The following is a 55,775-nucleotide window of genomic DNA, read 5'->3' as shown; positions in this document are numbered from 1 at the left end:
CTGTACAGGCTCTGCTTGAAGCCGCAGGTCTTGGAGGGCGTAGTGTGGACACCGAAGTGGTGAGTTTCTTCCTCGCTCCACGCATCAACGCCGCGGGAAGGGTGGAGCACCCGAAAGTGGCGCTTGAGCTTTTGCTCTGCGATGACTATGAGAGAGCCCTGGAGTACGCCCAGTGTCTGAACCGCTTGAACATGAGGCGCCAGAGGGACGAGGACCGAATTCTTGAGGAGATTTTCCAGGACGAAACGAAACTCGAGTGTCTGGAGGACGAGGTTATCGTTCTCTCTGGGGAGAACTGGAACATCGGCGTTTTAGGAATTGTGGCCTCCCGCCTGAGCGATCGTTTCATGCGACCGGTTTTCGTTTGCGGGGTGCATGGGGATGTGGCGGTTGGTTCAGGACGGGGTGTGGAGGGCTTGAGTCTTCTTGAGATTCTGGAGTCCTGTGCGCCGCTTTTTCTGCGCTATGGGGGCCATGAGATGGCTGCAGGGTTAAAAATTCCCAAGGAAAACATCCCCCGCTTTCGCAAAGAGGCCAACAGGCGCTTTGGGGAGAGGGTCCGGTCCCTCAGGCTCTCCCGGGGCCTTGTGGTTGATGCAGTGGTAGGGCTTGCCGATATCGACGGGAGGTTTCTCGAACTCTGGGAGAAGCTCAAGCCCTTCGGCGAGAAGAACCCCAGCCCGCTTTTCGCCACGCTCAATGTGATGCTTGCTGAGCGCTGGGCGTGGGGGAAGGGCGGCAACCACTTTCGTTTCCTCGTTCGGCAGGGAAAAGAGTGGCAAGAGGCCGTGGTCTTTGGGGGAAAAGAACGGGCGGGAGAGCTCTTCGAGAGTTCACTCGTGGATCTTGCTTTTGAGGTTGACGTGAACGCCCTGCGTTCTCCGTATCTTAAGGTGCAGGACTGGCGAATCAAAAAGTGAGGAGGTTGACTGGTGCTGTGGATCTTGCTCAGTACATCCGGAACATCCCTGATTTTCCCACTCGCGGGATTCAATTCAAGGATATCACAACTCTCCTGAAGAACAGAGAGGCCTTCCGCGAGGCTATCGACCGCCTGGCAGAGGCCCTGCGGACCGCGAACCCGGATCTTGTGGTCGGAATTGAGGCTCGGGGTTTCATCATCGGGGCACCGGTGGCCTACATTCTGGGATGCGGTTTTGTGCCGGTACGAAAAAAAGGAAAGCTCCCTGCGGCAACGCTCTCCAAAACCTATGAGCTTGAGTACGGTTCGGCAACGCTCGAAATCCACCGGGACGCTATCGAGGCAGGGCAGCGGGTGGTTGTGGTTGACGACCTTCTGGCTACAGGGGGAACCACAAAAGCGGTGTGTGAGATGGTGGAAGAACTTGGGGGAAATATCGTGGGAATTGGTTTTGTTATAGAGCTTGAGTCCCTGCGTGGGAGGGAACGACTGAAGCAGTACCCCGTGGTTTCCCTGGTACGGCTGTAGAGGTGAGGACGATGGCGCAGGTGGGGTAGAGGAGAAAGAGAGCCTGGCAACGCTCTTTGAGCGGATTGTCTCGTACCATCCTGAGTTCGACCGTGACCTTGTAGAACGGGCATACCACTTTGCCTCTAAAGCCCACGAGGGTCAGGTACGACTTTCAGGCGAGCCCTTTTTCGTCCATCCCCTCGCGGTGGCGCACATTGTGGCGGATCTTCGGATGGATGAGGTGACCATCGCGGCGGCCCTGCTCCACGATGTCCTCGAGGATAGCAATGTTACGGAGGAAGCCCTACAGAGGGAGTTTGGCGATGAAGTCACGCGCCTTGTCCAGGGAGTCACCAAGCTCAACGTGGGGTTTTCGTACACCTCGAAAGAAGAGACCCAGGTGGAGAATTACCGGCGCCTCTTTGTGGCCATGGCCGAGGACGTGCGGGTCATCATTATTAAGCTTGCTGACCGCCTCCACAATATGCGAACCCTCAAGTACCAGAACCGGCAGAAAAAGGAGGAAATTGCCCGGGAGACCCTCGAAATCTTTGCTCCTATAGCGCATCGTCTCGGCATGTACGCCATGCAGGTAGAGCTCGAGAATCTCTCCCTCTTTTTCCTTGACCCGGAGGCGTATTGCGCCATTCAGCGTGGGGTGGAGCGGCTGAAAGCGGAGCGAGAGGCGCAGATTGAAGAGGCGAAAAGGCAGATTGCCGAGCGTCTCAGGCGCGCGGGCATTGAGGGAGAAATCCAGAGCCGCTTCAAGCACATCTACAGTATCTACAACAAGCTCCGTCGCCAGAATCTGAACCTCGAGGACCTTCCGGACCTCATCGCCCTGCGGGTGATCGTGCGGACCGTGGAGGAGTGTTATGCTGTACTGGGCATTGTTCATTCTCTCTGGAATCCCATCGAGGGCCGCTTCAAAGACTATATTGCTGTCCCGAAGTCCAATATGTACCAGTCCCTCCACACCACCGTTATCGGCCCCAAAGGTCTCCCCATGGAGGTGCAGATTCGTACCTGGGACATGCACCAGGTTGCGGAATACGGCATCGCGGCGCACTGGAAGTACAAGGAGGGGAAAACCCAGGGGGCAGACGACGGCTTTGACGAGCGGATGGCCTGGCTCCGGCAGATTCTCGAGTGGCAGCAGGATTTAAAGAGCACCCGGGAGTTCATGGAGAGCCTGAAAATCAGCCTCTTCGACGATGAGGTTTACGTTTTTACTCCAAAGGGTGACCTCAAGAAACTCCCCCGGGGGTCCACGCCCATCGATTTTGCCTACCTCATCCATACCGAAGTGGGCAACACCTGCGTGGGGGCACGGGTCAACAAGAAGATGGTCCCCCTGGATTACGAGCTGAAGAGCGGGGACATCGTGGAAATCATCACCTCCCGTTCTTCTTCGGGGCCCAGTGCCGACTGGCTGAAGATTGCGAAAACGCCTGCGGCTCGAAGCAAGATCCGGGCGTTCCTCCGCAAGAAGAACCAGGAGATGAACCGGGAGAAAGGTCGGGAGCTCTTCGTCCGCGAGATGGAAAAGTACTCCCTGACGCCCGAGGAGAACTCCAAGGTTACCGAGAACCTCAATGCTTTTTTAGAGCGGGAACGCCTCAAAGACGTCGAGGACCTGTACGTGGCCATCGGGGAAGGACGTTACAGCGCCCGGTACGTGGTGAACAAGATCATCCCCTACGCCATTCGCCGCCGTTTCCAGGAGAAGAAGAAGACCGGGATTGCTCGTCCTTTCCGGGAGGAGGAGAGCGTCATCGTCCAGGGAGAGTCGAATCTCGTGGTGCGCCTGGCGCGGTGCTGTGCCCCCGTTCCTGGGGATGACATCGTGGCCTTTGTCACCCAGGGAAAGGGCATCACGGTGCACCGGCGCGACTGTTCGAATCTTGCTGCTTTGGTCCAGGACGCGAATCGTTTCCTCAGCGCTGAGTGGGTGGAGGGCATCGAGGGCCGGTTCCACACCGGGATTGTCGTTGAGGCTCTTGACCGGCCGAAACTTCTGGCGGATGTCTCGGGGGCCATCTCGAACTGCCAGGTGGAAATCAAAGCCGTTCGGGCACACACTGTGGCGGATGAGGCTCGCATTCACCTTGTGGTGGAGGTGAAAAACCGCGAGGAACTCGAAGAGGTTTTCAAGGAAATCCGCAAGGTTGCCAATGTGCAGAGTGTGAAGAGAGGAGGAGTGTTTTCCCCCCGATGAGGGCCGTTGTCCAGCGAGTGCGGAGCGCTTCAGTCAGGGTTGACGGAAAGATCGTGGGTGCCATTGAGCGGGGGCTTCTCGTATTCCTTGGAGTCGGGAAGGACGACACAGAGCAAGACCTGGAGTTCATGGTGTGGAAGGTTCCTCGCCTTCGGGTCTTTGAGGATCCTCAGGGGAAGATGAACCTCAACGTCCAGGATATTCAGGGGGCGGTGCTCTGTGTTCCTCAGTTCACCCTCTACGGGGATTGTCGCCGGGGTCTTCGACCAAGTTTCGATGAGGCAGCTCCTCCGGAGATGGCACGACAGTACTACGAGGAATTCCTGCGTCGTTTGCGGGGGACGGGTGTTCGGGTTGAGAGCGGGGTTTTCGGGGCATTCATGGAGGTCGAACTCCGAAACGACGGTCCGGTCACGATACTCCTTGAGAGTAAAGAAAAAAGGAGGAGAACATGAGCCTTTTTGTCGAACGGTTCGTCCTTGGGAATCTCGTGACGAACTGCTACGTCATCCACAACGGACAGGAAGCGCTGATCCTTGATCCTGCGCTGGGTTCTGAAGAGCTTCGGCAGTGGATTGAGGACCGGAACCTTACGGTCCGCTACATCGTGAACACCCACGGCCATATTGACCATATTGGTGGCAACGCCTTTTTCAAAAGGGTCTTCCCCGGGGCACTTCTTGCCATCCACGATGCAGACTTTCTGTACCTTGTGCGTCCTGACCTTAACCTCTCTCAGGAATTCTCTCAGGCTTTCGTTTCTCCCCTTCCGGATCTCACCTTCCAGGGGGAAGATACGTGGATCACCCTGGGAGGTGAGGACGTTGAGGTGCTGCAAACCCCCGGGCACACCCCGGGGAGTGTGTGTCTTTTTTTTCCTGGAAAACGGTGGCTCTTCAGCGGGGATACGCTCTTTTTTGGATCGGTGGGGCGAACCGACCTTCCCGGGGGGTCGTTCCGGGACCTGGTGGAGAGTCTGGGGAAGGTTTTTGAGCGTTTCTCCGACGACGTCCAGGTATTTCCCGGACACGGACCCTTGACGGACATCGGAACAGAACGCAGAACCAACGCCTACTACCTCATGTATGTGGCTCAAAGGTGAGGTACAACCTCACTTCTGAGCTTTTTCAATCAGGGCAAGGTATTCGGCAACGAGTGCTTCGGCTCGTTCCCGGTCTTTTGCTTCGGCAAAGACCCGGATGAGGGGCTCGGTCCCGGAGGGTCGCACGAGCACCCAGCTGCCGTCGTCGAAAACCACTTTAAAACCGTCGATAGTTATGCGGTTTTTTTCCTTTTTCGTGGCCTCGTCCACTGCAGCGAGCACTGCGTCGCGCTTTTCAGGATCAATGGTGACCTTCTTCTTCACCTGGTAGTACGGAGGGAGTTCCTGGAGGAGTTCGCTTAAGGGTTTCCCGGAGTTTGCCAGGATATGGAGGATGAAGGCGGCGGCCATCGCGCCATCCCGTCCCCAGACAAAATCCGGGAAAATCATTCCCCCGTTCTCCTCACAGCCAAAAATTCCTCCCTTTTCCTGGAGAGCCTTTGCCACCACAAGATCTCCCACCGCAGTGGTGATGACCTCGCGATTTGTGGCTTTCGCAATCTCCTGGAGGATGTGAGTGGTGGCTACGGTGGTCACGATGGGACCGGGGATAGGTCTTTGAGCCAGTTCTTTTGCCACAAGACTCACGCTGAGGTCCCCCGGCACAAATTCCCCTTTCTCCGTGATGACGATGAGGCGATCCCCATCGCCGTCCTGGGCAAAACCAAGGTCGAAGTCACCGTGGCGGATGAGGGTGACGAGGTCTCTGAGGTTCTCCGGCGTGGGCTCAGGGTTTCTCCCGGGAAAGTTCCCGTCAGGGTGAGCGTTGAGTGTGACGACACGACACCCCATCTCTGAAAGGAGGTAAGGGGTAATAAGGGAAGGGGCACCGTTGGCACAGTCCAGAGCCACCCGGAAGTTCCTCCTGCGGATTGCTGCAACGTCCACCCGGGACATGATGGCGGCGATGTAGTCCCAGCGGATATCACGCTTCACAGTTTCCTGGCGGATTTCAAACCACGATGCCCGGCGGAAGGTCTCGCCGAAGAATATCCGCTCCACTTCCACTTCTTTTTCCCGATCGAGTCCCTTTCCGCTTTTTTCCATGAACTTGATGCCGTTCCACTCCGGGGGGTTGTGGCTCGCGGTGACCATGGCTCCCCACATCTGCCACTGCCGGCAGGCCCATTGAAGAGCAGGGGTGGCCGTCACCCCGAGTTCCACCACCTGGCACCCCGCAGAGCAAAGCCCGGCAACAACGGCGTTGTAGAGCATTTCGCTTGTCTTTCGGGCATCCCGGCCCACGACGACGCTTTCTCCGCCGATGAGCGTGGCAAAACTCAGGGCAAGTTTCGTCGCCATCTCAGGGGTCAGGACTTCGTTGGCCACTCGCCGTATGCCGAAGGTTCCAAAAAGTCTGGGCATGGTTTCCACCTCGCTCGCTGAAGAGCATGGTACAATAAATGGCAAATCCCACTTCATTATACCAGGTGAGTCTATGAAGGAAAAAATTGAGGCACTGGCGAGAATCAGCGAGCTCATCACCTCGGACATGTACTTTGAGGATATTCTGCGCCTCATCGTTACCATCACTGCCCAGGTCATGGGTTCCAGTATCTGTTCCCTGATGCTCCTTGACGAGAAGAAGAAGCTCCTTGAGGTGAAGGCCACGCAGTCGGTGAGTGAGGCATACAACAGGAAACCCCCTCTCCGTCTTGGAGAGGGGATTGCTGGGCTTGCAGCGCTTGAGGGGCGGCCTATCATCGTCCACGACGTCAAAAAAGACCCCCGTTACGTCAATAAAGACATCGCCGAAAAAGAGGGTCTGGCTTCTCTTGTGAGCTTGCCCCTTATCGTTCGGGGAAAGGTCATCGGAGTGTTGAACCTCTACACCTCAGAACCCCGGGATTTCACAGAGGACGAGATTAAACTCCTCACGGCCATAGCGAACCAGGCGGCTATCGTCATTGAGAACCACCGCCTCATCATGGAGAGTGAGCTTGTCAAAGAAGAGCTTGAAGCCCGGAAGAGAATCGAGCGGGCCAAGGGTATCCTCATGCAGGAGTACGGCCTCACAGAGGAGGAAGCCTACCGCCGCATTCAGCGCTACAGCATGAACAAGGGGAAGAGCATGAAGGAAGTGGCTGAAGCCATTATCCTCGCCTGGGAGATGAAGAAAAAATGAAAACCCCCAAAAACACTCCTGTTCCAAGGAGCACAATGGTTGCCCCGGCAGGAGCGTCGAGGAGGTACGCCAGGAAAAGCCCTGCAAGAGATATGGCTACTCCATCAATGAGGGCAAACAGCATGGCCTGAGGAATGGTCCGTGCCCTCTGGAGGGCGGTGGCCGCAGGGAGAACAAGGAGTGCCGAGGCGAGCACAATCCCCACAACCCTTGTGGCCACAACGACTACTGAGGCCACCAGTGCCACAAGGAGATACGAGAATGCCTCCACGGGAATGCCACTTGCTTTCCCCCCTTCCGGGTCCAGGGTGATTATCACGAATTCCTTGTAGAAGAAGAAAAGGAGAAAGAGCAGCACCCCGCCGAGGACCAGGGTGAAGAGGAGGTCTTCCCGGGTGATGGCGAGGATATTCCCGAAGAGATACCCAAAGAGGTCGACGTTGCGGATTTTTGCTACCCCGATGAGAAAGGCTCCCAGGGCCATGGTGCTGGCAAAGGCGATACCCACGAGCGTATCCTCCTTGAGACGGCGGTGTTTCGCCAGGGCAGCGATGCCAAGGCTCACGAGGAGACAGAAGACGAAACTCGACATCACGGGATGAATACCAAGAACATACCCTAAAGCCACGCCTCCGAAGGCAGCGTGGGAAATCCCGGCCCCCATGAAGGAGAGCCGCTTGAGGACCACAAAAACGCCGATAAGGGCACAGAGTGCCCCAACGATGCATCCTGCAAGCACGGCCCGTTGCATGAAGGTAAGGCTGAAAACGCTCATGGAGCCACCGAACCCCCTTCGTTCTTCTCTCTCCGCACCACAATGTGGGGAATGTCTCCATGGTGGAAGAATGCCGCCTCTTTCCCGTACAGTGCCTCAAGCATTTCCCCGGAAATGACTTCTTCGGGTCTTCGGTGGCAGAAAATGGTGCGGTTCAGGCAGGCAATACTGTCCGCATACTGGGCAACGACTCCCACGTCGTGGGAGATGACAAGAATCGTTACCCCTTCCCTTTTCAACCGCAGGAGAAGCTCGTAGAAGCTCTCGTGATTTTTGGGGTCGACGGCTGTTGTGGGTTCATCGCAGAGGAGGAGCTTTGGGTGCACGCTCAGCGCCCGGGCAATGAGCGCCCGCTGTCTCTCCCCCCCAGAGAGTGTTCCAAAAAGCCGGTCCTTGAGGTGGAGGAGGTGTACGGCTTCCAGGGCTTTCTCGACAGCCTCCCAGTCCGACCTTCCGGGCCTTTTCCCCACCCCAATAAGTCCATACCTTCCTGTGAGAACGAATTCTCTGAGCGTGATGGGGAAATGGGGATCAAAGTGCGAGAGCTGCGGTACATACCCGATCCGATGGCGAAGTGGTCCGAGATCTCTGGGGGGCCTTCCAAAGACTCGCACCTTTCCTCTTCTTACGGGCAGAAGTCCCAGGAGGATTTTGAGGAGAGTGGTTTTTCCGGCGCCATTGGGTCCGATGAGGGCCACAAACTCTTCCTCCCAGATGGTAAGAGAAACGTCTTCAAGAACTGGAACGTCTTCATAGGCAAAGTACAGGTGTTCAACCTCAATGACCGGCCGGGTCATGGCCTTATCCCTTCAGAGCCTCTGCAAGGGTTTCGAGGTTCTGCCGCATAAGCCTGTGGTAGGGAAGGTCTGGGAATTTCCCCAGGGGGTCGAACCACACCAGGGTGCTTCCCGTTTCTTCGGCAAGAACCCGGGCGGCTTTCACGCTGAACTGGGGTTCTACAACGATCACCCTGACCCCCTTTTCCTTCATGAGCGTCACAAGCTCTGCCAGTTCTTTTGGAGAGGGTTCGTATCCTGGAGCTTTCTCAAGGACCGCAACTTCCTCAAGGCCGTAGTCCCGGGCAAGGTAACTCAGCGAAGCATGAGTGGCCACAAAAGCCCGCGAGGAAAAGGTAGCAACTTCCTTCTCGAACCAGGCATCGAGTTCCTCAAGGATTTCCGTGTATCTCCGTGCGTTCTCAAGGTAGAAGCTTTTGCCCTCAGGGTCAAGGGAAGCCAGGGCCCGGGCGATATCCCGGACGATGATTCTGGCGTTTTTCAGGGAGAGCCAGATATGGGGGTTGGCCTCACCGGGATGCTCCTCGAGGAGCTCAAGATGAGAAGAAAGGTAGAACACCGGTGCCTCCTCTTTCCCGGCAGCCCGGATGACCTTCTCGAGGAAAGCATCAAACCCAAGGCCTACAAGGAAGAAGGCATCGGCCTGGGCAGCTTTCGTGACGTCGGAAGGAGTGGGCTCATAGACATGAGGGTTGGCACCGTTTGGGATAAGCTGTACGACGGTGACGCGATCCTGACCCACCTGGGTCACAAGGTCACAGAGCGGAGGAATGGATACCCCAACGGTGAGTGCCAGAGCAGAACCTCCAAGCAACACCAAAAGCGTCGCAATGCCGAGTACCCTCACAGCTGCGTTCCTCCCCTCTCATTTCCAGAAGAGGCCACAGTGGCAGCGACCGTTACGCTCCACGCTCCCCTGCCGGGTTTCAAGGCAGGGGCAGACGTTCTCGGGGATGTTGTCGATTTTGCAGGGACAGTAGAAGTCTCCGTAGCGCTCGTATTTTTTCAGCAATGCTTCGATAAGGGGTTCCTTCATCTCGTTGAAATGGTATCCCCGAAGTTGCGCGAAGTTCTCCACCCGGGCACGAATTTCCTCTTCGGGACTCATGTCCTTGGGTCGCCTGAGGACCCAGAAGCCGTTCTCCTCCGTAAGCGTGAGCACCGCACCGCACACGGGACAGACCACCCGTTTTCCCGGAACCCTTTCCTCCTTGAGGAGAAAGGTCACCTGGCATACGGGACAGAGCATACGCTCGGACGTCATTTTTCCAAAGCCTCCCTGATACGGAGTTCGTCGTATCCCACGATGACCTCTTCGCCGATCACGATCACCGGAAAAGCCCGCCGTCCGGAAATGCGCTGAACTTCGGCGACAGTCTTCTCCTTTTCTTCTTCGGGAAGAAGGTCCACATCGACGAAATTATACGGGATGTTCTGATTCTCGAAAAAGCGCTTGGCCATTTTGCAGAATGGGCAGGTACTCAGGGCATAGAGCATGACGGGTTTCATGATCTCACTCCTTCTTCTTGGCTTTCTTTTTGGTTATATTTCTAAACCCTGGGAAGTAGAATTTATTCATTGTGTCACCTGGAAAATCCGCAGAGCCAGGCAGGGCAACTCCCGACGGGTGAGATCTGTTGGAAGAAACATCGGGAACTTGTAAAACCAGGAGGGCATCTTCTATAATGTCTCTGGAGACGAAAACGGAGAGGTGGCTGAGTGGACGAAGGCGCCCGCCTGGAGAGCGGGTAGGCAGGGGTTGAGCCTGCCTCGTGGGTTCGAATCCCACCCTCTCCGCCAGATTTGCCTCTAATCGTGCTAGGCGGGGAGTTAGCGGTGCCCTGTACCTGCAATCCGCTACAGCAGGGCTGAATTCCGGCATGAGGTCCTTCCTTTCAGCCCCGGTTGGGGAAACGGGGTGTTGAGGGCTGGGTCCTGCGCGACGAATCCTCGCCAACCCCGCCAGGCCCGGAAGGGAGCAACGGTACGCGAGGCTCTTCGGGTGCCGCAGGGGTGCCTGGCCGGAGCCACCGGCCCTGACACGGCCTGGGAGGGAGCGATCGAGTGACGGTGCACGATTAGAGGCAATTTTGTGGTTGTCCTCAAAGAGGTGGAACATTGTCGTACCTTGCGCTGTACCGGAAGTGGAGACCATGCCGTTTTGAAGACATTGCCGGACAGGACACCGTCATCCAGGTCCTCCTGAATGCCCTGAAATCTCAGCGTATCCCTCATGCCTTCCTTTTTTCCGGTCCCCGGGGTGTGGGGAAAACTACCACCGCTCGAGTGCTCGCTATGGCGCTGAACTGCCACGAGGGGGTGACACCAGCTCCCTGTGGGGTCTGTAACTCGTGTCTTGCTATCCGTCAGGGTCGGGCTCTGGACGTTGTGGAGATTGACGCTGCCTCGCATCGTGGGATTGATGAAATTCGGGAGCTTAGGGAAAACGTCAAGTATGTTCCGCTTGAGTCCCGTTTCAAGGTCTACATCATTGACGAAGTGCACATGCTCACCCCGGAAGCCTTCAACGCCCTTCTGAAGACTCTTGAGGAGCCACCGGGACACGTTGTGTTCATCCTTGCCACCACGGACCCAAAGCGACTTCCAGAAACCATCCTCTCAAGGTGCGTGCGTCTTTTCTTCAACCCCATTCCCCATGAGGTCATTGTGGAGCAGCTTCGAAGAATCGCCGCTTCGGAGGAGGTCTCAATCGAGGAGGATGTGCTCCACCTCATCGCCCGAAAAGCGGAGGGGTCTCTCCGGGATGCGGAAAGCCTCCTGGAGCAGCTTCTCGCCTTTGGCGAGAAGGTGATTCCCCTCTCCCTTGCGGTCAAGGTGCTCCGGGATGTGGAGACAAGGGATCTCGACGCCTTCTTCACCCTTTTGTGCAAGAAAGACCTGGGGAAAGCTCTCGTGACCCTGGAGGAGTGGCTTTCCCGTGGTCTTGGCCCGGAAGATATTGTGGCGAGTCTTGTACAGTACTTCCGGGACCTTTTCGTGGTGGCCTCCTCAACGTACCACCCTCTTTTTGGGATTTCCCAATCCCGCTGGGATGACCTGAAGGCGCTGGCCGAGCCTTTTGACCCCCAGGTGTTCGGAACCGTCCTCAACCGGTTGCGTGTTCTTGAGGGGGATCTGCGCCGTCTCCCCCATGCTCGCGTTTTGCTTGAGGTTGCTCTTCTCGATATAATAGAATGTCTGGGGCAAAAAGGAGAGGAAGAAAAACCAGAGGCGTCTGGGGCTGCTCCTTCCCGGAGGGATGTCTGGCAAGAAGTGCTTCAGGAGGTCAAGCGCTCGAAAATTTCGCTCTACGCCTTCCTGCAGCTTGCCGAGGTTCACTTCGAGGAGCCCTCGCGTCTTGTGATTGCCTTCGGGCCGGATTGTCAGTTCCATAAAGAAAGCGTAGAGCGCCGGGAGAATCTGGAAATCCTTGAGAAGGCGCTTTTGCGTGTACGCGGGGAGAAATGCCGGATTGAGTGTGTGCTCCAGGGAGGGAAAACAACGGAGACTTGGGGGACTGTGGTTTCTGAGGCTCCCAGGAGAGCGGAGCCAGTGCGGGAACGATTGCGGGAGGGGAATTCCCCCCTTCCGGAAATCCTGAACCTCTTCTCGGGAACCGTAGTGCACTACGTCCCGAGTGAGCAGCCGAAGGGCAGGTGGGAAGATGCAGAACTGGAAAAATCTGATGAAGGAAGCCCAGAAGATGCAGGCTAAAATTGCCAAGATGCAGGAAGACCTCCGGCAGAAAACGGTGGAAGCCACAAGCGGTGGGGGAATGGTCAGGGTCACCTGCAACGGTCAACAGGAAATCTTGGGCATCGCCATTGACCCTGAACTTCTTGAGGAGAAAGACGTCGAAATGCTCCAGGACCTGATTCTTGTTGCCGTGAATGAGGCGCTGAAACGGTCTCGGGAGCTTGCCCAGGAAGAACTGGCCAAAATCACTGGTGGCCTCAGCATTCCGGGTTTATAGAAGGTGGAAGGGGTGCAGGACGCCTATCCTGAATCACTGGACCGGGTCATTCGTGCGCTTTCCCGATTGCCCGGAATCGGACCGAAAACTGCTCAGCGCCTCGCTTTCTACCTCGTGAAGTCCCCTTCGGGGGAGCTTGAGGAGCTCCTTCGAGCTCTTGAGGATATGCAGAGGAAAATCCGCTTCTGCAAGCGATGTGGTTTCTTCAGCGAGGAAGACCTTTGCCGGATCTGCCAGGATGCTTCCCGGGATGCCCACACCCTCTGTGTTGTGGAGCGGCCCCAGGACGTTTTTGCCCTGGAGCGGGCAGGATTCCGGGGGAAATACCACGTTCTGCAGGGGGTCCTCTCGCCCCTTTCCGGTATTGGCCCTGAGGACATCCGTATTCCTCAGCTCTTTGAGCGAATCCAAAGGGAGCACATCGAGGAGGTGATTCTGGCACTGAACCCATCAGTCGACGGGGAGGCCACGGCGCTCTTTCTGGCTCAAAAACTCGGTGCTTTTCCAGTGAAGGTAACCCTGATTGCCCGGGGATTGCCCTCGGGTGGAGACCTTGAGTTTGCCGATGAGGTGACGCTGGCACAGGCGCTTGAAGGGAGACGAGAAATCCGTGTAGCTCCAGGAAAGGAGGCCTTGTAACCTTGGAAAAACCCCTGGAAATTCGATGGCATGGCCGGGGAGGGCAGGGAGTTGTTACTGCCTCTCGTATCCTTGCCGATGCCCTGTTGCGAGAGGGAAAGTACTTCCAGGCTTTCCCCGAGTACGGTCCTGAACGGATGGGTGCTCCGGTGAAGGCGTACAACCGGGTGAGCAGTACCCCGATTCGCATTCACTCGGGAGTGACGAGTCCTGAAATGGTCGTGGTGGTGGATCCAACGCTTCTTGGGGCGGTGGACGTCCTTGAGGGCCTTGCCGAAAACGGAACGGTGGTGGCCAATTTCCCTGGGACTCCGGGAGACTTGCGGAATCTCCTCCATTTTGCTTCCGGAACGGTTGTGGTGGTGGACGCTTCCCGGATTTCTCGGGAAATCCTCGGGCGGGTGGTGGTGAACACTCCCATTCTTGGGGCACTCTGCCGGGTTTTGCCAGAAGTGAAACTCGAGAACGTCCTTGAGGCCGTGAAAGCGCAGTTTGGAGAGAAACTCCGGGCAGAGATAGTGGAGAAAAACCTCGCCTGTTTACGAAGAGCGTATGAGGAGGCGCAGATAGGATGAGCAGGCTCAAGAGCTGGAAGGAACTCCCCCCGGGTGGTGTGATCCTTGAAGCGGGGAACGCTCGAACCTACAAAACCGGTGACTGGAGGACCGAGAAGCCCCAGGTGGACAAGGCAAAATGCATCAACTGTTTCTTCTGCTGGGCATACTGCCCCGATGCTTCGGTGATTGTTGATGCCGACCGGGGGACGATGGAAGGCTTTGATTACGACCACTGCAAAGGCTGTGGCATCTGTGCGAGTGTTTGCCCCAAGCAGGCGATCACCATGATTCCGGAACGATAGAAAGCGAGGGAGGTTCAGTGAGCAAGGTCCTTGGCTTGAATGGGAATGCCGCGGCGGCTCACGCCATGCGCCAGATTAACCCCCATGTCGTTGCCGCCTATCCCATCACCCCACAAACGGACTGTGTGGAACGCTTTGCCGAGTTCGTCAGCGAAGGTCTTGTGGACACCGAGTTCGTGACGGTAGAGAGCGAGCACAGTGCGCTGAGTGCTTGCATCGGTGCAGCGGCAGCCGGTGGCCGGGTGATGACGGCGACGTCCTCTCAGGGGCTGGCCCTTATGTGGGAGATGCTCTACATCGCCGCAAGCATGCGCCTGCCCATCGTCATGATGGTGGTGAACCGGGCACTTTCAGGGAACATCAACATCCACTGCGATCACTCCGATACCATGGGGGCCCGGGATGCTGGGTGGATCCAGCTATTTTCGGAAAACGCCCAGGAAGTGTACGACAACATGATTCAGGCAGTGAGGATTGCAGAGGACATGAGGGTCCGGCTCCCGGTGATGGTCACCCAGGACGGGTTCATCATCAGCCACGCTGTGGAGCGGGTGGAGTTACTTGACGATGAAGAAGTGAAAAACTTCGTAGGACCGTACAGGCCTCTGTACCCCCTCCTTGACGTTCGCAATCCGGTCACCTATGGTCCTCTGGACCTTTTCGATTACTACTTCGAGCACAAACGCTCCGAAATCGAGGCCATTGATAACTGTCTTCCGGTCATCGAAGAGGTCGGAAAGGAGTTTGGGAAGCTCTCTGGAAGGCCCTATGGGCTTCTTGAGGAGTACAGACTCGAGGATGCGGAGTACGCGGTGGTGGCTTTAGGTTCAACCTGCGGCACCGCTAAAGAGGCAGTGGACCGCCTGCGGGACCGGGGGAAGAAGGTCGGGCTTTTGAAAATCCGCTGTTTCCGGCCATTCCCCAAGGACGAAGTCATTCGTGCCCTGGCACCGCGAAAAGGCGTTGCAGTTCTAGATCGTTCGGTCGTCTTTGGCGGTTTTGGTGGACCGGTGTTCACCGAAATCCGTTCTGCTCTTTACGACCTTCCGTCTCGACCACTGGTCATCGACTTCTACTACGGCCTTGGAGGTCGGGACATTTACGTTGAGGACATCGAGAGAGCCTTTGCCCGCATTGAGGAAGTCGTTCGGGCGGGACGGGTGGAGAAACACATCGACTATCTCGGTTTGAGGGAGTAGGGGGGTGACGACCATGCCAACCCTGAAGGAACTGGCGAAGCGACCGGAACGGCTTACCCCAGGGCACCGGCTCTGTGCAGGATGTGGAGCACCTATTGCAGTGCGGCTCATCCTTGCGGCGGCGGATAAACCGGTGGTGGCGGCGAACGCCACGGGGTGCCTGGAAGTTTCAACGACCATTTTCCCTTACACTGCCTGGAACATTCCCTGGATTCACAGTGCCTTTGAGAACGCTGCGGCCACCATTGCCGGTGTTGAGAGCATGTACCGGGCCAGGCGCAGGAGAGGAGAGATTGAGGAGGAAATCTACTTCGTCGCCTTTGGAGGGGACGGAGGGACCTATGATATCGGGCTTCAGGCGCTTTCTGGAGCTTTAGAGCGGGGACACCGTTTCCTCTACGTCTGCTACAACAACGAAGCCTACATGAACACGGGTATTCAGCGCTCCAGTGCCACACCCCTTGGGGCCTGGACGACCACAAGCCCTGTAGGGAGGGTGCTTCCGGGGAAGACCCAGTGGCGGAAGAACCTCACCGAAATCGTTGCCGCTCACGGCATCCCCTATGTTGCCCAGTCTGTGGCTTCGAACTGGCGGGATCTTGTCACCAAGGCAGAGAAAGCGTTCCACACCGACGGACCGTCGTTCATCAACGTCCTTGCTTCATGCAACCGGGGCTGGCGCCATGAGCCTTCGGAGACTCTGAAGATTATGCAGCTTGCGGTGGACTGCTGCATCTGGCCGCTCTACGAAGTGGAGAATGGGGTGTACCGGCTCACGTATAAGCCCAAGGAGAAGAAGCCGGTGGAAGAGTGGTTGAGAACCCAGGGGAGGTTCCGTCATCTCCTGGCACCGGGAAACCGTCACCTCGTTGAGGCTTTCCAGCGCTACGTCGATGAAGAGTGGGAACGTCTCCTGAAAAAGTGTGGGGAGGCGTGAGACAAAAAGGGGTGGGGTGTCCCCACCCCTTTTGCGTTTTCCGAAGAATCGCTGAATCCCTCCGGTGTCCCACATGATATGAACCCGTACAAGGACTTGACAGAGGATACCGTATATGATACACTGACATCGATGACATCACGGGGTGCGGGATGCCCAATGTCGTCACGAGCAAAGGGAAGAAGAGCTTTCAGGTTTATCCTTCCAGCTTTGCTATGCATGCTTTTTGTCCACGTCATTCCTATTTTCTGGGGTGCCTACATTGCCTTCATCGACCTTGATATCTATACTATTACCCGGTGGATGCAGGCTCCCTTTGTGGGGTTGCGCAATTTCTTCACGGTGTTCTCCCCTGCAACCGACGTGGGTGTCCGGTACCTGCGCTCTATCTGGAATGTCGTGTACTTTGGCCTTGTCACCATCCCCGCAGGGTACTTCATTGGCCTTCTTGTGGCGTTGCTCCTCAATCGGAAATTCTTTGGCCGGACGCTGGTGCGGGGGCTCATTCTTCTGCCGTATATTACCCCGGACTCTGTCGCCTATAATGTCTGGCGGTTCATTTTCCAGGCTCGCATCGGTATTGTCAACAAGTACCTTCTCGCTCTGGGTCTTATCGAAGAGCCGATTATCTGGCTTGTGGGGGACCGGGCCATTTACGCCGTGATGATTGCAAGTGTCTGGAAGGGATGGCCTTTCGCCTGTCTTGTCCTCCTTGCGGGATTGCAGAGCATTCCTCAGGAACTCTACGAGGCAGCGAGAATCGATGGTGCATCGTCTTTTGGGCTTTTCCGTTTTGTGACCTTTCCCATGCTTCGTCCGGTGAGTGCCACACTGCTTCTGCTTTCGGCCATCTGGAACTTCCACGCCTTCAACCAGTTCTACATCCTCCTTGGAGCCGATCCGGGGAAGGCTCATGTACCCTCGACCTTCATCCTCCAGGAAGCCTTCACCAACTTCCATTTTGGTCAGGGTGCGGCGATGTCCGTGTTCCTTACGGTGGTGGTGCTTTTGATGACCGTGGCCATTCTCCAGGTCCGGAAAAGGGGCGAGGAGTGGTGAAACTCACTTTTCGGGTTCTTCTGGGGAGAATCCTCTTTGGCCTGGCGGTTTTCCTCGTACTTGCCGGCGTTCTCATTCCTTACCTCTGGATGGTTTCAGGGTCCTTCAAGACCACCCTCGAGATTCAATCAGCTGATGTTCTGAAACCAGAGCTCTCACCCCGCTGGTTTCCCCGGAAGTTCACCTGGGAGAACTACCTTCGGGTGAACCGGACGGTACGGATGCTTGATTATTTCAGAAACAGCATTATTATCAGCGTGGGAACCATGGTGTTTTCAGTGGGCATCAGCCTCTTTGCCGCCTATGCGCTCTCGCGCTTCACCTTCTCCTGGAAGAGGATGTACACCCTTGCGGTACTCTCCACGCAGATGTTTCCCGGGATATCCTTCCTCATCCCGTATTTCATGATGTTCGTCCTCATCAAGCACTACCTTGGGCTTCCCATGCAGAACACCTATTGGGGGATGATTTTCACCTACACGTCCTTTGCTCTACCCTTCTCCATTCTCATGCTGCGGAACTTCCTGGATTCCATCCCCCGGGAAATTGACGAGCAGGCTCAGATTGATGGATGTACCCCTTCGGGGGCGCTTTTCCGGGTTATCCTGCCCCTTGCAAAACCCGGTATTGCCGCCGTGGGTATTTACTCTTTCATCATGGCCTGGAACGAGGTGCTTTTTGCCACCGTTTTAACCGGCCGAGAGACGAAAACCGTTGCACTGGGGCTTCTTGAGTACATCACGGCGCAGCAGGCCCGCTGGGCGGGTATGATGGCCGCCTGTATTCTCGTTTCCATTCCTGTGCTTGTTCTCTTCAGCCTCATGCAGCGGTACATCATTGAAGGGCTTGTGGCGGGAGCGACCAAAGGATAAAGGGGGTGAGAACGGGGTTGGCTTGAGGAGATGGAAACCTTCGGATGCTCTCCACGACTCGACAAAAACGAAAGGAGGAGGGAGCAATGCGCAAGTCGTGGGTGCTTGTTGTGGTTTTTCTTTGGGTGGTATTGACATCGGTGACAGCACTGGGAAAGGGTACGATCACCTTCTGGCTCATGCCTAATGCTCCAGATGAAACACACATTCCCTGGCTGGAAGAAAAGGCTAAAGAGTTCGAAGCCCAGACCGGGTATAAGGTCAACTTTGAGGTCATCGGCTGGGGAGAGGCGTGGCAGAAGATTTCCGTTGCTCTGGCGTCACAGACCGGACCCGATGTCTTCCAGGTTGGCACTACCTGGAACCCCCAGTTTGCGGCCACCGGAGGGCTTGAGAAACTCGACCTTGCTGAGTTTGGTGGTGCCGATGCCTTCATGAAGGCCAACTATATCTCTACCACCTACAAAGGTGAAAGTTACGGTGTACCCTGGTTTGCCGAAACCCGCTGTCTTTTCTACAACAGGGACATGTTCGCCAAGGCGGGGGTGCAACCTCCAGCGACGTACGACGAGCTTAAGGTGGTGGGGAAGAAGATCGTGGAGACCTTCGGCGAGGGTTCGGCCATTGCCATTGCCGGAACGAACGCTTGGGACCTCCTGCACAACTGGGCCATTGTGCTCTGGGCTTACGGTGGGGATCTCCTTACCCCCGACAACAAACAGGCAGCTTTCAATGGTGAAGCAGGAGTTACGGCCATGAAGTGGTATGCCAGCCTCATCCTCGACGGTCTTGCCGCCAAAGCCTGTGCAGAGTACAACCAGCCCCAGGCCGATGCCGCGTTCATCAACGGCAACGTGGCCATGTGCTTTATGGGTCCCTGGAATATTGCCGGCATCGAGCAGGAGAACCCCGATCTCCCCTATGACGTGGTGGAACCTCCCGCCGGTCCGGTGAAGCGAGCTTCCTTCTCAGGAGGGAGCAACCTCGTCATCCTCAAGGGAAGCCCCAATAAAGACGCGGCCAAGGAATGGATCAAGTTCCTCCTCAGCAAGGAGAACCTTGTGGACTACACCAAGAACCTCTCCCATATGCTCCCGGCAAAGATCGAGGCCTTTGAGGATCCCTACTACGACACTGGTGTGTGGCAGGTTTTCAAAAAGACCCTGGGGTACGCCACGGCCTATCCGCCCCTTGCAGTGTGGGGAGACATTGAGAATGCTGTGGTTCGAGAGTTCCGGAATATCCTCACTGCTGTAGCCAGTGGTCATTACTCCGAGGAGACGGTGAAACTCTACCTCGACAAAGCCGCTGAAAAGGTGAATGAAGCCCTTGCCAGGGAACGGTGATCGGCAGGGTAGGGGAGCGGGTATCCGCTCCCCTCTATCTTGAGAGTTGGGAAAATGGGAAAGTTCGGCATTGCTGTCATCGTGTGCTTTTTCTTCTGTATCTTCGCTGAGGCTTCGGTGGTGGTCACGGCTACAGGGGAGCACCGGTATCCCTGGGCTCCCCTTGATCTGGACGGCGATGGTCAAATTGAATGGATCCTTGAGGGAAACCTCTGGAACGTATACTCTGCTGATGGTCAGGTGACCATGGTCTGGGATGACAAGACGCTTGCTGTGTCGATTCGTCTTGCCGATATCGTTCAGGAACAGCCCTCCGGTTGGGTGAATGGGTATCCGGAAATCTGGTACGGGGCAAAAGTCTGGAACACGCTTGGGCCAGCACTTGATGGTCCTGTACCCCTCCCTCAGAAACTTCGAGATCTCCGTGATATTTCCGTAACGGTGGAGTACGAGGTCCGCAGGCTTGACCCTCGTCTCCCGTATAATCTGTGTTTGGAGGCCTGGCTCACTCGGGACACGGAGCGGGGTCGGGCGGTACGGAGTGACGAAGTCGAAATCATGATATGGCTTGATTACCAGAATATGCGGGGGGCAGGGACTCTGGTTGGCCAAACGACGGTTGGTGGAAAGGTGTACGATGTGTGGTATGAAGAACGCTGCGGGAACGGGGGCTGGGAATATTTCGCCTTCGTACCCAAAGATCCTGCTCCTTATGGAACAGCCACAATCTGGTGGGGACCATTTATACAGGAGGCTATGAGGTACTCTTGCAGGTCCAACTGGCCGGACCTGTACTTCACAAGCATTGAGCTTGGCAGTGAATTTGGTGCGCCACATTACCTCAGGCGCAATGACCTTGACTGGGAAGTGCGATCTTTTGTTATTTCCTGCGGCCAGAGAAACATTCTGGGAGTAGAGACACAGTAAGCTTTGGAATCTCTGAAAAAAGAGGGGAGAGGAACATGGCAACGCTATACGACGTGGCGAAACTTGCAGGAGTGTCTCCAAAAACCGTTTCTCGAGTCCTCAACGAGAGCCATCTGGTAGCAGAGGAGACACGGAAACGTGTCTGGGAAGCCATCCGGAAGCTCGATTACCATCCCAACGTCATGGCTTCCTCGTTGAAGAAGAAACGTTCCAATAACATCGGGTTCGTCGTTCCTTACGGGTCCGACTTTGTCTTCCACGACCTCAACATGATGGAGCAGCTTCGAGGAGTGCACGATGCAGTAACTCAGGAAGGGTACAATCTCCTTGTTTCCGTTCCGCTCAGCAAGAAAGATTCCCATCAGGAAGCCGTGAGACTTCTGAAAAAGCGTAGCGTCGATGGAGTGATTCTCTACCCTTCAGCGGGCATTGACCCCATCATTGCGGAGTTTGACGCCAAGTCCCTGCGCTATGTGACCCTGGGGATGTACTCGGAGCGTCAGGAGACGAACTTTGTGGAGATCAACGTCTTCCCTGGGGCCTATCTTGCCACGCAGTTTCTCCTTGCCCAGGGACATCAGGTGATTGGCCTCATCACAAGGCCCAAGAGCTTTTTCAATTATCCGAAAGAGGACCTCTACGTTCAAGGGTACCGGAAGGCCCTCAAAGAGGCGGGAGTGGAGTTTCGTCCTGAACTTGTGCGGGAGGGGGACTTCACCTTCGAGGGGGGATACAGGGAGTGCCTTCTTTTGAAGCGGACACACCCTGAGATGACCGCACTCATCTGTGCCAGTGACCCGATGACTTACGGAGCTATTCGGGCCCTGGAGTCCCTTGGGCTCCGGGTGGGGAAAGACGTGGAGGTCGTTGCAGGGGATAACCTCCCCCTCACGCAGAAGCTCTTTCCCTTCCTTTCTGCTATCGTCAACCCCTCCTATGAACAGGGTTTCCAGGCTGCCAAAATGCTTATTTCCATTATCCAGGACGGACAGGACGCTCCGGGAGTTTTCCTGGATGCCGGGTTTGTTGTTCGGGGGTATTCCCGGGAAGCATAACGGAGTAGGTGGGGTGTTCCTCTGCCATCGCCAGGTCCTGAATCCTCATACCGCTCACGTTTTCACGAACCGGTTCACGACGCTGCCCGCCTTTCGCCGTGGGGAGGCCTGCATACCCAGAGATCCGCTGCGGGGTAAATAAAATAGAGCCTCAGAACTACGGAACCTGTCCAGGGGAAAACCCCGTCAAGACCAGCAGGAAAAAGGGAGGAACACGAGAAAAAAACGCTGTAGAAAGCGGAGTTCAAAAGATTCTGGAGCCGGCGATCCGACTTGAACGGACAACCTGCGGATTACGATTCCGCTGCTCTGCCATTGAGCTACACCGGCTCCGAAAATATTGTAGCGAAGCACCTTCTGGCAGTCAAGGCCTTGTATAGGTCCACATCATGTGGGACACTCGGAAAGTCCAGTGTTGCTCAGCTCCTCCCAGGGCTCCTCTCCCCAAGCTCGAGTCTCGTCTTTTCCTATTCTCCACCTCTTCCGTCCGCTTTTCGCGGTGGAACCTCGTGTTCCAAGGTCCACCTCGTCCTCATAGTGCGGGGAGAACCCTCCCGGAAGGTCCGGTTGAGCCGTTCCACCATCCCATTGAGCTTTGGAGACCTTGGAGGAAGGACGAAGAGCTTGATACCGTATTCCTGCGAGGATCCTCAAACTCCCCATAGAATTCGCTCCCTCCATCTACTTGAATGGCCCGCACTGGAAAGGGGCACTTCCTGAGGAGTTCCTCGAGGAACACCCTGGGAAGATTCTCGTGGCTTGAGCATGGAGGGAGGAATAGGCCCACCGCAAGACGAGATCTCCGGCAGGAATTCCCTATACACCTTTCCAGGAAGGGGACGGATGTCCAGAGTGTCGATGGCGGCAAGATCCCGGGGGATACCACCTCGGAGTCTTGGGGCTTTCTCTGAGCATGGGGTCTTTGATTCCCCCGTGGGCTTTTTGTGGCAGAAACCCTCCTCGGTTTCTCTCCCTCTCTCAAAAGACCCCGGGTTTTGAGATACCTGAGGATCCTCCCCACGGTGGAGGAAGAAGCAGTGAAACCCTCTCTCCTGAGGAGGACGGTGAGCTTCCCTTTCCCCAGGAAGGGGAATTCCTCCCGGAGTCTTTGAATTCCCTCCACAAGCTCTGAGGTCCACTGGGGCTTCCGAACCTTTTTGGGTCTCCTGGACCTGCCTTCCGGGCTTTGGAGGTTTCTGGGGTTCTGCTTTTTCTTCCACCGAAAGGAGGCTTCGGGCTATTCAATCTTTCGCAGGTGACGGCTAAGAGGAGGGACTGAGCAAAGTCGAGGACTTCAAGGATTCTCCCTTCTTCGAGAGTCCATGGACTTGAGCGAGCTTGGTAATGGCATTCCTTCTGGGAAGCTCAAAAGGCGGAGGACCTCCAGAATATGCCTGAAGCATCCTTGTTCCCTTTGTGCTCCCCTTATACAGGTGCAGGGCCTTTCTTCTCTTAGGTTTTTCGATACCCGAGTTAGGATACAGGGCCTCTCCCTTTTTGTCTCCCTTACCTACCGCAGATCTCTGTGAACCTATCCAGGCCTCTCCGTGAAGACCGCGAATCCATTGCTTGTGCACGGAGGGATTGGTTGTGGGGAAACTTTGGGCTTCCACGTTTGGAGGGGAACCCCAAACCTTGCCCATAAAAAAAAGACTCTTACAGCGTGCGGGGCGTCCTTTTTTCAAGCCGGTTTCGCAGGACTATGGAGAGGGCGTTGAGGCTTAAGGTAATGGCTAAAAGCACGATGATTCCTGCGGCAGCGTTGGCGTGAAAGGCTTTCTGGGGACGGGAAACCCAGTTGAAAATCTGGATGGGCAGGGTGGTGAAGGGAGAGAGGACGCCCCGGGGGAGGAAGGCGACGTAGGTCAGTGCCCCGATCATGATGAGCGGCGCGGCTTCACCGATGGCTCTGGAGACCGTAAGGATGATCCCGGTGAGGATTCCAGGGAAAGCGACAGGGAGAATCTGGTCCTTGAGGGCCTGCCAGCGGGTAGCCCCAAGGGCCAGGGCGGCTTCCCAGAGCGATTGAGGAACAGCCCGCAGGCTCTCCCGGGTGGAGACGATGACGATGGGGAGAACAAGGAGAGCAAGGGTCAGGGCTCCCGTGAGGAGACTCCGTCCCAGTTGCAGGACACGGGCGAAGAGCTCAAGGCCGAGCATGCCGTAGATGATGGAGGGGACGCCTCCTAAGGTGGCGATGCTCGCCTCAATGGCGGCACTCAGGCGATTCCTGGGGGCATACACCTCGAGGTACACGGCGCTACCTACCCCCAGGGGGATGGCAAAAAGGACGGTCAGCACGGTGACGTAGATGCTCCCCACCATGGCGGGAAGAATGCCGGCCTCTTCGGGCTTGCGGGAGGGGAAGCTCGTGAGGAATTTCAGGTTCAGGCGGGGAAGGCCGTCCAGAAAGGCGTCGATGATCAGGGTGAAGAGCACAATGAGGGAAAAAAGGAATGCCAGGGTGGCAAGAACCAGGAACGCCTTTTCCTTCTGCCTTTTCCGAACAAGGAGCATATCTGTACCCAGGGTGCTTTTCACTGGTACACCTCCCGGAATCGCTGGCGGAGTCTTCGGGCAATAAGATTGAGGAAGAACGTGAAGAGGAAGAGCACAAGGCCCACAGCGAAAATCGTCTGGTACTCAAGAGTCCCGGCGGGAACATCACCCAGGCTCACCGTGGCGATGAAGGCGGTCATGGTCATGATGGGGACAAAGGGGTTGAGGGTGAGCTGGGGCATAGACCCTGCGGCGATGGTGACGAGCATGGTTTCCCCAATGGCTCGAGACAGAGCAAGGATAAACGAAGCAGTGACACCCGAGAACGCCGCAGGGAAAACGATTTTTGTGGCGACCTCGAACTTCGTTGAGCCCAGGGCGTACCCGGCCTCCCGGAGGCTCTGGGGGACGGCGTGCATGGCATCCTCGCTGAGAGAAGACACTAAAGGCAAAATCATGATGCCCATGACGATTCCAGGGGAGAGGGCGTTGAACCCGGCAAGAGAAGGGATAACCCTCTTGAGGAGGGGGGTGACGAAGAGTAGAGCAAAGTACCCGTAGACCACGGTGGGGACTCCCGCCAGAACCTCAAGAATAGGCTTGCAGATGCTCCTGGTTCTCGGGGTGGCGTACTCGCTGAGGAAAATGGCAATGAGGATCCCCAGAGGTGCAGCAACGAGAACGGCAATGCCTGTAGTGAGGAACGTTCCGCAAAGAAGCGGCAGGATACCGAAGTGTTTCTCATAGAAGAGTGGGGTCCACTGGGTGTCGGTGAGAAAGGAGAGTACATTGACTTTCCGGAAGAACAAAACAGATTCGAAAAAGAGCATCCCGATGATACCTAGAGTGGTGAAAATGGCCACAAGACTGAAGACGAAAAAGAGATGCCGGACAAAGGCCTCTTCTTTTTTGGCTCGCCGCAATACCTGCTGTGTTTCCTTCACAGGACCTCACCCACTTTGCTGGCCCGCCTCCTGGGAAGCGGGCCAGCTCCTCTTCTACTGCGTTTCTTTTTTCAGGAGTTCCTCTATGGAGACTCCCACCGTGGCGCCGTGCCCGCCAAAGACCGAGCCGGTGACGCGTTTTCTGAAACGCTCAAGGGCGAGTTCGTAGGCGTTCTCCGGGAGAGGGACGTAGCCGACCTCTTCCACGAGGTCTTTGGCGTGCTCGAGGTAGAAGGTGATGAACTTCTCAACCTCGTCACGATCGGCGCTTTTCCGACTGACGTAGATGAAGAGAGGCCGGCTCAGGGGTTTGTACGTCCCATTCTTGACGTTTTCCGGCGTGGGGGCCACGGGGCCCTGGCCACTGTCGATGGGAACGGCTTTCAAGATATCCTGATTCTCAAGGTAGTACGCAAGGCCAAAGTATCCCAGAGCGTACTCATCCTGGGCGACTCCCTGGACCAGGACGTTGTCGTCCTCGCTGGCCACGTAGTCACCCCGGCTTTTCTTTGCCTCGCCAACAATGGCCTCGGTAAAGTACTCAAAGGTTCCGGAGTCTACTCCGGGACCAAAGAGGGTGATGGGTTTTTCCGGCCATCCGGGACGGATGTCACTCCAGCGAATTTGTTTCCCCTGGGCTTCGGGTTCCCAGATTTTCTTGAGCTCTTCCACGGTGAGGTAATCCACCCAGGTGTTTTTGGGATTCACCACTACAGCAATACCATCGAAAGCAACGGGGAGCTCGATGAACTCAATGCCGTTCTGCTGGCAGGCCTCGATTTCCGAGGCTTTGATAGGACGGGAAGCGTCGTTGATGTCCGTTTCTCCCCGGACAAACCGCTTGAAACCGCCACCGGTACCGGAAATCCCCACCGTGACTTTAACGTCCTGGTACACCTTCTGGAATTCCTCAGCCACGGCTTCGGTGATAGGGTAGACGGTGCTTGAACCGTCGACGGCGATGATTTTCTCCGCCGCCAGGGCACCAAAAGAGATGAGCAGGGCACAGGCAGAAAGACCCAAAACCAGGAACTGCTTCACTTTCACTTCGCTCACTCCTTTCTCGATTCTCCCTCCATTATGAAAGCCGAAAAACACACGAGGGCAAAACGCAGGTTAAAGTTTTGTTAAAAATCTGTAATGTCCCTGTGTTGAGGAACATACCCCTTATTCTGGCTTACCCTGGAAAGGTTGCCGATGCGTATTGCCCCCTGGTCTTTCCTCATCTGTGCCAAAAGTGGAGTTCTCGCCTGCTCAGGCCTGTAAATGGTTCCAGGGGAGAAGGAGACTCGCCCTTCGTTTTGTGAATATCTTGCTTGGGGTCTTCTGGAGAACCGTTCATCTCCAGGGCTCTGCGGCATCTTTTTGGGCTGGTACAAAATTTTTCCACTGGTCTCTTGACTTTTTCTTGTTTTAGAATTAATCTTAAAATGTACAAAGTACAGGGAGGTGAGGATCGTCAAATTCGCCGAAGACCTGAAAGAGTTTCTGCGGTCCCGGGGTGTGCGCCCCTCGTACGTGCGGCTGAAGGTGCTGCAATACCTCCTTACGGAAAAGACCCACCCCACAGCCGAGGAAATATACCGGGCTTTGGTCTCCGAAATCCCCACGCTTTCTCGAGCTTCGGTCTACAACGCCCTGGCAGTACTTTCTGAAGCTGGGGTCGTTCAGGCCCTCACCATTGAACGCCACGAGGGTCGGTATGACGCAAAAGTCGGAGAACACGGGCACTTCCAGTGTGAGGTGTGTGGAAGGGTGTACGATTTTTCCGTGGATTTTGGGTCCTTGCGCCACGAAGCGCTCGAGGGTTTTCTGGTGAAAAGGCGAGACCTGTACTTTCGGGGAATCTGCCCCGAATGTCAGAAAGGAGGAGAATCTCATGGAAAATCTGGGTAGAATGCCACTTCTTGGTGAGCGGTTTCCCGAGATGGAAGTCAAAACCACCCACGGGATGAAGAAGCTCCCCGACGATTACGCCGGGAAATGGTTTGTGCTCTTCAGCCATCCTGGAGACTTCACTCCGGTGTGTACCACCGAATTCGTGGCCTTCGCCAAAAAGGCCGAAGCATTCCGGGCCCTGAACACTGAGCTCATCGGGCTTTCCGTGGACCAGGTCTTTGCCCACATCAAGTGGACGGAGTGGATTCGGGAGAAGCTCGGTGTGCCCATTCCCTTCCCGGTCATTGCCGATGAGCTTGGACGGGTGGCCCAGACTCTCGGGATGATTCACCCCGGGAAAGGGACGAATACCGTCCGGGCAGTGTTCATCGTGGACGATAAGGGTATCCTCCGGCTTGTCATGTACTACCCGCAGGAAGTCGGACGAAGCGTTGACGAAGTTCTTCGAGCCCTGAAGGCGCTTCAGGTCTCCGATGCCCATAAGGTGGCTCTTCCTGAGAACTGGCCGAATAACGAACTTCTCGGGGACAAGGTTATTGTTCCGCCAGCAGGAACGGAAGACCTTGCCCGGGAACGCCTGGAAGCGGCCAAGAGAGGAGAGCTTGAGTGTTTCGACTGGTGGTTCTGCTATAAGAAACTGTAAAAGGGGGGTTCGTTATGGCGCGCGTGGCGCGGGAAATGGTGGAGAAGGCAGGTATCAACGTGGATCAGCTTGTGGAGCTTCTTGTGAAGAATGCCGCAGCGGAATTGACCACGTATTACTACTATACCATCCTGCGGTGCAATCTCATCGGCCTTGATGGTGAGACCATTAAGGAAATCGCAGAGGTTGCCCGTATTGAGGACCGCAACCACTTCGAGGCACTGGTTCCAAGAATCTACGAACTCGGTGGATCGCTCCCGAAGGACATGAAGGCATTCCACGACATTTCGGGCTGTCCTCCAGCGTACCTTCCAGCGAAAATCGAGACCGTTGAGGATATCCTCAAGGTACTCGTTGAGGCGGAACGCTGTGCGGTTCGCCAGTACACCTATATCTGCAACCTCACCGCAGGAAAAGACCACCGCACGTACGACCTGGCGCTCTCCATTCTCCATGAGGAGATTGAACACGAATCCTGGTTCTCGGAGTTTTTGGGGGAGGGTCCTTCAGGCCACTTCATGCGGCGAGGGGAAACCTCTCCCTTTGTGTCCAAGTTCCTGAAATGAAACGCAGGGGGCCGACAGGGCCCCCTTTTGGGTGCTTCTCATGAAGCGGTTCACCCACGCTGAGCTTCGGTACTACGATGGGAAAGAGGGAAGGCCTGCATACGTGGCCTTTGGGGGAAAGGTCTACGACGTCTCCTCAAGTTTCCTCTGGAAGGGGGGTCGTCACCAGGCATTGCACAGCGCTGGGGAGGACCTCACCGAAGCGTTGCGGGAAGCCCCTCATGGGGCAGAGCTTCTTGAGAGATTCCCCGTGGTGGGGGAACTCGTGGAGGAATAGTTCTCCTTGCTCTCCGGATATCCTCAGGATATAATGGCCTCAGCATGGTACGATATGTCCTGAGGCGGTTGCTTTTCACCATTCCTGTTCTTTTTGGCATTTCTCTTGTGGTCTTCCTTGTGGTGCGCCTGGCTCCAGGGGATCCGGCGAAGGTCATGGCAGGGGAACACGCCTCCCCGGAGTTCATCGAGGCGGTGCGTGTCCGGTGGGGTCTGGACCGCCCTCTGTACGTGCAGTACGGCATCTGGCTTTCGCGTGCGCTGCGAGGGGATCTCGGGCTCTCCATCGCCACAAAGGCCCCCGTGCTCCAGGAGGTTCTGGGGCGTTTTCCCGCTACGCTCGAGCTCTCCCTTGTGGCCATGATGTTCGCCACGGTTTTCGGGATGGCTGCGGGTATCCTCTCTGCGGTGCGGCAGTACTCGCTCTTCGATTACCTTGCCATGGTTGGGGCACTCATCGGCATTTCGGTTCCGGTGTTCTGGCTTGGCCTCATGCTCATGCTCTTTTTTGGGCTCTACCTTGACCTTTTGCCCATCTCAGGGCGCCTTGACCCCGGGATCACTCTTCGGACCATCACGGGGCTGTACCTCCTTGACGCGCTCCTGACTCGAAACGGCAAGGCCTTTGTGAACGCCCTTGCGCATCTTGTGCTCCCCGGGGTTGCTCTTGGCACCATCCCCATGGCGCTCATCGCCCGCATGACCCGCTCGGCCATGCTTGAGGTCATCCGTCAGGATTTCATCCGCACGGAACGGGCGAAAGGCCTTCCGGAGCGACTGGTCATCTACCGCCATGCATTGCGGAATGCCCTTATTCCCATTGTGACAGTCATCGGCATGGAGTTCGGGCTGCTCCTTGGAGGAGCCATCCTCACCGAGACGATTTTCGCCTGGCCGGGTCTTGGGCGGTACACGGTGGATGCGGTGTACGCCAGGGACTACCCGGCTATCCAGGGGGCAGTACTCTTTATCGCCTGTGTTTTCGTGATTGTAAACCTTGTGACGGATATTCTCTATGCCTATATCAATCCGAGGATACGATACCGGTGAGGACCATCGAGGACATCGCTGAAACCTTTCGTTTGCTGTGCCGGAATCGGGCTGCTCTCGCGGGCCTTGTCATCCTTGGGGTCTACGTTTTCGTTGCCCTTTTCCCCTGGCTTCTTGCCCCCAATGACCCCCTCAAACGCGACCTTGCGCTCCGGTACCAGCCGGGGTTCTGGGCGGGGAAGGAGTTTGCCCGTTTTCCTTTAGGAACGGATTACCTTGGGCGGTGCGTGCTCTCCCGCATCATCTGGGGAACCAGGACTTCCCTTCTTGTTGGTGTGATTGCCGTGTCGATTTCTACAGGCCTTGGAATGTTCCTCGGGCTTCTTTCCGGGTATTTCGGCGGATGGGTGGATATTGCCCTCATGCGGGTGGTGGATATTCTCTTTGCTTTCCCGAGCATTCTCCTTGCGATCACCATTATGGCTGCTTTAGGTCCGGGGCTTGAAAAGGCGATGATCGCTATCGGTATCGTTTACACTCCCCAGATGGCCCGGGTGGTGCGGAGTGTCACCCTGGTCATCCGGGAAATGGAGTTCATCGAGGCCGAACGGGCGCTTGGGGCGAGCCACGCCCGAATTCTCCTCCACCACATTCTCCCCAATGTCCTTGCCCCGGCTGTGGTATATGCGACGTTGAGCGTGGCTGGAGCCATTCTTGATGCCGCTGCTTTGGGGTTTCTGGGGCTTGGAGCCATGCCACCAGCGCCCGAGTGGGGGGCAATGCTCTCGGGGAGCCACAAGGCCCTGACCTCGGGAGCCTGGTGGGCGGTGGCCTTTCCGGGGCTGGCCATTATGCTTGCGGTCTTGGGGTTGAACCTCCTTGGTGATGGGATGCGAGATCTCCTTGATCCTCGCCTCCGGATGTAGCGATGAAGCCGGTACTCCTCCAGGTTGAAAACCTGAAGACGTACATCACCACGCACCGGGGAGTCGTGCGGGCTGTTGACGGAGTGAGTTTTGAGATCTTCGAAGAGGAGACCCTTGGTCTTGTGGGGGAGTCGGGGTGTGGCAAGAGCATGACGGCACTTTCGATCCTCAAACTCTACCCCAAACCCCAGGGGAAGATTGTGGAGGGGAAGATTGTCTTCGAAGGGGAGGACCTGGTGCGGAAAGATGAAGAGGAGATGCTGAAAATCCGGGGGAAGCGGATCTCCATGATTTTTCAGGAACCCATGACCTCTCTTGACCCCGTGTTCCCGGTTGGGGAAGGTATTGTGGAGGTCCTCATGCTCCACCAGGGACTTTCACGAAGCGAAGCCCAGAGGGAAGCTGTACGACTTTTGCGAATGGTGCGCATTCCCGAGCCAGAAAGGCGCGTGCACCAGTACCCCCACCAGCTCTCCGGAGGCATGCGCCAGCGGGTTATGATTGCCCAGGCTCTGGCATGTCGACCAAAGCTCCTCATTGCCGATGAACCAACAACGGCTCTTGATGTCACGGTTCAGGCTCAGATTCTTGAGCTCATCAGAACGCTCAAGAAAGAGACGAAAACCGCCGTGCTCCTCATCACCCATGACCTCGGTGTTGTGGCTGAGTACTGTGAGCGGGTTGCCGTCATGTACGCCGGGAAAATCGTGGAGAAGGCCGATGTTCTTTCGCTTTTTGCCCGACCTCTCCACCCCTATACCCGGGCACTCCTTGGGGCTTTGCCTCGCCTTGACGGGAAAAGGTCTCGTCTTGAGGCTATCCCGGGATCGGTGCCAGACCTCATTGCTCCGCCTTCAGGGTGCCGGTTTCATCCCCGTTGCCGGGAACGCCTGCCCCGTTGCAGCGAAGAGGAGCCCCGTCTTTGGGAAGTTGAGAAAGGGCACGAGGTTGCATGCCACCGCTTATAGAGATACGGAATCTCCGAAAGCAGTTTCTCCTTTCTGGAGAATGGTGGGGAGAGCGGGTAACGGTTGATGCCGTGAGTGGAGTGTCCCTCTCCATCTTTCGGGGGGAAACCCTGGGGCTCGTGGGAGAGACGGGCTGCGGGAAGAGCACCCTTGCCCGGTGTATTTTGCGTCTCATTGAACCCACGGAGGGGTCAGCGCTCTTTGAGGGAGTAGATATTTTCTCCCTCTCTCTTCGGGATTTTCAGCCGTACCGCCGGCGCATGCAGATTGTTTTCCAGGACCCCTTTGCTGCACTCAATCCCCGGAAAACGGTGTTCTCCATTCTTGAAGAACCTCTTATCATCCACGGGGAACGGAATCCCCGTATTCGCCGGGAAAGAGTGGAAATGATGGCGCTGCAGGTTGGCCTTGAGCCGAAACTCCTCAGGAATTACCCTCACGAGTTCTCCGGAGGGCAGAGGCAACGTGTCTGTATCGCCCGGGCGCTCATCCTTGAACCGGACTTCGTGGTGTGCGACGAGCCGGTCTCGGCCCTTGATGTTTCTGTGCGGGCACAGATTCTCAACCTCCTCTGTGAGCTCCAGGAAAAGATGCACCTCACGTACCTCTTCATCACCCATGACCTCAGCGTGGTGCGCCACATTTCCCACCGGGTTGCCGTCATGTACCTTGGGAGAATTGTGGAGGTTGCACCAACCGAGGAACTCTTTACGAATCCCCTCCATCCGTATACCCAGGTGCTTCTTGCCTCCATACCGGTCCCTGACCCTGCAAGGCAACCCACGCGCGTTATCCTCGAGGGCGACCCTCCAAGCCCCATTCATCCTCCTTCGGGATGTCGCTTCCATACCCGGTGCCCGAAGCGCATGGAGGTATGTGCCCTCCGTTCCCCAGAGGCATTTTGCACTCCCCAGGGACATATGGTTTTCTGCCATCTCTATGGGGTATAATGGAGGAAATCCACAAAGGAGGGTTGGCTATGCGAAAGGTGTTGTTCCTTCTGTGCTGTCTTGCTGTAGCGTTTTTCGTCTTTCCTGCTCTGGCTTCGGAGCCAAGGTATGGTGGAACGCTCATTTATGGGAGTGCCGGGGATGCCACGCGCCTTGACCCGGCGGACGTAACGGACGGGATTTCCATCACCCGGACGGATGCGATGTTCGAAGGGCTTGTCCGGTACAAACCCGGGACCACCGAAATCGAACCGTGGCTTGCCGAATCCTGGGAGGTTTCCGAGGACGGGCTCACCTTCACCTTCTACCTCCGCAAGGGGGTCAAGTTCCACGACGGCACCGACTTCAATGCCGATGCCGTGGTGTACTCCTTCAAGCGCCAGTTTGACCCCAACCACCCCTTCCATCAGTATGGGGAGTGGGCGTACTGGCAGTGGATGTTCAACTACGTGAAGGATGTGGAGAAGGTCGACGACTACACGGTGCGTATCACCCTCTCTCAACCCAATGCCTCCTTCCTCACGAGCATGGCCATGTTCACCGTGGCGGTTGTGAGCCCCACCGCCTGTGAGAAGTACAAGGGGGACTTCTTCAAAAACCCGGTGGGTACAGGGCCCTTCAAATTCGTGGAGTGGGTGAAGGATGACCACATGACGGTGGAGGCTTTTGAGGACTACTGGGGTGGACGTCCGTATCTTGACCGCATCATCTTCCGGGTCATTCCCGACCCTTCGGTGCGGCTTCTTGAGCTTGAGAAGGGTTCCATCCACTGCATGGAGTACCCCAACCCCGATGACCTTGAACGGATTGCCAAAAACCCTGACCTTGTCCTCCTTGAGCTTCCTGGCATCAACGTTGGGTATCTCGCCATGAACATGGGGGAGGACACTCCCGGTTTCCAGAAACCCTTTGGGGACGTTCGGGTCCGGAGGGCCATAAACCACGCAATCAACAAAAAGGCCATTGTGGAGCACCTCTACAGGGGGACGGCAGTCCCGGCGAAGAACCCCATCCCGCCCACCATGTGGGGGTACAACGATGATATTGAGGATTACGAGTACGACCCGGAGAGAGCGAAAGCGCTCCTTGCCGAGGCGGGGTACCCCAACGGCTTTGAGACGACGCTCTGGGTCATGCCGGTTTCCCGCCCGTACATGTTCGATCCCCCGAAAATCGCTGAGGCTATTCAAGCCGACCTCGAGGAGGTAGGGATCCGGGCGAACATCTACACCGTGGAGTGGGGGACCTACCTCCAGGAGACCGAGGCAGGAAAGCACCCTATGTGCCTTCTTGGGTGGATTGGGGACAACGGTGACCCCGACAACTTCCTCTACGTACTCCTTGACAAGGACAACGCCATCGTGGGGAGTGCCGGGAACGTGGCGTTTTACCGGAACGACGAGCTCCACGAAATTCTCATCAAAGCCCAGCAAACGTATGACCAGAAGGAGCGTGAGGCCCTCTACAGGAAGGCTCAGGAAATCATCCACAACGATGCCCCCTGGGTACCCCTGGCGCACGCCAAGCTCCAGATGGTGCTCCGGAAAAACGTGAAGGGATTTGTGCTCCATCCTCTGGACCGGAAGTACTTCCAGAGTGTGTGGCTTGAGGAGTAATCGAGAGGACAGGAGCCCCGGAGAAGACCCGGGGCTCCTGAACCTAGAGGAATTCCTCGAGCGCCTTTTCCAGTGGTTTGCAAATAACCGGCGGGATCTTCCCTGGAGAGCTGAGTACTCTCCGTATCGGGTCTTGGTTGCAGAGGTGATGCTTGCCCAGACCCAGGTGCCACGGGTTGTCCCCTATTACCTCCGCTTCCTTGAGCGTTTCCCCGACGTCTTCGCCCTGGCTTCGGCCCCGCGGGAGGAGGTACTCCTTGCCTGGGAAGGCCTCGGGTACTACCGGAGGGCTCACCACCTCCATGAAGCGGCACAGAGGATTGTGGAGCATTTCCAGGGCCATATCCCTGCTGATATCACAACCCTGCGGCGCCTTCCAGGCATCGGACCATATATCGCCTCGGCCATCTTAGGCATCGGGTACAATTTGCCTGTACTTGCACTTGACACCAATGTGCGGCGTGTGCTCTCGAGGGTTTTCGGTGCTAAAGAGGGTGCGAACCTCTGTGAGATAGGCAACCTCCTCGTTTCCCATATGCCTTCCGGAAAGGCTCGTCATCTCAACGAGGCCCTGATGGATTTCGGGTCGCTGGTCTGCCTTTCTCGAAAACCTCGCTGTTTTCCGTGCCCTTTCCAGAGGTTTTGCGCCTTTGTGAAGGATGCGGGGAAAGAAAGTCGCATCCGACAACGGCGTACTCTTCTTGAGATTTGCGTTGCGGTGTGCTGTGCGGGGGAAGAGGTACTCCTCACAAAAAGCGAAGGTAAGCTCTTTCCCGGTCTTTGGGGACTGCCCCTCAGGGAGCAGGACGGGGAAGACCCCCGGGTGTGGATTGACGCCCTTGGTAAGCGTTACGGTTTCTCGCCTCTGGCCTTGAAGGAATGCGGCGTGGTCGCTCATGCCTATACCCGGTACCGGGTGCGGGCAAGGGTCCTCAGGGTTTCCGGGAAAAGAACGGGTACGCTTTCAGGAGCAGCGTGGGTGGCCTTTCGTGAACTTTTTCAGTACCCTCTGCCTTCGCTCTTTCGGAAAGCTCTTGCTCTGGGATGTCCTGGGGAATACCGACCTTAGGGTTGCGGTTTTCTTCCCGTAAAGGAGGTGAACCATGTGGAGAAAACCGTATTTTTCGTCTTCCGGGATGAAGAGATGTGTTTCATCCACGTACTTCTGTACGCCCTGGACTATGCGGTGTCAGGGAAGGTTCTGAAAATTGTCTTTGAGGGAGCGGCCACACGGCTCATTCCTCGTCTTTCCCAAAAGGACCACCCGCTCCATACCCTTTATGAGAAGGTAAAGTCCCAGGGAGGTATTGCCGGGGCCTGCAGGGCATGCTCGGCCAAAATGGGGGTCCTTGAGGCGGTGCAGCAGGAAGGTCTTCCCCTGCTTGACGAGATGAACGGCCACCCGAGTATCCGGCGCTTCGCCGAAGAGGGCTTTACGGTGCTTGTGCTTTAGGGGTGGCAACGGTGGCGTTCTTCGTTCGGGTGTTACTCCTTGCAGTAGAGCGGAAAGCCCTGGTGCTCTCAAGCCTCCGAGAACACGTGGTGATTTCCCTTCTGGCCTGTCTTTTCATTGCGCTCTGCGGTGTCCCCCTGGGCATCCTCATTGCCCGTTTCCGGCGTGTGGCCTTCTGGATCATCGCCACAACCGGTGTCCTCTACACCATCCCGGCTCTGGCCCTTTTTGGGTTCATGATTCCACTTTTTGGCATCGGCCTGCGACCAACGCTTTTTGCCCTCTTCATTTACGGCCTCCTGCCCCTTGTACGGAACACCTACGTGGGCATCACGACGGTGGATCCGGCCATCGTGGAGGCCGCAAAGGGCATGGGGAGCACTGACTGGCAGTTGCTCTGGCGGGTCCAGATCCCCCTGGCGCTCCCGGTGATTGTGGCTGGGCTCCGGACCATTGTGGTGATGACGATTTCCATGGCCACCATTGCCGCTTTCATCGGTGCAGGGGGTCTTGGGGTGCTCATCTTCCGTGGCATTACCTCTTACTATCCTGAGCTCATCGTGCTCGGGAGTCTCCTGGTCGCCGCACTTGCCCTTGGGGCTGATGGGATGTTCGCTGTCCTTGAAAGGCAGCTCATGAGGCGTTTGCGCTTATGAAAGGAGGATGAAGCATGAAGCGCTTTTTCATAGTGGGACTTTTTGTGGTCTTGCTTTTGGGCGGGAGCTCTGGTTTTGCGCAGGGGTGGTGCGTCCGTTCCCTGGCCGAAGCCAGAGAACCGGGGAAAATCGTGGTGAGCAACAAACCCTTCACCGAGTCCTACATCCTTGCGGAAATCATGGCAGAGCTTTTGCGCCGCCGCACGAACCTTTCCGTTGAGCGGCGGATTATCGAGGGGGGAACAACCTCCATTCTCCACCCGGCACTCCTTGCTGGTGAGATCGACCTTTACCCGGAGTACACCGGGACTGCCTGGCAGGAGGTGTTGAAACACCGGGAGATTATCCAGGATCCTCTCAAGCTCTATGAAGCGGTAAAACGGGAATACGAGGAGCGTTTTGGTCTTGTGTGGTTGCCCCTTTTCGGTTTCAACAACACCTTCACCCTTGCGGTTCGGAGAGCATCAGCAGAACGAGATGGGCTCCGGACCTTTTCCGACCTTGCCCGGGTTTCCGAGCGGTACGTCTTCGGGGCCGAGCCGGACTTTTTCGAACGCCAGGATGGATATGAGAATCTCGTCAGGACCTACGGTTTCCGCTTCAAGGCCACACGGCAGATGGCCATTGCCCTGAAGTACCCGGCGATTGTCTCCCGTGAGGTCGACGTCATCAACGCCTTTTCCACCGATGGGCTTTTGCGGAAGTTTGACCTTGTGGTACTCGAAGACGATCGGCAATTTTTCCCCTCTTATCTCTGTGCCCCGGTGATCCGGAAGGAAGTCCTTGACCGTTATCCTGAGGTCGGGAGGGTACTTGGGCTCCTCGAGGGGAAGATCAGCGATGCGGAGATGACCGAGATGAATTACCTCGTGGATGAGGAACGCCGGGACCCGAAAGACGTGGCCCGGGAGTTTTTAGAACGAGAGGGGCTTCTCTGACTTGGGAAATCCGGTTGTGGTCTTCCAGGAAGTGACGAAGGAGTATGCTCGAGGTGTCCGGGCCCTCGAGGGGGTTTCCTTCGAGGTTGAGGAGGGGGAGTTTTTCTGCCTCATCGGTCCCTCGGGGTGTGGCAAAACGACGCTCCTCAAAATGGTGAACCGGCTCCTTGAGCCCACCTCAGGAAGGATTTTCGTCTATGGCCGGGATGTGCGGGCATGGGACCCCATTGCCCTTCGTCGAAGCGTCGGCTACGTGATTCAGCAGATAGGGCTTTTCCCTCATCTCACCGTTGAAGAGAACATGACCTATGTTCTGGCCATTATGGGAGTCCCCCTGCAGGTTCGTCGGCAGAGAGCCCGGGAACTCCTTGGGGTCATCGGTCTTGACGAATCGTACCTGCGGCGTTTCCCCGGGGAGCTGAGCGGGGGAGAACGTCAGCGGGTTGGGGTAGCCAGGGCCCTGGCAGCCGACCCAAAGCTCATTGTGATGGATGAACCCTTTGGGGCGCTCGACCAGATTACCCGAATGCGGCTCCAGGACGAACTCCTGGAACTCCACCGAAAGCTCAAAAAGACCATCCTCTTTGTAACCCATGACCTTGAGGAGGCGCTGAAGCTTTCTACCCGCCTTGGGGTCATGCGAGGAGGGCGGATGCTTGGGGTGGGTCGACCGCATGAACTCCTTCTTGCTCCCCCGGACCCCTTCGTGGAAGCATTCCTGGGGAGGGGAGGCATCGTTCAGGTGCTCCGGACGATCCGGGTCGGAGATGCACCTCTCCGGAAAATCCAGGAACTCCCCGGTACCTGTCCTTCTGTACCCGTTTCTGCGTCTTTGGAGGACGCCCTGCACCGGATGATTCTTGCATCAAGGAGAACCCTTGCGGTTACCGAGGACGGCACAGGCCGTGTGGTAGGGATTCTGGAGTTCGAGGACCTGTGCCGTTTGCTCCACCGGTATCTCGAGGAAAAACTCTCCTTCACGTGTGCTTGAATTTCAAAACGCCATACTTTTTGCGGGTTTCCCGGAGGATTTCGGCGTACTCTTTCTCGTGTACCACGCATCCGGTGGGCTGTTGCCGGATGAGGAGTTCCATACAGGCGTCGCAGAGCGTGCACCACCGGACCTCTTCGGGCTTTCCCTCAAGGAGCTTTTTGGGGAGGAAGGGGTCTGCCAGAGACTGCCGGCCGATGGCGATCATGTCCACCACGCCGTCTTCGATGTTTTTATTCCCCCAGTAGAGCAGGGAGCTCTTTTCCCGTTCTACGCCGAGGAAATTGTTGTTCCCGTCCCGGAAGATGGAGTACGCCGACCCCATGGTGACGACTTCCGGGGCAAGGACCTTTCGGGCCTCTTTCTGGAAGAAGTGGTGGAGGTAAGCGTAGTCGGGGATACGTTTGTCCGGGTGCGCCAGGGCAATGGTGAGCGAGGGATTTCCTGCCGAGACAAGGACGAAATTCGCTCCCCGTTCCTTGAGACCCCGGAGGAGATCCAGGGGCTCAGAAAGGTCCATGATGGCCGTGTCCGGACCGGCACAGCCCTGTCCTCCCGGAATCCCCTCCCACATGGTGACCTTGGAACCCAAAAGGAAATTTGGGTCGGGGATTGCCTTGCGTATCCGCTCATAGATTTCAAAGGCGAATTGCCGCCGCCGCTCCCAGGGTCCCCCGTACTTCCAGGGACGGTCGTTGTAAGGACGCAGGATCTGGGTTCCAAGGTACCCGTGGCAGAGCTTCACGTCAACACCATCGGCCCCTGCATCATAGGCAATCCTTGCACCCAGGACGAACTGGTCGACGATGGCGTCAACGTCCTCTTCGCTGAGAAGGTCTCCGCCAAGGCCTGGAAGAGGCTTTACGCAGACTCTTCGGGAGAACTCGGGGTTGCTCAGCTCTCCTGCATGGGTGAGCTGGAAGATGAAAAGCGGCTTAGGGTTCACACGTTTCATCTCGGTAACGAACTTCTCGAGGGCTTTGGCGTTGTGGGGCATGATGCTCAGCTGGTTCAGGCGGGCCCGGCTCTCGTAGCTCACGGTGATGGCCTCAAGGAAGATCACCCCTGCGCCCCCCTCAAAGAGCCTGGCATAGCGCCGGTAGGTTCGGGGAGAGGGGTTACCGAGTTCATCAGAATCGCAGCACTCCATGGCGTTGATAACCAGGCGATTCGTGGCTTCTTTCTTCCCGATGGCAATGGGGGTGAAAAGAGGGGACTTTTCCATAAGTTTCCCTCCTCTCCTTTTTTCTTCAAGGATAGGGAGGAGAGGCTCGAGAAGGAATACCAGAAAAATCCCCGGGAAATTCCAGGACTACCTCGAGCGTTGCAGAGCGGCAAAGAGTGATTCCTTTGTCTTCTGGATTCCCAGTTTTTTCCGGATGTTGCCCCGGTGGAAGTCCACAGCCTTTTTGGAAATCGAAAGGACCTCGGCGATTTCTTTGCTCGTTAATCCCTGGGCGAGAAGCCGGGCAACTTCCCATTCCCGGGGTGTTAGAGAAGGCGCCTGGGACGTGTCTTCTCCCCCACAGAGACTATCCAGGGCTTTCTCGAGGGTGTCAAGGAGCATTCTCTGGATCTCAGAGGAGAGGGCTTCTCGGAGCAGAGAAAGGAGTGGCCGAATACCAGCAGCAAAGAGCCTCCGGCGTTCCTCTTCCCGGTGGCGTTTTTCCTCTTTCTCCTTTTCAAGGAGCTCTCCAAGCAGGGCGACCTGCCCCCTGAGGAGGCGTTCGGTGACCCTGAGCTTTTCCACTTCCGCTTCGAGCACCTTTTCTTTCGTGATGTCTTCCACGTACTCAATGGCACCGACAATCTTTCCGTTGCCGTCGCAGAGGGGGAAAACAATGAGCCTCTGCCATCCCTGGATCTCTCTCTGTGGTCCGTGGTAGGGGACGATTCCCGTGGCAACGCGCCTTTCCCGGAGGGCGTTACGGGTAGGGCAGAAAGTACAGGGAGTGCTTCTCCCGTGGTACATCTTGTAGCATTTTTCACCGGGACGGAATTTTCGATGAGCGTACCACTGATGCATGGTGGTGTTCATTTCAAGGACACGGAAGCGGGTGTCGAGAATGCTTACACCCTCTTCTAAAGCATCGAGCATCTCACCCGGAATGCTCAGGATGTCCAAGAGGGGTTTCCCTCCTCGAGTTTTTCTTTTAGAATACCGGAAGGGGAGGAGGAAGGCAAGAAGGAGGAAGTGGTGAAAAGCCTCATCGTGGTTGTGTCGGTCCACCACGGGAATACCCGCCGTGTGGCCCAGGCCATAGGGGAGGTGCTCGAAAGCCAGATTCGGGAGCCTGAGGAACTGGCGCCAGAAGATCTCGCGGCCTTTGACCTTGTGGGTTTTGGCTCTGGAATCTACTTTGGGAAATTCCACGAGCGACTTGTGGCTTTTGTGGAGCGTTTGTCCTGTGGGCAGGGGCAGAAGGTGTTCGTCTTTTCCACAAGTGGCCTGGGGAGAGCCATCGCCAACCGGCCCCTTGAGGAACTCCTGAGGCAGAAAGGCTTTGCCGTTCTTGGGAGTTTCACCTGCAAGGGGTATGATACCTTTGGGGTACTGCGGGTGTTTGGAGGAATCAACCGGGGGAAACCCGGGGAGAAAGAGCTTGGAAAGGCCAGGAAATTTGCCCGTTTCCTGAGGATACTCGTAGCAGAGGGAGGAGAAAACCATGCTTGAGGAACTCAAGAAAGCGGTCTGGCAGGCAAATCTTGAACTGCAACGCCAGGGGCTTGTGCTGCTCACGTGGGGAAATGTGAGCGGGATTGACCGGGAACGAGGTCTTGTGGTCATTAAACCAAGTGGTGTTCCTTATGATGTGCTGAAGGCGGAACACATGGTGGTAGTGGACCTTGAAGGAAGGGTAGTGGAAGGAAAACTCAATCCATCTTCGGATACTCCAACGCACCTTGAGCTCTACAGGAACTTCGAAAAAATCGGCGGAGTCGCTCATACCCATTCTTCCTGGGCCTGTGTCTTTGCTCAGGCGCAAAGGAGCATCCCCTGCCTTGGTACCACTCAGGCGGATACCTTCTTCGGCCCTGTTCCATGTACCCGCCTCCTGACCCGGGAGGAGATTGAAAGAGAGTACGAGCGGGCAACAGGCAGGGTGATCGTGGAGTGTTTCCGGGATCTTGACTACGAGGCGATTCCCGGGGTGCTTGTGGCTGGTCACGGTCCCTTCACCTGGGGGAAAGACCCCATGGACGCGGTCCATGCAAGCGTTGTGCTTGAAGAAGTGGCAAAGACCACCTATTACGCTTTGCTTTTGAATCCCACGTTAGAGAGCATTCCCCGGGCACTTCTTGAGAAGCACTTTTTCCGAAAGCACGGGCCAGGGGCATACTACGGTCAGAGGAGGGAAACGTGAGGTACCAAACCCTTAAGGTGGTGGCAAATCGAGTGGAGGCGGAGCTCATCCGGGGGTACCTTGAGGCGGAGGGTATCCGGGTACTTTTAAGGCCCGCTACAAGTCCCTACGGAGGAACAGCCTACTTTGGTGACACAGGACCTTTTGAGGTCCAGGTCCCTGAGAGGAGTTTCGCCAGGGCCCGGGGGATTCTGGCAGGACTTGAGGAAAAGGGTGAGGAAAGGATATAATATCATTGTCCTTTGAAGGAGGGGGAAATTTGGCAGAGCATATCGATGTCCTAGTGAGGCGGCGTCGCCGCGAGGAACGACGTTTTCAGCTGCTCCTTTTCCTTCCTACCATTGTGTTCCTCGTCCTCATGGTGCTTTTTCCTCTTGTGTACTCTGTGCGCATCAGCTTTTATGACTACGTCCGTGGCCGGGAGCCCCGCTTCATCGGTTTTGGCAATTACGCGCAGCTTTTCCGGAGCGAGCAGTTCTGGCTGGTGACCTGGGTCACCCTTCGCATCACCCTGACGTGCCTTGCGATTGAAATGGGACTGGGACTGCTCCTTGGTTTTGCCCTGAGTCAGAAGGTTCCGGGAATGGGTGTTTTTCGGGTCCTCATTTTCCTTCCCATGATGCTCGCCCCTCTTGTGGCTGGTCTTTTCTGGCGATTGCTCCTTGACCAGACGTTTGGGCTTGTGAACTTCTTCCTGGAACGGCTTGGGTTTCAGGCTGTGGAATGGCTCACCGATCCCCGCTTTGCCATCTGGGGTATCATCATTACCGATGTCTGGCAGTGGACGCCCTTTGTGGTGCTCCTTATTCTGGCAGGCCTTGGCACCATCCCCCAGGAACTCCAGGAGGCAGCGACCCTTGACCGGGCAAGTCCCTGGATGCGCTTTCGGAACATCTACCTTCCGTATCTGCGCATGCCCATTCTCCTTGCAGTCCTTTTCCGATCCATCGATACCCTCAAAATGTTCGACGTCCCCTACATCCTCACTGGTGGAGGGCCGGGAGACCTTACCACCACCCTTTCGCTTCTCGGGTACCGGAACCTCTTTTCCTTCTTCAAAGTCGGGGTAGCTTCGGCCATTTCCTGGTTTGTTGTGATTATTGTCAACGTTCTGGTGAACGTTCTCCTCAAAATCCTGAGTCCCCGCAGGAAAATCCCCCGGGAGATGGTGGATACCGGGTTGTGAGGGGTCAGTATGCGTGAAGAAGCAAAGATAGTCATCCGACGAGTGGTCTTTCTGGTTGTGGCTCTGGGCATCACCCTGGCCTTTATGTTCCCCCTGGTCTGGGTTGTCCTTGCTTCCTTGAAGACCCGTCTGGAAATCTTTGTACTCCCACCGAAGTGGATTTTCCTCCCTACCCTTCAGAACTATCGGGATATTCTCCACTCTGACTTCCTGTACCAGCTCAAAAACAGCCTCCTCGTTGCGGCGATTTCCACCGGGGTTTCCCTGGTCTTTGGCAGTCTCACAGCTTATGGTTTCTCCCGGTATCCCATCCGGGGCAGCGACAACATCCTTTTCTGGATTCTGTCACTCAGGATGCTGCCTCCTATAGCGGTGGTCATTCCTTTCTACCTTCTTTTCCGTTCTCTGGGGCTTCTCGATACGACCCTGGCGCTTGTCCTTGTGTACTGCATCTTCAACATTTCCTTTTCCATCTGGGTCCTTAAGGGCTTTTTCGACGAAATTCCCATAGAGCTTGAGGAGGCGGCAAAACTCGATGGGTATTCCCCTGCCCAGGTGTTCTTCAGGGTGAGCCTCCCCCTTGTCCGGCCTGGACTGGCCACCACCGCCATCTTTTGCCTCATCCAGTCGCTCAACGAATTCCTCGTGGCCCTGACCCTGACCACAAGGAAAGCCGTCACGGCCCCGGTGGGACTGGCAAAGCTCCAGACCTTTCTTGGGACTGACTGGGGGCGAATTTCTGCAGCGGCGGTGATTTTCATGGTTCCCGTTGTGGTGTTCACGGTGTTTGTGCGGAATGAGCTCATCAGGGGCATGAGTTTCGGGAGGATGCGGTAGATGGCAACCCTGGTGCTTGAGAAGCTCAACCTCTGGTATGGGAAGCATACCCATGCGGTTCGAGACGTGGACCTCGTGGTGGAAGACGGAGAACTTTGTGTTTTCCTTGGCCCTTCGGGGTGCGGGAAGACCTCAACCCTCAGGATGATCGCGGGATTCGTTCGACCCACCTCAGGCAAGATTTACCTTGATGGGCAGGTCATCAACGACCTCTATCCCGGGGACCGGAACGTGGCCATGATTTTCCAGAGTTACGCCCTGTACCCGCACATGACCGTTCGGGAGCAGCTCGCCTTCCCCCTCCAGGCCAGGCGTCTTTCCCGGCAGGAGATCGCAAAGCGTGTGGAGGAAATTGCCCATTTCCTGCATCTTGAGGATTTCCTCGACCGGTACCCTCAGGAGCTCTCCGCAGGGCAAAGGCAGCGTGTGGCCATCGGCCGGGCGCTCATCCGTAAACCCCGGCTCTTCCTCATGGATGAACCACTGAGCCAGCTCGATGCCCGGCTCCGGGTGGAGATGCGGGCGAATCTTCGCAAGCTCCAGCAGGAGCTCCGGATCACCACCATTTACGTCACCCATGACCAGACCGAAGCCCAGGGTCTTGCGGACAAGATCATGGTGATGCACCAGGGGCGAGTGCAGCAGGTGGGGAAGCCCATCGAGATTTACGAAAATCCGGCGAACCTCTTCGTGGCGGGGTTCATCGGCATGCCGGCCATGAACTTCCTGCGGGGAGTCCTTGTGCGAGGAGAAAGACTTGCGTTTCAGGGGAACGGCGTGCGCCTTTGTTTCTCCAGGGAGCTTGAGGGGAAGCTGGTCGGTTTGCCACAGGAAGAGGTCATCCTTGGGATTCGTCCGGAACACCTCGTTCTTGCCTCGGAGGAGAAAGAGGAGAATACACTCACCGGTGAAGTATACGTGGTCGAGCCCCAGAGCAATGAGTACATTATTGACCTCAGGGTGGGTGAGGAAATCGTTAAAGTTCGGCTTGAGAAGCGCAACCTTCCGGGGTCTCCTCGAGGGGGAGAGAGGATGCGGGTCTTCTTCGAGGACCGCTACCTCTACGTCTTTGACCCGGTGACGGAGAAACGCCTTCTCTGAGGGGGAATGGGATGTCGGAGATTCGTCTGGAGAATGTCCGGGTCCGCTACGGGAAAAACGTGGTGCTCAGGGACGTGAGCTTCACCGTCCCCGAGGGGTCGCTGTGTGTCATTACCGGTCCCTCTGGGTGCGGGAAAACCACAGTGCTCCGGGTCATTGCAGGACTCACGAAACCCGAGCGTGGCATGGTGTACCTTGGGGGGAAACCGGCTCTCCACATCCTTCCCGGAGAGCGGGACGTGGCCATGTGTTTCCAGACCTTTGCCCTGTACCCGCACATGACCGTTCGGGAGAACTGGATGTTCCCTCTCTATGCGGAGAAACTCTCCCCGCAGGAAATGGCGCGACGCATCGAAGAGGTGACCCGGCTCCTTCACATGGAGTTCCTCCTTGACCGCTATCCGGGACAGCTCTCAGGAGGCCAGCAGCAGCGGGTGGCCCTGGGCAGGGCCCTGGTTCGCCGGCCCAAAATCTACCTTCTGGATGAACCCCTAGGGAATCTCGACGCAAAGCTCCGAGTGGAGATGCGAGCAGAAATCCGGAAAATTCAGGAGACCCTGGGCATCACCACGGTTTACGTCACCCACGATCAAACCGAAGCCCAGGCGGTGGCTGATATCATGGTGGTTATGGATTTCGGTGAGGTAAAGCAGGTGGGGACTCCTGAAGAGGTATACGAGAAACCCGAGAACCTCTTCGTCGCTGGGTTCATCGGCACGCCCCGGATGAACTTCTTTTCCCTTGAGGTTCAGGAGGGAAACGGTCAAGTTTTCCTTGTCTCCCAGGCGTTTTCGCTCCCCCTTGATGCGCACCAGGGGGCACTTTTGAGGAGACAGAATATCCCCAGGGTGATTCTGGGGGTTCGGCCAGAGAATGTTCTGTGTACGTTGCAACCTGGAAGTGGTTCGTTCCCTGCGGTACTTGAGGTTGTTGAGCCTCAGAGTAACGAGTATATCCTCACCTTGAGAAGGGAAGACGTGATCTTCAAAGCCCGACTTCGCCGGGATACCCTTGGTTTTACCCCTGAAGTGGGACAAAAGGTTTGGGTACGGTTTGAGGAAGGCTTCTGGCACCTCTTTGATCCCAGGACCGAGAGGCGACTCGAAGGGAGGGGGTGAGATACTCTCAAAACGCTATTCTCCGATTCCTCGAGAAAAAGTTGTGCTAAAAGGAGGCGAGAAAGGTGAAGCGGTGGCTTTTGTGGGTTGTGCTGGTGTTCTTTGTGGGAAGCAGTGTGGCGTTGGCGGAGGAGGTTACCCTGCGAATTCTGAGCCTTCCCTGGCCGCAGACACCGGTTGAGCAACGGCTGGCGAACGAAATTTTCACCCAGAAGACCGGCATCAAAGTCGTTATTGAAAGCCCTCCATATCAGTTTGTGGAGTACAAGATTCGGGAGATTATCGACAGCAGAAGCGACGAATACGACCTTTTCGAGTACGACAGCCAGTGGATTGGAGAGATGGTCCTTGCAGGAGGTCTGGAGCGCCTTGACACTCCGGAGTACCTGTTCTCGCCAGAGAGCACCATCGACTTCGAGAAAGATTTCATCCAGGGGTTTGCCACCTACATCGGGAAGTTCCCCACCCTGGGGGACGATGCCCTGCTTCCTGGAGAGGCCTGGAAGAACTACGCCGATAAACCCCTTTACGGACTTCCCTGGACCTGTGGAGGGCTGATTTTCAGCTACCGCAAGGACCTCTACGCAGAGGCCGGTATCCCCGGTCCCCCCGATACCTGGGATGAGATGCTGGAGTACGCGAAGAAACTCACTGTAGACCTTGACGGTGATGGGAAGATCGACCGTTACGGCATGGCCTGGTACGCCACACGCCTGAGTGACGGCATCACCCAGCAGTGGCTTCCCTTCCACTTCTCCTTTGGCGCGGAACTCTGGGACCCCAAGACCTGGACGGCTCAGGGCATCATCAACTCCGACCGGGCGGTTGAGGCACTCCAGTTCTTTGTGGACTTTAACCTGAAACACAAGGTGGTTGACCCGGCCACGGCCAACTGGTTTGTGGATGAGATTATGAACGCTGCGACCCAGGATAAATGCGCCATGTGGTTCACCTGGGTGAGCTTCGCCAATGTCGCCGATAACCCCGCCCTCTCGAAGACCGCCGGGAAATGGGGCTACACTGTCATGCCCGGGTACCGGGATCCACAGACCGGCCAGATTCGACGGGCCTCCACCTTCGGCTCCCAGGGCATCGGTATTAACGCATTCTCGAAGCACAAAAAGGAGGCCTGGCTCTATCTGCAGTGGCTGAAGTCCTACGAGATTGAGAAGATGCTCGTCGATGATCCGACTGCCGGGTACGCCAGTGCCCGCACGGACCTTCTTGAGTACCAGAAGCAGTTCGAACCGAAGTGGGCCTCTATCCGAACCATCATCGAAGGCATTGCCCGGGATGTCTGGACGTGGCCCGAGTATGCTGAGCTCCTTGACATTCAGCAGCGAGAGCTCAACCTTGCCTACATTGGGAAGAAGACCCCCAAGGAAGCCCTGGACAACATTGCCCTTCTGCAGCAGCAGGTGCTCGACACAAGCCCGAATAATCCCAAAAACCAGTAAGAGAAAGGGGAGGGTGTTTGCCCTCCCCTTTGCTTTTGAGGGAGGGAAGAATATGCCGGACAGGGTTCGGGTCGGCATTATCGGTTCCCGTTTTGAGGCGGAAATCCACGCCATTGCCTTTCAGAAGATTCCCCACGTTGCAGAAGTTGTGGCCGTTGCTTCCCCAACGCCAGGACATGCCGAGGCTTTTGCAAGGCGTTTTGGCATTCCTCGCTTCTACACCGATTACCGGAAAATGCTTGAAGACAAGGACATCGATATGGTCACCATCTGTGCCCCGAACTACCTCCACGCCCAGATGACTGTTGACGCGGCGCAGAGTGGCAAGCACGTGGTGTGCGAGAAACCGCTTTGCATGAACCTTGAGGAAGCTGACCGGATGATCGAGGCCTGCAGGGAGAACAGGGTTTTTCTCTTCTACGCCGAGGAACTCTGTTTCACCCCCAAGTACGTCCGGGCCAAGGAGCTCGTTGACGAGGGGGCTTTAGGGAAGGTGTACCTCGTCAAGCAGAGCGAGAAGCACTTCGGACCACATTCTGACTGGTTCTGGGATGTGGAACGTTCCGGTGGCGGCGTCCTCATGGATATGGGGTGCCATGGGATTGAATTCGCCAGGTTTATCCTGGGAAAGCCAAAGGTGAAAAGTGTCTATGCCCACCTTGGGACCTATGTGCATCGGGAGAAAACTCGGGGTGATGACGAGGCGGTCACCATTGTGGAATTCGAAAACGACGCCTACGCCGTTATCGAGAACAGCTGGGCCAAGCGAGGTGGGATGGACGATCGGGCAGAGATTTACGGCGAGGGCGGTGTGACCTATGCCGTGCTCCACATGGGGATTTCCCTCGTGACCTACAGCGAATACGGGTACGGATATGCAGTGGAGAAAGCCCCGACGACGAAGGGGTGGACCTTCACGGTGTATGAAGAAATCTGGAATTATGGGTTTCCTCAGGAGATGGAACACTTTGCCCGCTGTGTCCTGGGTCTGGAGCAACCAAAAGAGACGGGAGAGGATGGGAAGGCCGTTCTTGAAATTCTCTGTGCTGCCTACGCTTCGGCGGGGGAGGGGAGGAAGATTACTTTCCCCTTTGAGGCACGGGGAGTCCGCAAGCCCATTGACCTCTGGTTGAGGGGCTTATGAATCCCAAGGCGGTCTTTCTTGGTGCTCAGGAGATTGCCCGCCTCCATGAGGCATCGCTGCGAATGCTTTCTGAAGTTGGTGTTCTGATTCCTGACGAAGAGATTATGGCGTTGCTCTGTGCCCATGGTGGGGAAAAGAAAAATGGCCGGGTTCTTTTGCCTGCAGCCCTTGTGGAGAAAAGTATTGCGCAGGCGGGAAAATCCTTCCACCTGTACGGGCGGGATGGGAAAAGGTCAGTTGCCTTTGCCCAGGGGGCAATGGTTTTCTGTTCCTCTCCCGGACAGTTTGCCCTTTTTGATGGTGAAAAGCGGCGGGAACCGAGAAAGGCAGACTTCCTCCAGGCGATCCACCTTGCCCATCACCTTCCCCACATCGATGTGGTTGGAGGACTGTTTCTCCCCGCCGAGTACCCTCCCCAGAGAAGAGAAGTGTACATGGCCCGGGAACTTTTTGCCCGAACCGATAAACCGGTATTCCTCTGGTTTTCCCGAAAGGAGAACTTCGCCTCCGTTTTTGCCATGAGCGCAGTGTGCGCAGGAAGTGAAGAGGCAGCCCGGGATGAACCCCGTCTTTTCGCTTTTCTTGAGCCGATAAGCCCTCTGCGTTTTCCTCAAGAAGGCCTTGCCATTCTCAAAGAGGCGGTGGCTTTAGGGCTTCCGGTCATGATTGGGCCCATGGTCCAGGCAGGGTCCACAGGTCCTGTGACCCTGGCGGGGACCCTGGCCCAGGAGAATGCCGAAATCCTTTCCGGCGTTGTGATTGCTGAACTCCTTCGCCCCGGGACTCCTATCTGCTATGGGGGTATTCCCCATGTCATCGACCCAAGGACCGGGATGATTTCCTTTGGTTCTCCAGAGCAGGGGCTCTTGAGTCTGGCCATGGCCGAGCTTGGGGCATCATATGGGTTCCCGGTGTACGTCAATGTGGGGCTTACGGACAGTTGCGCTTTCGATCCGCAGAATGGATGGGAGAAGGGTGTAACACTCATCCTTGGGATGCTTGCCGGAGCCACAACTTTTGGGCACATGGGTATTGTGGGCAGTGACCAGGGAGGAAGTCTCTGGCAGCTTGTCCTTGACAACGAGCTCATCGGCTTTTGTAAGCGCGTGGTGCGAGGGTTCTCCATCGATGAGGAGACCCTTGCCTTTTCTGCCATACGTGAAGGTGTACAAGAAGGTTCTTTCCTGCCGCTTCCACACACGGTACGGTGGTTGCGAGAGGAACTCTGGGTTCCTCCCTTGAGCTTTCGGGGGACTTTCCGTGCAGGGGAGGGAATTCTTGAGCGCATCTGGACTTTTCTGGAAGAGGTATTTTGCCTGCCTCTTCCGCTTCTTGAGGAAGAGAAGCTCCGGCAGCTTGATAGCTTTTTGCCTTGGGAGGGTGAGCCATGCCAGGGGTGCTCTGGGGTGAAATGACGGCCTGGGAGGTTGAGAAGCAGAGGGAGGTTTCGGGGAGAGTCATTGTCCCCTGTGGTTCCACTGAACAGCACGGGAAACATCTCCCCACTGCAACGGACACTTTCTGTGTCCTTGAGGTGGCAAAGCTTGTGGCTGAGCACTGCGATGCGGTGGTGGCTCCACCGCTCTTTTTCGGTCTTTCGTACCCTCACCGGGGATTTCCCGGAACCATTGAGCTTTCTCTTGAAACCTATCTCCGGGTGATCCAGGACATCGCTCTATCCCTTGCCCGGGGAGGGTGGAAGAAGATTGTCTTCCTCAACGGTCACTACGATAACCTCTACGCCATCGCCTATGCCCTGGCGGAAGTCGCGCCTTCCTTCCCCCCAGGAACCATCGCCTATACCCTTTCCTACTGGGAGGGACTTGCGGGCGAGGCTTCCTCGGTATTTACCGAAGGAGGACGGGGGCTCCATGCCGGTCTTGGAGAAACAGCGCTTTGTCTTGCCATACGTGGGGAACTGGTAAGAAGGGATGGTATGGAAGAGGAATTCCTCGCTCGCTCTCCCCTGCCATCTCCGGTGCACGTGGCGTATTTTCTGACCCATCCCGGGTCGCTTTTTAAGGTGACAGCAAGTGGTGTGTGGGGAGACCCTCTTCCCGCCACCGAGGAAATTGGGAAAAATCTCCTGAAAGAGTGGATAGGTTCACAGAGATCTGCAACAGGTAGGGTAGACAAAAAGGTGCAGGACCCTGTATCCTAACTCGGTGTCGAAAACCCTAAGAGAAGGGAGGCCCTGCACCTACATGAAGAGTAGCACAAAGGGAGCAAAAAGTCTATCGGCATATTCTGGTGCATCCATGCACCTGGTGAGCTTCCCCCATGGAAGCTCCATTGCTAAGCTCGCTAGAATCCATGGACTCTCCAAAAAAGCCAGGATTCGCCTTGAAATCCTCGACTTTGCTAAAACCCACCCTGTGGCCGTCACTTGCCGGAGGTACGGAATAGCTCGGAGTACATACTACCGGTGGAAGAAAAAGTTCAACCCCAGAAACCTCCAAAGCCTTGAGGATAGGTCCAGAAGACCCAAAAAGATCCGGAAGCCCCAGTGGACACCAGAGCTTGTGGAGAGGATTCAAAGACTCCGGGAGGAATTCCCCTTCCTGGGGAAAGGGAAGCTCACCGTCCTCCTCAGGAGAGAGGGTTTCACCGCTTCTTCCTCCACCGTGGGGAGGATCCTCAGGTATCTCAAGACCCGGGGTCTCCTCAAAGAGGGAGAGAAACCGAGGAGGGTTTCTGCGACAAAAAGCCCACGGGGGAATCAAAGACCCCATGCCCAGAGAAAACCCAGAGACTACAAGGTGGTATCCCCAGGAGACCTCATCGCCATCGATACCCTGGACATCCGTCCCCTTCCTGGAAAGGTGTATAAGCAATTCACTGCCGGAGATCTTATCTCCAGGTGGGCCTATTCCTCCCTCCATTCTCAAGCCACGGCCAACCTCGCCAGGGTGTTCCTCGAGGAACTCCTCAGGAAGTGCCCCTTTCCGGTGCGGGCTATTCAGGTAGATGGAGGAAGTGAATTCTATGGGGAGTTTGAGAAGGCCTGTAAGGAATACGGTATCAAGCTCTTCGTCCTTCCTCCAAGGTCTCCCAAGCTCAATGGGATGGTGGAACGGCTCAACCGGACCTTCCGGGAGGAGTTCTGGGCGCACTATGAGGATGAAGTAGATCTTGCAACCATGAGGTTCCACCTTAAAAGGTGGACGGAAGAGGTGTACAATAGGAAAAGACCACACTGGAGCTTGGGGTACAGGAGTCCTTGGGAGTACCTGAGAGACACCGGACTTGTTGAGTGTCCCACATGATGTGGACCTATACAAGAGCTTGTCGAGTCCTGTACAAGGCTTATAATAGAAATAGAGGAAGTCTTTGCTGCTTTGCCCAAACGGCACTAAGGAGGGGGGCCTGGGGAGTCTTGAACCCTTGACCTGGCTGACTCCCCGGGTGCACCCAAGCTGCAGAAGATGATACTGCGCATCCTGGCAAAAATCAAGCGTTCTTTGAAGAGATATTCCGGTTTTCCCCGCTGGGTTCCCTGGGAACTCCTCTGTTCTTCTCAGAGTATCCTCTTAGGGGATTTCCTGCCGAAGGGAGGTCGATGGAGGACTCATGATTCAAACTGTTCATCTCACCAAGGAGTTCAACGGATTCAAAGCGGTGGATGACCTGAATCTGCGGGTGGAGAAGGGGGATATCTACGGATTCCTGGGACCAAACGGTGCGGGAAAAACCACAACTATTATGATGATTCTCGGCCTCATTCCTCCCACAAGTGGCAAGGTCTTCCTCCTCGGGGAGGAGCTCAGGCCCAACAATGTGGAGGTGAAGCGGCGCATTGGTGTGGTTTCGGAGAACCAGTACTTCTACAAGGAGATGACGGCCGAGGAGTACCTTACTTTCTTCGGGGAACTGTATGAAGTTCCGAATGTGCGCAGGCGTATCGATGAGCTTCTTGAGGCAGTGGGCCTGCGTAACGACCGGAATAAGAAGCTCGGAGCGTACTCCAAGGGAATGCAGCAGAAACTCGCCTTTGCCCGGGCCCTGCTCCACGATCCAGAGCTCCTCATCCTTGATGAGCCAGTTGCCAACCTCGATCCCACAAGCATCAAGCAGATTCGGGACCTCATCGAGGAGGAGAACCGGCGAGGACGAACGGTTTTCGTGTCCTCTCACCTCCTTTCTGAGGTGGAGAGACTCTGCAAAAAGGTGGCCATCATCAACCGGGGAAAGCTTTTGGCCGAGGACACCATGGACAACATCAAGCGTCGCCTTACCGATACCATCCATATGGAAATCGAGCTTTCAGCAAATGCCGAGAGCCTTGCATCTTCTCTTTCCGAGCTCCCCTTCGTCAAGGGATTCACCGTTGAGGGGAACCGGCTTGAGGTACACCTCAGAACCGAGAGGGATTACCGCCTGGACCTTTCCCGCTTCCTCTACGAAAAGGGTTTCCTCATCCTCACTATGAAGACCAAGGAGATGAGTCTTGAGGAAGCCTTCATCACCATCACCCAGCAGAACATCTCCTTACTCGCCCAGGGGGAGGGAAACGCATGAGGCGCCTGCGGACTGGAGGCATTATTGCCTTGGGCCTTGGTGTGCTCGTAGCCGTACTCTTTGTGGTGGCCTATTTTACCACCCAGGTCAACTATGGTATTCTCAAGGGAACGGTGGTGGACCTGTACTCTCAAGATGTGGTGCGCAAGCTCACCATCACCATCGATGGGAGGTCAGACATCCTCTTCCGGAGTAAAGAATACCAGCTCACGAGGATTCCCCCCGGGAAACACGTTCTTAAGGCTGAGGCGCCGTACTACTATCCTTTCTCTCAGGAGCTTGAGATCAGGCGCGGGGTGAACGTTTTCAACTTCACCATGGAGGGGAAGGAGATCCCGGACCTTGCAGGGATCATCTGCTTTGCCGATCCGACGGACAGGGGTATTGAGATTGAAATCCGCTTTAAGGATTCGAAGGGCATTGGAATTTCCGATTTCCCGGGGATGCCGCTCCAGTTTGAGGGCAAGCTCTACGTCCGGGAAGGAGACGAGGAGAATTACTCCAGGGGACGGCTCATCTACGAGGGACCAATAGAGCTTTTCTGGGACCCCAAGGCGTACCTTGCCCGGAACAAGGGCCTCATTCCCTGGGAGAAAATCCAGGTTGACCGGGAAAAGGAAAAGTACGGGCTCCTTGAAGTTCTCCTGCACACGCCCCAGGGGGATTTCACGGAGTTTATTGAGGACGTGGAACTCCAGAAGAGGGAGGAGTGACCATGCGTACCTTCAGAGTTATGAAAACGCTCTTTAGGCGGGATTTTCTGTACTCCCTCTATAGCCTTGGCTACTACGTGGCTATCTTTGTTTCCTTTTTCGTTTCATCCTTCATCCTCAAGAATTTCCTCGATAGCATCGGTGAGGAAGACATCCTCGTCTCCGCATACCCCCTCAACTACCCTCTCTACATCACTCTGGTCATCATCTCGCTCTACCTTGTAATTCTCTCCGGGGTTTCCATCTCCCGGGAACGGGAGCAGGGAACCTTGGAGGTCCTCTTCTACGGCCCTGTGACGCCGGGAAGTTTCCTCTGGGGGAAGTACCTGAAAGACCTGTGCCTTGGCATGGTGGCCCTGGGCTTTACGGCCCTGTACTTCTACCTCGTCAGCGTTCTCACGAATATCGGTTTCACCATGGGTCTTGTGAAGGCGCTCATCATGAGCATCTTCCTCATCTCCTGTGTGGTGAGTTTTGGCCTTTTCGTTTCGTCACTCACCGGGCGGATTCGAAGCTCCGTTCTGGCCCTGGTGGCGATTCTCGGAGCTTTTCTGGCCATCCAGTTTGCCTACAACGCTCTCCTCGGCTTTGAGAAGGAATCGCTCTCGGTTCCCATGCTCTACGTCCGCCAGGCTATGTCCTATGTCTTCCGGGGTATCAGCTGGATTTCCCCCTTTGCGTATCTCAGTCGGGGACTCGACAGCGTGGTGCTTGAGAATCCCCTCCTGTATCTGGCCAATATCGGGTATGCCCTCTTGTATTCCTTCATTTTCATGTTCCTTTCGGTGTACGTGATGAGCAAGAAAGGGGTGAAGGCATGAAGTCCCGGCTGGTCTTTCTGCTCCTTCTTGGCGTGTTCCTTTCCTCTGGATGGACGGCGCTGGCCCAGCCACCGGTGCGGGAGCAGCTTGTGTATTCGCTGACGTCCTTCAACGGCTCTACCTACAGCAAGAGCTTTGCTCCCCAGAGCGAGGATACCATCTATCTCATTGCCAACACGAATAGCATCGTCAATCCTCGCAAGACCATCGTTTACTACTGGCCGATTACTCGCCGGTACATGGCCGGTTTCAGCACGCTGAATGAAGCTGTTCCTGGGAAACTCGAGATTCTCCAGGGTGGGAAGGTCATCGCCACCCTTGAGGAACAGAAATACGTCCTGTATTACCCCGAGGGCTACTTTTCGGAGAAGACCATCATGTACCTCAATGAGGAAGCCGATGCAGCCCACGAAAGGTATAAAAAAGCCATGGACGAGTTCAACGCCAAACTCAAGGAGTACTACGAGGCCATGCGGAAGTACCGGGAGGATTTAAACAAATTCTTCGAGGAAGTCCGTCGGCGGAGGGAAGCCGGAGAAACGGGACCCCTGGATATTCCCATTCCGAAGGAACCTTCTCCTCCGGAGTTTGTGAACTTCTACGTTTCTGAACCGGCCACAGGCTTTGTGGTCAACCTCCCTCCCGGGCACTACGAAATCCGGGTGCGGCTTGAGGATGGGACCATTCTTGAGGGGAGCGAAAAGAAGCTCGTGGTCTTCACCTCCCGAAGAAAGGGGGGCATTGGCTACGAGATTATCCCTGGAAACCGCTGGACGAAGCGCGAGAACTGTGACGATCCTTCCTGGATTATCCATGCCGTGGGCAAAAACGAGCTCTACTTCAACCCCTTCACTCAGGAGGAGTACAACGAGCTCTACCACAACAAACTCCAGGACCCCCAGAACATCGGTCGGATAGAGCGCTGGAAATGGGTGCACGTAGACCCGGTGAAGGACGCCACGCTCCTCTTTGGTCGGGGGAAAGAGGTGCTGAAGACGGTCACCCGGGCTCCCTATTTTGTGAAGCAGATTCCCGGTCCTGAGCTCGGGTACGAGATCGTGGATTACGACGAGGATCTGAAAAAGCGTGGGTACAAGCCGACTTTCGAGAGTTACAAGGTTATCCTTGGTCCTGAGCTTCCCAAGGTCGATTACACCATCCAGACTGTGGCTTCTGAGAACCAAATGCCCCTTCCCAAAAGCGAACGCACCATCCGGCTTTTACGAAAAGCCTATAGCATGTATCTCTATCCCCTGGCTTTCCTTCCTCTTGCAGTGGGGGCGGGCATCGTCATCGCCCGGCGGGCCCGGATTGAAACCTGAGCGTGTTCCGGGAAGTCCTCTTTGTCGACCGCCTGAACCGCTTTGTGGTTCTCTGTGAAGAAGGTGGGCGGAGATTCCCCGCCCACCTTCCCAATCCCGGGAGGCTCTGGGAGATTCTCCTGCCTGGACGGGTGCTTCTTCTTGAAGACCGCGGGAAAGGGGACATGCCCCGGGTATGGGGCGCCCTCCTTGGAGAAGAGGTGGTATGCCTTCATACGACCTCGGCGGCTTCTGTAGCGAGAAAACTCCTTGAAGAGGGGTGCCTTGAGGATTTAGCAGGTTTCAGAGTGGTGGGAACAGAAATCCCCCTTGGGAACTCTCGCCTGGATTTCCTCCTCAAGCGGGGCAGGGAAAAGATATTTCTTGAGGTCAAATCCTGTACCCTCTTTTTCGACGGCCTGGCCATGTTTCCTGATGCTGTAACGGTACGAGGACGAAAACACGTGGAGCTTCTGGCGGACCTCGGAGGTGCTGTGCTTTTTGTGGTGCATGTTCCCTCGCCTTTTGCCTTTCTCCCCGATTTCCATACCGATCCCGAGTTCGCTTCGACCCTTTACGTCGCC

At 56.2% G+C, this 55,775-nt stretch carries 61 protein-coding genes, 2 tRNA genes and 1 other RNA gene (2 of these 64 only partly in view); 51 read left to right on the top strand and 13 right to left on the bottom strand.

The genetic code is table 11. The features are described from left to right. The 5 genes in view from recJ to ACPT9Q_RS03485 are tightly spaced (at most 43 nt apart) and all read left to right on the top strand, a layout consistent with a single transcriptional unit that may run on beyond the window. Window positions 1–920, top strand: partial view of a single-stranded-DNA-specific exonuclease RecJ gene (gene recJ, locus ACPT9Q_RS03505; protein ID WP_017872806.1) — the 3' portion only. Its footprint begins 775 nt before the window's first position; 920 of the gene's 1,695 nt are visible here — the last part of the coding sequence; its start codon lies off the left edge, out of view; its stop codon occupies window positions 918–920. Window positions 921–937: 17 nt separating this feature from the next. Then, the gene (locus ACPT9Q_RS03500; protein ID WP_017872807.1) at window positions 938–1,450 is read left to right on the top strand and encodes an adenine phosphoribosyltransferase; all 513 of its coding nucleotides are present in this window, start codon (window positions 938–940) and stop codon (window positions 1,448–1,450) included. A 43-nt stretch (window positions 1,451–1,493) separates the two neighbouring features. Then, entirely contained in the window at window positions 1,494–3,650 is a 2,157-nt protein-coding gene (locus tag ACPT9Q_RS03495) for a RelA/SpoT family protein (protein WP_427366708.1), read from the top strand. Beyond that, complete coding sequence (gene dtd, locus ACPT9Q_RS03490) at window positions 3,647–4,105, top strand: D-aminoacyl-tRNA deacylase (RefSeq protein ID WP_017872809.1); 459 nt, start codon at window positions 3,647–3,649, stop codon at window positions 4,103–4,105. Before ACPT9Q_RS03495 ends, dtd begins: the two co-directional genes overlap by 4 nt. Next, complete coding sequence (locus ACPT9Q_RS03485; protein ID WP_017872810.1) at window positions 4,102–4,752, top strand: MBL fold metallo-hydrolase; 651 nt, start codon at window positions 4,102–4,104, stop codon at window positions 4,750–4,752. Before dtd ends, ACPT9Q_RS03485 begins: the two co-directional genes overlap by 4 nt. Window positions 4,753–4,761: 9 nt before the next feature. Here ACPT9Q_RS03485 and glmM read toward each other — a convergent pair whose 3' ends face one another. Beyond that, window positions 4,762–6,117, bottom strand: a complete 1,356-nt coding sequence (glmM, locus tag ACPT9Q_RS03480) for a phosphoglucosamine mutase (RefSeq protein ID WP_017872811.1) — start codon at window positions 6,115–6,117, stop codon at window positions 4,762–4,764. Window positions 6,118–6,190: 73 nt separating this feature from the next. Between glmM and ACPT9Q_RS03475 the strand changes: the two genes are divergently transcribed. Beyond that, window positions 6,191–6,877, top strand: a complete 687-nt coding sequence (locus ACPT9Q_RS03475; RefSeq protein WP_427366332.1) for a GAF domain-containing protein — start codon at window positions 6,191–6,193, stop codon at window positions 6,875–6,877. Here ACPT9Q_RS03475 and ACPT9Q_RS03470 read toward each other — a convergent pair. From ACPT9Q_RS03470 to ACPT9Q_RS03450, 5 genes are read right to left on the bottom strand one after another with little or no spacing between them, the layout of a single operon-like run. Beyond that, the gene (locus ACPT9Q_RS03470; protein WP_017872813.1) at window positions 6,846–7,652 is read right to left on the bottom strand and encodes an iron chelate uptake ABC transporter family permease subunit; all 807 of its coding nucleotides are present in this window, start codon (window positions 7,650–7,652) and stop codon (window positions 6,846–6,848) included. The two genes, ACPT9Q_RS03475 and ACPT9Q_RS03470, sit on opposite strands and share 32 nt — an antisense overlap. Then, entirely contained in the window at window positions 7,649–8,449 is an 801-nt protein-coding gene (locus tag ACPT9Q_RS03465; protein ID WP_427366330.1) for a metal ABC transporter ATP-binding protein, read from the bottom strand. Before ACPT9Q_RS03465 ends, ACPT9Q_RS03470 begins: the two co-directional genes overlap by 4 nt. 4 nt (window positions 8,450–8,453) lie before the next feature. After that, window positions 8,454–9,296 (bottom strand): metal ABC transporter solute-binding protein, Zn/Mn family, encoded by an 843-nt coding sequence (locus tag ACPT9Q_RS03460; RefSeq protein WP_017872815.1) that lies wholly within the window; start codon window positions 9,294–9,296, stop codon window positions 8,454–8,456. Window positions 9,297–9,314: 18 nt separating this feature from the next. Further along, the gene (locus ACPT9Q_RS03455) at window positions 9,315–9,713 is read right to left on the bottom strand and encodes a ferredoxin-thioredoxin reductase catalytic domain-containing protein (protein ID WP_017872816.1); all 399 of its coding nucleotides are present in this window, start codon (window positions 9,711–9,713) and stop codon (window positions 9,315–9,317) included. Further along, a complete protein-coding gene (locus tag ACPT9Q_RS03450) occupies window positions 9,710–9,958 on the bottom strand; it encodes a glutaredoxin domain-containing protein (RefSeq protein ID WP_017872817.1) in 249 nt (82 codons plus the stop codon). Before ACPT9Q_RS03450 ends, ACPT9Q_RS03455 begins: the two co-directional genes overlap by 4 nt. A 196-nt stretch (window positions 9,959–10,154) precedes the next feature. Between ACPT9Q_RS03450 and ACPT9Q_RS03445 the strand changes: the two genes are divergently transcribed. From ACPT9Q_RS03445 to ACPT9Q_RS03380, 14 genes are all read left to right on the top strand, one after another. After that, a tRNA-Ser gene (locus ACPT9Q_RS03445) sits at window positions 10,155–10,249 on the top strand. 13 nt (window positions 10,250–10,262) lie between these two features. After that, window positions 10,263–10,527, top strand: an RNA gene (gene ffs, locus ACPT9Q_RS03440) — signal recognition particle sRNA large type. A gap of 40 nt (window positions 10,528–10,567) precedes the next feature. Continuing rightward, on the top strand, window positions 10,568–12,163 hold the full coding sequence (dnaX, locus tag ACPT9Q_RS03435; RefSeq protein WP_427366328.1) for a DNA polymerase III subunit gamma/tau: 1,596 nt from the start codon (window positions 10,568–10,570) through the stop codon (window positions 12,161–12,163). Beyond that, the gene (locus ACPT9Q_RS03430; RefSeq protein WP_017872820.1) at window positions 12,153–12,422 is read left to right on the top strand and encodes a YbaB/EbfC family nucleoid-associated protein; all 270 of its coding nucleotides are present in this window, start codon (window positions 12,153–12,155) and stop codon (window positions 12,420–12,422) included. The genes dnaX and ACPT9Q_RS03430 overlap by 11 nt, the downstream gene beginning before the upstream one ends. Before the next feature lie 12 nt (window positions 12,423–12,434). After that, complete coding sequence (gene recR, locus ACPT9Q_RS03425) at window positions 12,435–13,061, top strand: recombination mediator RecR (protein ID WP_017872821.1); 627 nt, start codon at window positions 12,435–12,437, stop codon at window positions 13,059–13,061. Between the two features lie 2 nt (window positions 13,062–13,063). After that, on the top strand, window positions 13,064–13,636 hold the full coding sequence (locus ACPT9Q_RS03420; protein ID WP_427366327.1) for a 2-oxoacid:acceptor oxidoreductase family protein: 573 nt from the start codon (window positions 13,064–13,066) through the stop codon (window positions 13,634–13,636). Further along, a complete protein-coding gene (locus tag ACPT9Q_RS03415) occupies window positions 13,633–13,920 on the top strand; it encodes a 4Fe-4S dicluster-binding protein (RefSeq protein ID WP_017872823.1) in 288 nt (95 codons plus the stop codon). The genes ACPT9Q_RS03420 and ACPT9Q_RS03415 overlap by 4 nt, the downstream gene beginning before the upstream one ends. Before the next feature lie 17 nt (window positions 13,921–13,937). After that, window positions 13,938–15,119, top strand: coding sequence for a transketolase C-terminal domain-containing protein (locus ACPT9Q_RS03410; protein WP_427366326.1), 1,182 nt, complete (start codon window positions 13,938–13,940; stop codon window positions 15,117–15,119). Between the two features lie 13 nt (window positions 15,120–15,132). Next, window positions 15,133–16,056, top strand: coding sequence for a thiamine pyrophosphate-dependent enzyme (locus ACPT9Q_RS03405; protein ID WP_427366325.1), 924 nt, complete (start codon window positions 15,133–15,135; stop codon window positions 16,054–16,056). A gap of 219 nt (window positions 16,057–16,275) precedes the next feature. Next, window positions 16,276–17,115 (top strand): ABC transporter permease subunit, encoded by an 840-nt coding sequence (locus tag ACPT9Q_RS03400; protein WP_017873882.1) that lies wholly within the window; start codon window positions 16,276–16,278, stop codon window positions 17,113–17,115. After that, the gene (locus ACPT9Q_RS03395; RefSeq protein ID WP_427366324.1) at window positions 17,112–17,987 is read left to right on the top strand and encodes a carbohydrate ABC transporter permease; all 876 of its coding nucleotides are present in this window, start codon (window positions 17,112–17,114) and stop codon (window positions 17,985–17,987) included. Before ACPT9Q_RS03400 ends, ACPT9Q_RS03395 begins: the two co-directional genes overlap by 4 nt. 86 nt (window positions 17,988–18,073) lie before the next feature. After that, complete coding sequence (locus tag ACPT9Q_RS03390; RefSeq protein WP_017873884.1) at window positions 18,074–19,333, top strand: extracellular solute-binding protein; 1,260 nt, start codon at window positions 18,074–18,076, stop codon at window positions 19,331–19,333. 54 nt (window positions 19,334–19,387) lie between these two features. Beyond that, entirely contained in the window at window positions 19,388–20,260 is an 873-nt protein-coding gene (locus ACPT9Q_RS03385; protein ID WP_427366322.1) for a GH12 family glycosyl hydrolase domain-containing protein, read from the top strand. A 35-nt stretch (window positions 20,261–20,295) separates the two neighbouring features. Continuing rightward, window positions 20,296–21,315 carry a substrate-binding domain-containing protein gene (locus ACPT9Q_RS03380; RefSeq protein WP_017873886.1) on the top strand — a complete coding sequence of 340 codons (1,020 nt, stop codon included), beginning with the start codon at window positions 20,296–20,298 and terminating at the stop codon, window positions 21,313–21,315. A gap of 255 nt (window positions 21,316–21,570) precedes the next feature. On the opposite strand, the gene ACPT9Q_RS03375 is transcribed toward ACPT9Q_RS03380, so the two are convergent. The 5 genes from ACPT9Q_RS03375 to ACPT9Q_RS03355 form a co-directional block, all read right to left on the bottom strand. Further along, window positions 21,571–21,645: transfer RNA gene (locus ACPT9Q_RS03375), tRNA-Thr, on the bottom strand. A gap of 202 nt (window positions 21,646–21,847) precedes the next feature. After that, window positions 21,848–22,438, bottom strand: coding sequence for a hypothetical protein (locus ACPT9Q_RS03370; RefSeq protein ID WP_427366320.1), 591 nt, complete (start codon window positions 22,436–22,438; stop codon window positions 21,848–21,850). A gap of 533 nt (window positions 22,439–22,971) precedes the next feature. Then, window positions 22,972–23,856 carry a phosphate ABC transporter permease PstA gene (pstA, locus tag ACPT9Q_RS03365; protein ID WP_427366318.1) on the bottom strand — a complete coding sequence of 295 codons (885 nt, stop codon included), beginning with the start codon at window positions 23,854–23,856 and terminating at the stop codon, window positions 22,972–22,974. Continuing rightward, the gene (gene pstC / locus ACPT9Q_RS03360) at window positions 23,853–24,758 is read right to left on the bottom strand and encodes a phosphate ABC transporter permease subunit PstC (RefSeq protein ID WP_017872442.1); all 906 of its coding nucleotides are present in this window, start codon (window positions 24,756–24,758) and stop codon (window positions 23,853–23,855) included. The genes pstA and pstC overlap by 4 nt, the downstream gene beginning before the upstream one ends. A 54-nt stretch (window positions 24,759–24,812) precedes the next feature. After that, window positions 24,813–25,805 carry a phosphate ABC transporter substrate-binding protein PstS family protein gene (locus ACPT9Q_RS03355; RefSeq protein WP_017872443.1) on the bottom strand — a complete coding sequence of 331 codons (993 nt, stop codon included), beginning with the start codon at window positions 25,803–25,805 and terminating at the stop codon, window positions 24,813–24,815. Window positions 25,806–26,207: 402 nt separating this feature from the next. Between ACPT9Q_RS03355 and ACPT9Q_RS03350 the strand changes: the two genes are divergently transcribed. Genes ACPT9Q_RS03350 through ACPT9Q_RS03285 form a run of 14 tightly spaced genes read left to right on the top strand, consistent with a single transcriptional unit; the run spans window position 26,208 to window position 37,630 of the window. Next, window positions 26,208–26,654, top strand: coding sequence for a transcriptional repressor (locus tag ACPT9Q_RS03350; protein ID WP_017872445.1), 447 nt, complete (start codon window positions 26,208–26,210; stop codon window positions 26,652–26,654). Further along, on the top strand, window positions 26,638–27,300 hold the full coding sequence (locus tag ACPT9Q_RS03345; protein WP_017872446.1) for a peroxiredoxin: 663 nt from the start codon (window positions 26,638–26,640) through the stop codon (window positions 27,298–27,300). Before ACPT9Q_RS03350 ends, ACPT9Q_RS03345 begins: the two co-directional genes overlap by 17 nt. A 14-nt stretch (window positions 27,301–27,314) precedes the next feature. After that, window positions 27,315–27,866, top strand: coding sequence for a DNA protection during starvation protein (dps, locus tag ACPT9Q_RS03340; RefSeq protein WP_017872447.1), 552 nt, complete (start codon window positions 27,315–27,317; stop codon window positions 27,864–27,866). Window positions 27,867–27,906: 40 nt separating this feature from the next. After that, a complete protein-coding gene (locus ACPT9Q_RS03335; protein ID WP_026137203.1) occupies window positions 27,907–28,143 on the top strand; it encodes a cytochrome b5 domain-containing protein in 237 nt (78 codons plus the stop codon). Between the two features lie 44 nt (window positions 28,144–28,187). Further along, window positions 28,188–29,192: an ABC transporter permease subunit gene (locus ACPT9Q_RS03330; protein ID WP_026137204.1), complete on the top strand. Its 1,005-nt coding sequence runs from the start codon at window positions 28,188–28,190 to the stop codon at window positions 29,190–29,192. Then, entirely contained in the window at window positions 29,189–30,058 is an 870-nt protein-coding gene (locus tag ACPT9Q_RS03325; protein ID WP_017872450.1) for an ABC transporter permease subunit, read from the top strand. Before ACPT9Q_RS03330 ends, ACPT9Q_RS03325 begins: the two co-directional genes overlap by 4 nt. 2 nt (window positions 30,059–30,060) lie before the next feature. Beyond that, window positions 30,061–31,026 carry an oligopeptide/dipeptide ABC transporter ATP-binding protein gene (locus ACPT9Q_RS03320; protein WP_017872451.1) on the top strand — a complete coding sequence of 322 codons (966 nt, stop codon included), beginning with the start codon at window positions 30,061–30,063 and terminating at the stop codon, window positions 31,024–31,026. Further along, a complete protein-coding gene (locus tag ACPT9Q_RS03315; protein WP_017872452.1) occupies window positions 31,011–31,976 on the top strand; it encodes an oligopeptide/dipeptide ABC transporter ATP-binding protein in 966 nt (321 codons plus the stop codon). Before ACPT9Q_RS03320 ends, ACPT9Q_RS03315 begins: the two co-directional genes overlap by 16 nt. Before the next feature lie 29 nt (window positions 31,977–32,005). Next, entirely contained in the window at window positions 32,006–33,592 is a 1,587-nt protein-coding gene (locus ACPT9Q_RS03310) for an ABC transporter substrate-binding protein (protein WP_017872453.1), read from the top strand. Continuing rightward, window positions 33,582–34,661: an A/G-specific adenine glycosylase gene (locus tag ACPT9Q_RS03305; protein WP_427366315.1), complete on the top strand. Its 1,080-nt coding sequence runs from the start codon at window positions 33,582–33,584 to the stop codon at window positions 34,659–34,661. The genes ACPT9Q_RS03310 and ACPT9Q_RS03305 overlap by 11 nt, the downstream gene beginning before the upstream one ends. A 36-nt stretch (window positions 34,662–34,697) precedes the next feature. Further along, complete coding sequence (locus ACPT9Q_RS03300) at window positions 34,698–35,045, top strand: DsrE family protein (RefSeq protein WP_017872455.1); 348 nt, start codon at window positions 34,698–34,700, stop codon at window positions 35,043–35,045. Between the two features lie 11 nt (window positions 35,046–35,056). Continuing rightward, window positions 35,057–35,701, top strand: coding sequence for an ABC transporter permease (locus tag ACPT9Q_RS03295; protein WP_427366313.1), 645 nt, complete (start codon window positions 35,057–35,059; stop codon window positions 35,699–35,701). Window positions 35,702–35,715: 14 nt separating this feature from the next. Further along, the gene (locus tag ACPT9Q_RS03290) at window positions 35,716–36,639 is read left to right on the top strand and encodes a glycine betaine ABC transporter substrate-binding protein (protein WP_017872457.1); all 924 of its coding nucleotides are present in this window, start codon (window positions 35,716–35,718) and stop codon (window positions 36,637–36,639) included. Window position 36,640: 1 nt separating this feature from the next. Continuing rightward, a complete protein-coding gene (locus ACPT9Q_RS03285; protein WP_427366312.1) occupies window positions 36,641–37,630 on the top strand; it encodes an ABC transporter ATP-binding protein in 990 nt (329 codons plus the stop codon). Here the strand turns inward: ACPT9Q_RS03285 and ACPT9Q_RS03280 are convergent. Together ACPT9Q_RS03280 and ACPT9Q_RS03275 are read right to left on the bottom strand one after the other, a co-directional pair. Then, window positions 37,617–38,855, bottom strand: a complete 1,239-nt coding sequence (locus ACPT9Q_RS03280) for a hypothetical protein (RefSeq protein ID WP_017872459.1) — start codon at window positions 38,853–38,855, stop codon at window positions 37,617–37,619. The two genes, ACPT9Q_RS03285 and ACPT9Q_RS03280, sit on opposite strands and share 14 nt — an antisense overlap. Before the next feature lie 87 nt (window positions 38,856–38,942). Beyond that, window positions 38,943–39,755 carry a LuxR C-terminal-related transcriptional regulator gene (locus ACPT9Q_RS03275; RefSeq protein ID WP_427366311.1) on the bottom strand — a complete coding sequence of 271 codons (813 nt, stop codon included), beginning with the start codon at window positions 39,753–39,755 and terminating at the stop codon, window positions 38,943–38,945. A gap of 72 nt (window positions 39,756–39,827) precedes the next feature. Here ACPT9Q_RS03275 and ACPT9Q_RS03270 point away from each other — a divergent pair, with 72 nt between their 5' ends. The 17 genes from ACPT9Q_RS03270 to sfsA form a co-directional block, all read left to right on the top strand. Next, complete coding sequence (locus ACPT9Q_RS03270) at window positions 39,828–40,304, top strand: flavodoxin family protein (protein WP_427366310.1); 477 nt, start codon at window positions 39,828–39,830, stop codon at window positions 40,302–40,304. Further along, window positions 40,297–40,995: an L-ribulose-5-phosphate 4-epimerase AraD gene (locus tag ACPT9Q_RS03265; RefSeq protein ID WP_017872462.1), complete on the top strand. Its 699-nt coding sequence runs from the start codon at window positions 40,297–40,299 to the stop codon at window positions 40,993–40,995. Before ACPT9Q_RS03270 ends, ACPT9Q_RS03265 begins: the two co-directional genes overlap by 8 nt. Further along, on the top strand, window positions 40,992–41,225 hold the full coding sequence (locus ACPT9Q_RS03260) for a putative signal transducing protein (protein WP_017872463.1): 234 nt from the start codon (window positions 40,992–40,994) through the stop codon (window positions 41,223–41,225). Before ACPT9Q_RS03265 ends, ACPT9Q_RS03260 begins: the two co-directional genes overlap by 4 nt. A 29-nt stretch (window positions 41,226–41,254) precedes the next feature. After that, window positions 41,255–42,181, top strand: coding sequence for a carbohydrate ABC transporter permease (locus ACPT9Q_RS03255; protein WP_427366309.1), 927 nt, complete (start codon window positions 41,255–41,257; stop codon window positions 42,179–42,181). A gap of 9 nt (window positions 42,182–42,190) precedes the next feature. Further along, a complete protein-coding gene (locus ACPT9Q_RS03250; protein WP_017872465.1) occupies window positions 42,191–43,018 on the top strand; it encodes an ABC transporter permease subunit in 828 nt (275 codons plus the stop codon). Then, the gene (locus ACPT9Q_RS03245; RefSeq protein ID WP_017872466.1) at window positions 43,019–44,119 is read left to right on the top strand and encodes an ATP-binding cassette domain-containing protein; all 1,101 of its coding nucleotides are present in this window, start codon (window positions 43,019–43,021) and stop codon (window positions 44,117–44,119) included. An 11-nt stretch (window positions 44,120–44,130) separates the two neighbouring features. Then, entirely contained in the window at window positions 44,131–45,237 is a 1,107-nt protein-coding gene (locus ACPT9Q_RS03240; RefSeq protein WP_017872467.1) for an ATP-binding cassette domain-containing protein, read from the top strand. Between the two features lie 65 nt (window positions 45,238–45,302). Next, window positions 45,303–46,694 (top strand): ABC transporter substrate-binding protein, encoded by a 1,392-nt coding sequence (locus tag ACPT9Q_RS03235; protein ID WP_427366306.1) that lies wholly within the window; start codon window positions 45,303–45,305, stop codon window positions 46,692–46,694. A 52-nt stretch (window positions 46,695–46,746) separates the two neighbouring features. Continuing rightward, window positions 46,747–47,838 carry a Gfo/Idh/MocA family protein gene (locus ACPT9Q_RS03230; RefSeq protein ID WP_427366305.1) on the top strand — a complete coding sequence of 364 codons (1,092 nt, stop codon included), beginning with the start codon at window positions 46,747–46,749 and terminating at the stop codon, window positions 47,836–47,838. Beyond that, the gene (locus ACPT9Q_RS03225) at window positions 47,835–49,253 is read left to right on the top strand and encodes a trimethylamine methyltransferase family protein (RefSeq protein WP_427366303.1); all 1,419 of its coding nucleotides are present in this window, start codon (window positions 47,835–47,837) and stop codon (window positions 49,251–49,253) included. The genes ACPT9Q_RS03230 and ACPT9Q_RS03225 overlap by 4 nt, the downstream gene beginning before the upstream one ends. Next, the gene (locus tag ACPT9Q_RS03220; RefSeq protein ID WP_427366301.1) at window positions 49,226–49,999 is read left to right on the top strand and encodes a creatininase family protein; all 774 of its coding nucleotides are present in this window, start codon (window positions 49,226–49,228) and stop codon (window positions 49,997–49,999) included. The genes ACPT9Q_RS03225 and ACPT9Q_RS03220 overlap by 28 nt, the downstream gene beginning before the upstream one ends. Before the next feature lie 43 nt (window positions 50,000–50,042). Beyond that, a complete protein-coding gene (locus ACPT9Q_RS03215; RefSeq protein ID WP_427366300.1) occupies window positions 50,043–51,104 on the top strand; it encodes an integrase core domain-containing protein in 1,062 nt (353 codons plus the stop codon). A 304-nt stretch (window positions 51,105–51,408) separates the two neighbouring features. Then, window positions 51,409–52,356, top strand: coding sequence for an ABC transporter ATP-binding protein (locus ACPT9Q_RS03210; protein WP_427366299.1), 948 nt, complete (start codon window positions 51,409–51,411; stop codon window positions 52,354–52,356). Continuing rightward, window positions 52,353–53,069 carry a hypothetical protein gene (locus ACPT9Q_RS03205; RefSeq protein WP_427366297.1) on the top strand — a complete coding sequence of 239 codons (717 nt, stop codon included), beginning with the start codon at window positions 52,353–52,355 and terminating at the stop codon, window positions 53,067–53,069. The genes ACPT9Q_RS03210 and ACPT9Q_RS03205 overlap by 4 nt, the downstream gene beginning before the upstream one ends. Window positions 53,070–53,071: 2 nt before the next feature. Next, entirely contained in the window at window positions 53,072–53,890 is an 819-nt protein-coding gene (locus ACPT9Q_RS03200) for an ABC transporter permease (RefSeq protein ID WP_427366296.1), read from the top strand. Next, window positions 53,887–55,212 (top strand): hypothetical protein, encoded by a 1,326-nt coding sequence (locus tag ACPT9Q_RS03195; protein ID WP_427366295.1) that lies wholly within the window; start codon window positions 53,887–53,889, stop codon window positions 55,210–55,212. The genes ACPT9Q_RS03200 and ACPT9Q_RS03195 overlap by 4 nt, the downstream gene beginning before the upstream one ends. 2 nt (window positions 55,213–55,214) lie before the next feature. Further along, window positions 55,215–55,775, top strand: the 5' portion of a protein-coding gene (gene sfsA, locus ACPT9Q_RS03190; protein ID WP_427366293.1) for a DNA/RNA nuclease SfsA. Its footprint extends 543 nt past the window's final position; the window shows 561 of its 1,104 coding nt (coding positions 1–561); it begins with the start codon at window positions 55,215–55,217; its stop codon lies beyond the right edge, outside the window.

The sequence above is a fragment of the Candidatus Caldatribacterium saccharofermentans genome, assembly GCF_050267035.1.
GTDB lineage: Bacteria > Atribacterota > Atribacteria > Atribacterales > Caldatribacteriaceae > Caldatribacterium > Caldatribacterium saccharofermentans.
Note: the sequence above shows the minus strand (reverse complement) of the source record. Positions and strands in the feature narration are given on the sequence as shown.

Coding starts and splice junctions, on each gene's coding strand:
- dtd (WP_017872809.1), top strand. CDS start 3,647: ATGAGGGCCGTTGTCCAGCGAGTGCGGAGCGCTTCAGTCAGGGTTGAC.
- ACPT9Q_RS03485 (WP_017872810.1), top strand. CDS start 4,102: ATGAGCCTTTTTGTCGAACGGTTCGTCCTTGGGAATCTCGTGACGAAC.
- glmM (WP_017872811.1), bottom strand. CDS start 6,117: ATGCCCAGACTTTTTGGAACCTTCGGCATACGGCGAGTGGCCAACGAA.
- ACPT9Q_RS03475 (WP_427366332.1), top strand. CDS start 6,191: ATGAAGGAAAAAATTGAGGCACTGGCGAGAATCAGCGAGCTCATCACC.
- ACPT9Q_RS03470 (WP_017872813.1), bottom strand. CDS start 7,652: ATGAGCGTTTTCAGCCTTACCTTCATGCAACGGGCCGTGCTTGCAGGA.
- ACPT9Q_RS03465 (WP_427366330.1), bottom strand. CDS start 8,449: ATGACCCGGCCGGTCATTGAGGTTGAACACCTGTACTTTGCCTATGAA.
- ACPT9Q_RS03455 (WP_017872816.1), bottom strand. CDS start 9,713: ATGACGTCCGAGCGTATGCTCTGTCCCGTATGCCAGGTGACCTTTCTC.
- ACPT9Q_RS03450 (WP_017872817.1), bottom strand. CDS start 9,958: ATGAAACCCGTCATGCTCTATGCCCTGAGTACCTGCCCATTCTGCAAA.
- ACPT9Q_RS03430 (WP_017872820.1), top strand. CDS start 12,153: ATGCAGGCTAAAATTGCCAAGATGCAGGAAGACCTCCGGCAGAAAACG.
- ACPT9Q_RS03415 (WP_017872823.1), top strand. CDS start 13,633: ATGAGCAGGCTCAAGAGCTGGAAGGAACTCCCCCCGGGTGGTGTGATC.
- ACPT9Q_RS03405 (WP_427366325.1), top strand. CDS start 15,133: ATGCCAACCCTGAAGGAACTGGCGAAGCGACCGGAACGGCTTACCCCA.
- ACPT9Q_RS03400 (WP_017873882.1), top strand. CDS start 16,276: ATGCTTTTTGTCCACGTCATTCCTATTTTCTGGGGTGCCTACATTGCC.
- ACPT9Q_RS03390 (WP_017873884.1), top strand. CDS start 18,074: ATGCGCAAGTCGTGGGTGCTTGTTGTGGTTTTTCTTTGGGTGGTATTG.
- ACPT9Q_RS03385 (WP_427366322.1), top strand. CDS start 19,388: ATGGGAAAGTTCGGCATTGCTGTCATCGTGTGCTTTTTCTTCTGTATC.
- ACPT9Q_RS03380 (WP_017873886.1), top strand. CDS start 20,296: ATGGCAACGCTATACGACGTGGCGAAACTTGCAGGAGTGTCTCCAAAA.
- ACPT9Q_RS03345 (WP_017872446.1), top strand. CDS start 26,638: ATGGAAAATCTGGGTAGAATGCCACTTCTTGGTGAGCGGTTTCCCGAG.
- dps (WP_017872447.1), top strand. CDS start 27,315: ATGGCGCGCGTGGCGCGGGAAATGGTGGAGAAGGCAGGTATCAACGTG.
- ACPT9Q_RS03335 (WP_026137203.1), top strand. CDS start 27,907: ATGAAGCGGTTCACCCACGCTGAGCTTCGGTACTACGATGGGAAAGAG.
- ACPT9Q_RS03330 (WP_026137204.1), top strand. CDS start 28,188: ATGGTACGATATGTCCTGAGGCGGTTGCTTTTCACCATTCCTGTTCTT.
- ACPT9Q_RS03320 (WP_017872451.1), top strand. CDS start 30,061: ATGAAGCCGGTACTCCTCCAGGTTGAAAACCTGAAGACGTACATCACC.
- ACPT9Q_RS03315 (WP_017872452.1), top strand. CDS start 31,011: ATGCCACCGCTTATAGAGATACGGAATCTCCGAAAGCAGTTTCTCCTT.
- ACPT9Q_RS03310 (WP_017872453.1), top strand. CDS start 32,006: ATGCGAAAGGTGTTGTTCCTTCTGTGCTGTCTTGCTGTAGCGTTTTTC.
- ACPT9Q_RS03290 (WP_017872457.1), top strand. CDS start 35,716: ATGAAGCGCTTTTTCATAGTGGGACTTTTTGTGGTCTTGCTTTTGGGC.
- ACPT9Q_RS03280 (WP_017872459.1), bottom strand. CDS start 38,855: ATGGAAAAGTCCCCTCTTTTCACCCCCATTGCCATCGGGAAGAAAGAA.
- ACPT9Q_RS03265 (WP_017872462.1), top strand. CDS start 40,297: ATGCTTGAGGAACTCAAGAAAGCGGTCTGGCAGGCAAATCTTGAACTG.
- ACPT9Q_RS03250 (WP_017872465.1), top strand. CDS start 42,191: ATGCGTGAAGAAGCAAAGATAGTCATCCGACGAGTGGTCTTTCTGGTT.
- ACPT9Q_RS03245 (WP_017872466.1), top strand. CDS start 43,019: ATGGCAACCCTGGTGCTTGAGAAGCTCAACCTCTGGTATGGGAAGCAT.
- ACPT9Q_RS03240 (WP_017872467.1), top strand. CDS start 44,131: ATGTCGGAGATTCGTCTGGAGAATGTCCGGGTCCGCTACGGGAAAAAC.
- ACPT9Q_RS03230 (WP_427366305.1), top strand. CDS start 46,747: ATGCCGGACAGGGTTCGGGTCGGCATTATCGGTTCCCGTTTTGAGGCG.
- ACPT9Q_RS03225 (WP_427366303.1), top strand. CDS start 47,835: ATGAATCCCAAGGCGGTCTTTCTTGGTGCTCAGGAGATTGCCCGCCTC.
- ACPT9Q_RS03220 (WP_427366301.1), top strand. CDS start 49,226: ATGCCAGGGGTGCTCTGGGGTGAAATGACGGCCTGGGAGGTTGAGAAG.
- ACPT9Q_RS03215 (WP_427366300.1), top strand. CDS start 50,043: ATGAAGAGTAGCACAAAGGGAGCAAAAAGTCTATCGGCATATTCTGGT.
- ACPT9Q_RS03210 (WP_427366299.1), top strand. CDS start 51,409: ATGATTCAAACTGTTCATCTCACCAAGGAGTTCAACGGATTCAAAGCG.
- ACPT9Q_RS03205 (WP_427366297.1), top strand. CDS start 52,353: ATGAGGCGCCTGCGGACTGGAGGCATTATTGCCTTGGGCCTTGGTGTG.
- ACPT9Q_RS03200 (WP_427366296.1), top strand. CDS start 53,072: ATGCGTACCTTCAGAGTTATGAAAACGCTCTTTAGGCGGGATTTTCTG.
- ACPT9Q_RS03195 (WP_427366295.1), top strand. CDS start 53,887: ATGAAGTCCCGGCTGGTCTTTCTGCTCCTTCTTGGCGTGTTCCTTTCC.